Origin of the sequence: Pseudomonas sp. Q1 (assembly GCF_009935975.1) — a bacterium.
Lineage (GTDB): Bacteria > Pseudomonadota > Gammaproteobacteria > Pseudomonadales > Pseudomonadaceae > Aquipseudomonas > Aquipseudomonas palleroniana.
On record NZ_QODI01000003.1, the window covers coordinates 344,073 to 400,484 of the forward strand.

The 56,412-nt window shown below is 60.9% G+C and carries 53 protein-coding genes, 5 tRNA genes and 1 pseudogene (2 of these 59 running past the window's edge); 22 read left to right on the forward strand and 37 right to left on the reverse strand.

Annotated elements, in window-relative coordinates; all coding sequences use genetic code 11:
- The 4 genes in view from DK870_RS06670 to ptsP are tightly spaced (at most 44 nt apart) and all read right to left on the reverse strand, a layout consistent with a single transcriptional unit that may run on beyond the window.
- On the reverse strand, positions 1–940 hold the 5' portion of the coding sequence (locus DK870_RS06670; protein WP_161548287.1) for an alkaline phosphatase. 602 nt of this gene lie to the left of the window's left edge; only the first 940 of its 1,542 coding nucleotides appear in the window; its start codon is at positions 938–940; its stop codon lies beyond the left edge, outside the window.
- A gap of 44 nt (positions 941–984) precedes the next feature.
- The gene (locus DK870_RS06675; protein ID WP_161548288.1) at positions 985–2,694 is read right to left on the reverse strand and encodes a PTS fructose-like transporter subunit IIB; all 1,710 of its coding nucleotides are present in this window, start codon (positions 2,692–2,694) and stop codon (positions 985–987) included.
- An 11-nt stretch (positions 2,695–2,705) separates the two neighbouring features.
- A complete protein-coding gene (pfkB, locus tag DK870_RS06680) occupies positions 2,706–3,626 on the reverse strand; it encodes a 1-phosphofructokinase (RefSeq protein ID WP_161548289.1) in 921 nt (306 codons plus the stop codon).
- Positions 3,627–6,485, reverse strand: coding sequence for a phosphoenolpyruvate--protein phosphotransferase (gene ptsP / locus DK870_RS06685; protein WP_161548290.1), 2,859 nt, complete (start codon positions 6,483–6,485; stop codon positions 3,627–3,629).
- Between the two features lie 293 nt (positions 6,486–6,778).
- On the opposite strand from ptsP, the gene cra reads away from it, so the two are divergent.
- Together cra and DK870_RS06695 are read left to right on the forward strand one after the other, a co-directional pair.
- A complete protein-coding gene (cra, locus tag DK870_RS06690) occupies positions 6,779–7,774 on the forward strand; it encodes a catabolite repressor/activator (protein ID WP_060754879.1) in 996 nt (331 codons plus the stop codon).
- Between the two features lie 2 nt (positions 7,775–7,776).
- Positions 7,777–8,571 carry a TatD family hydrolase gene (locus tag DK870_RS06695; RefSeq protein WP_161548291.1) on the forward strand — a complete coding sequence of 265 codons (795 nt, stop codon included), beginning with the start codon at positions 7,777–7,779 and terminating at the stop codon, positions 8,569–8,571.
- On the opposite strand, the gene DK870_RS06700 is transcribed toward DK870_RS06695, so the two are convergent.
- The 4 genes from DK870_RS06700 to DK870_RS06715 all read right to left on the reverse strand — a co-directional run bounded on the left by DK870_RS06700 (position 8,500) and on the right by DK870_RS06715 (position 12,701).
- Positions 8,500–8,928 carry a hypothetical protein gene (locus tag DK870_RS06700; RefSeq protein ID WP_104995492.1) on the reverse strand — a complete coding sequence of 143 codons (429 nt, stop codon included), beginning with the start codon at positions 8,926–8,928 and terminating at the stop codon, positions 8,500–8,502. The genes DK870_RS06695 and DK870_RS06700 overlap by 72 nt on opposite strands.
- 158 nt (positions 8,929–9,086) lie before the next feature.
- Positions 9,087–9,923, reverse strand: coding sequence for a regulatory signaling modulator protein AmpE (ampE, locus tag DK870_RS06705; protein WP_060754876.1), 837 nt, complete (start codon positions 9,921–9,923; stop codon positions 9,087–9,089).
- Positions 9,920–10,483, reverse strand: a complete 564-nt coding sequence (gene ampD, locus DK870_RS06710) for a 1,6-anhydro-N-acetylmuramyl-L-alanine amidase AmpD (RefSeq protein WP_161548292.1) — start codon at positions 10,481–10,483, stop codon at positions 9,920–9,922. The genes ampE and ampD overlap by 4 nt, the downstream gene beginning before the upstream one ends.
- Positions 10,484–10,544: 61 nt before the next feature.
- Positions 10,545–12,701: a DUF1631 domain-containing protein gene (locus DK870_RS06715; RefSeq protein WP_161548293.1), complete on the reverse strand. Its 2,157-nt coding sequence runs from the start codon at positions 12,699–12,701 to the stop codon at positions 10,545–10,547.
- A 239-nt stretch (positions 12,702–12,940) separates the two neighbouring features.
- Between DK870_RS06715 and nadC the strand changes: the two genes are divergently transcribed.
- The gene (nadC, locus tag DK870_RS06720) at positions 12,941–13,789 is read left to right on the forward strand and encodes a carboxylating nicotinate-nucleotide diphosphorylase (RefSeq protein WP_090366842.1); all 849 of its coding nucleotides are present in this window, start codon (positions 12,941–12,943) and stop codon (positions 13,787–13,789) included.
- A 146-nt stretch (positions 13,790–13,935) separates the two neighbouring features.
- Here the strand turns inward: nadC and DK870_RS06725 are convergent, their stop codons facing one another.
- The 3 genes from DK870_RS06725 to DK870_RS06735 form a co-directional block, all read right to left on the reverse strand.
- Positions 13,936–14,238: a DUF6388 family protein gene (locus DK870_RS06725; RefSeq protein ID WP_060754872.1), complete on the reverse strand. Its 303-nt coding sequence runs from the start codon at positions 14,236–14,238 to the stop codon at positions 13,936–13,938.
- A gap of 173 nt (positions 14,239–14,411) precedes the next feature.
- A tRNA-Thr gene (locus DK870_RS06730) sits at positions 14,412–14,487 on the reverse strand.
- Between the two features lie 64 nt (positions 14,488–14,551).
- Entirely contained in the window at positions 14,552–14,965 is a 414-nt protein-coding gene (locus DK870_RS06735; RefSeq protein ID WP_161548354.1) for a pilin, read from the reverse strand.
- A gap of 203 nt (positions 14,966–15,168) precedes the next feature.
- Between DK870_RS06735 and DK870_RS06740 the strand changes: the two genes are divergently transcribed.
- Genes DK870_RS06740 through yacG form a run of 4 tightly spaced genes read left to right on the forward strand, consistent with a single transcriptional unit; the run spans position 15,169 to position 18,057 of the window.
- Positions 15,169–16,377, forward strand: a complete 1,209-nt coding sequence (locus DK870_RS06740) for a type II secretion system F family protein (protein WP_161548294.1) — start codon at positions 15,169–15,171, stop codon at positions 16,375–16,377.
- Positions 16,374–17,240: an A24 family peptidase gene (locus DK870_RS06745; protein WP_161548295.1), complete on the forward strand. Its 867-nt coding sequence runs from the start codon at positions 16,374–16,376 to the stop codon at positions 17,238–17,240. The genes DK870_RS06740 and DK870_RS06745 overlap by 4 nt, the downstream gene beginning before the upstream one ends.
- A complete protein-coding gene (gene coaE / locus DK870_RS06750) occupies positions 17,237–17,860 on the forward strand; it encodes a dephospho-CoA kinase (protein WP_060754868.1) in 624 nt (207 codons plus the stop codon). The genes DK870_RS06745 and coaE overlap by 4 nt, the downstream gene beginning before the upstream one ends.
- Positions 17,857–18,057 carry a DNA gyrase inhibitor YacG gene (gene yacG, locus DK870_RS06755; RefSeq protein WP_060754867.1) on the forward strand — a complete coding sequence of 67 codons (201 nt, stop codon included), beginning with the start codon at positions 17,857–17,859 and terminating at the stop codon, positions 18,055–18,057. Before coaE ends, yacG begins: the two co-directional genes overlap by 4 nt.
- On the opposite strand, the gene DK870_RS06760 is transcribed toward yacG, so the two are convergent.
- A complete protein-coding gene (locus tag DK870_RS06760) occupies positions 18,054–18,269 on the reverse strand; it encodes a hypothetical protein (RefSeq protein WP_003171680.1) in 216 nt (71 codons plus the stop codon). The genes yacG and DK870_RS06760 overlap by 4 nt on opposite strands.
- A 65-nt stretch (positions 18,270–18,334) precedes the next feature.
- Complete coding sequence (locus tag DK870_RS06765; RefSeq protein ID WP_161548296.1) at positions 18,335–19,024, reverse strand: energy-coupling factor ABC transporter permease; 690 nt, start codon at positions 19,022–19,024, stop codon at positions 18,335–18,337.
- A gap of 128 nt (positions 19,025–19,152) precedes the next feature.
- Here DK870_RS06765 and DK870_RS06770 point away from each other — a divergent pair, with 128 nt between their 5' ends.
- The 3 genes from DK870_RS06770 (at position 19,153) to DK870_RS06780 (ending at position 21,404) form a co-directional block, all read left to right on the forward strand.
- Positions 19,153–19,782 (forward strand): DUF1780 domain-containing protein, encoded by a 630-nt coding sequence (locus DK870_RS06770; protein WP_053254334.1) that lies wholly within the window; start codon positions 19,153–19,155, stop codon positions 19,780–19,782.
- Positions 19,783–19,871: 89 nt separating this feature from the next.
- Positions 19,872–20,045, forward strand: coding sequence for a DUF3094 family protein (locus tag DK870_RS06775; protein WP_060754865.1), 174 nt, complete (start codon positions 19,872–19,874; stop codon positions 20,043–20,045).
- Between the two features lie 60 nt (positions 20,046–20,105).
- The gene (locus DK870_RS06780) at positions 20,106–21,404 is read left to right on the forward strand and encodes an NAD(P)/FAD-dependent oxidoreductase (RefSeq protein ID WP_060754864.1); all 1,299 of its coding nucleotides are present in this window, start codon (positions 20,106–20,108) and stop codon (positions 21,402–21,404) included.
- A 103-nt stretch (positions 21,405–21,507) separates the two neighbouring features.
- On the opposite strand, the gene DK870_RS06785 is transcribed toward DK870_RS06780, so the two are convergent.
- From DK870_RS06785 to rluD, 7 genes are all read right to left on the reverse strand, one after another.
- Positions 21,508–21,584 (reverse strand) — tRNA-Pro (locus tag DK870_RS06785).
- 94 nt (positions 21,585–21,678) lie between these two features.
- Positions 21,679–21,754, reverse strand: a tRNA-Lys gene (locus DK870_RS06790).
- Between the two features lie 5 nt (positions 21,755–21,759).
- A tRNA-Pro gene (locus DK870_RS06795) sits at positions 21,760–21,836 on the reverse strand.
- 9 nt (positions 21,837–21,845) lie between these two features.
- A tRNA-Asn gene (locus DK870_RS06800) sits at positions 21,846–21,921 on the reverse strand.
- A gap of 303 nt (positions 21,922–22,224) precedes the next feature.
- The gene (clpB, locus tag DK870_RS06805; protein WP_060754863.1) at positions 22,225–24,789 is read right to left on the reverse strand and encodes an ATP-dependent chaperone ClpB; all 2,565 of its coding nucleotides are present in this window, start codon (positions 24,787–24,789) and stop codon (positions 22,225–22,227) included.
- 130 nt (positions 24,790–24,919) lie between these two features.
- Positions 24,920–25,645, reverse strand: a complete 726-nt coding sequence (pgeF, locus tag DK870_RS06810) for a peptidoglycan editing factor PgeF (RefSeq protein ID WP_104995483.1) — start codon at positions 25,643–25,645, stop codon at positions 24,920–24,922.
- Entirely contained in the window at positions 25,642–26,604 is a 963-nt protein-coding gene (gene rluD, locus DK870_RS06815; RefSeq protein WP_090366858.1) for a 23S rRNA pseudouridine(1911/1915/1917) synthase RluD, read from the reverse strand. Before rluD ends, pgeF begins: the two co-directional genes overlap by 4 nt.
- Before the next feature lie 149 nt (positions 26,605–26,753).
- Between rluD and DK870_RS06820 the strand changes: the two genes are divergently transcribed.
- Together DK870_RS06820 and DK870_RS06825 are read left to right on the forward strand one after the other, a co-directional pair.
- Entirely contained in the window at positions 26,754–27,779 is a 1,026-nt protein-coding gene (locus DK870_RS06820; protein WP_090366860.1) for an outer membrane protein assembly factor BamD, read from the forward strand.
- 126 nt (positions 27,780–27,905) lie between these two features.
- Positions 27,906–28,139, forward strand: coding sequence for a PP0621 family protein (locus DK870_RS06825; RefSeq protein ID WP_161548297.1), 234 nt, complete (start codon positions 27,906–27,908; stop codon positions 28,137–28,139).
- Here the strand turns inward: DK870_RS06825 and thiO are convergent.
- The 5 genes from thiO to pilV form a co-directional block, all read right to left on the reverse strand.
- On the reverse strand, positions 28,126–29,235 hold the full coding sequence (gene thiO, locus DK870_RS06830; RefSeq protein ID WP_060754858.1) for a glycine oxidase ThiO: 1,110 nt from the start codon (positions 29,233–29,235) through the stop codon (positions 28,126–28,128). The two genes, DK870_RS06825 and thiO, sit on opposite strands and share 14 nt — an antisense overlap.
- Positions 29,236–29,297: 62 nt before the next feature.
- On the reverse strand, positions 29,298–29,699 hold the full coding sequence (locus DK870_RS06835; RefSeq protein ID WP_060754857.1) for a type IV pilin protein: 402 nt from the start codon (positions 29,697–29,699) through the stop codon (positions 29,298–29,300).
- 12 nt (positions 29,700–29,711) lie between these two features.
- Positions 29,712–30,242: a PilX N-terminal domain-containing pilus assembly protein gene (locus DK870_RS06840; protein WP_060754856.1), complete on the reverse strand. Its 531-nt coding sequence runs from the start codon at positions 30,240–30,242 to the stop codon at positions 29,712–29,714.
- Positions 30,243–30,249: 7 nt separating this feature from the next.
- Positions 30,250–30,957, reverse strand: a complete 708-nt coding sequence (locus DK870_RS06845) for a PilW family protein (protein ID WP_161548298.1) — start codon at positions 30,955–30,957, stop codon at positions 30,250–30,252.
- On the reverse strand, positions 30,954–31,439 hold the full coding sequence (gene pilV / locus DK870_RS06850; protein WP_060754854.1) for a type IV pilus modification protein PilV: 486 nt from the start codon (positions 31,437–31,439) through the stop codon (positions 30,954–30,956). Before pilV ends, DK870_RS06845 begins: the two co-directional genes overlap by 4 nt.
- Positions 31,440–31,642: 203 nt before the next feature.
- Here pilV and DK870_RS06855 point away from each other — a divergent pair.
- A pseudogene (locus DK870_RS06855) lies at positions 31,643–32,222 on the forward strand (GspH/FimT family pseudopilin).
- Here DK870_RS06855 and ispH read toward each other — a convergent pair.
- The 6 genes from ispH to murJ all read right to left on the reverse strand — a co-directional run bounded on the left by ispH (position 32,176) and on the right by murJ (position 39,691).
- Positions 32,176–33,123: a 4-hydroxy-3-methylbut-2-enyl diphosphate reductase gene (gene ispH, locus DK870_RS06860; protein ID WP_060754852.1), complete on the reverse strand. Its 948-nt coding sequence runs from the start codon at positions 33,121–33,123 to the stop codon at positions 32,176–32,178. The pseudogene DK870_RS06855 and the gene ispH overlap by 47 nt on opposite strands.
- Positions 33,124–33,301: 178 nt before the next feature.
- Entirely contained in the window at positions 33,302–33,739 is a 438-nt protein-coding gene (fkpB, locus tag DK870_RS06865; protein ID WP_174554049.1) for an FKBP-type peptidyl-prolyl cis-trans isomerase, read from the reverse strand.
- Between the two features lie 7 nt (positions 33,740–33,746).
- A complete protein-coding gene (gene lspA, locus DK870_RS06870) occupies positions 33,747–34,256 on the reverse strand; it encodes a signal peptidase II (protein ID WP_060754850.1) in 510 nt (169 codons plus the stop codon).
- Entirely contained in the window at positions 34,249–37,080 is a 2,832-nt protein-coding gene (ileS, locus tag DK870_RS06875) for an isoleucine--tRNA ligase (RefSeq protein WP_060754849.1), read from the reverse strand. The genes lspA and ileS overlap by 8 nt, the downstream gene beginning before the upstream one ends.
- Before the next feature lie 14 nt (positions 37,081–37,094).
- Positions 37,095–38,033, reverse strand: a complete 939-nt coding sequence (ribF, locus tag DK870_RS06880; RefSeq protein WP_161548300.1) for a bifunctional riboflavin kinase/FAD synthetase — start codon at positions 38,031–38,033, stop codon at positions 37,095–37,097.
- 119 nt (positions 38,034–38,152) lie between these two features.
- Positions 38,153–39,691 carry a murein biosynthesis integral membrane protein MurJ gene (gene murJ, locus DK870_RS06885; RefSeq protein ID WP_090366879.1) on the reverse strand — a complete coding sequence of 513 codons (1,539 nt, stop codon included), beginning with the start codon at positions 39,689–39,691 and terminating at the stop codon, positions 38,153–38,155.
- Positions 39,692–39,944: 253 nt separating this feature from the next.
- Here murJ and rpsT point away from each other — a divergent pair, with 253 nt between their 5' ends.
- Entirely contained in the window at positions 39,945–40,223 is a 279-nt protein-coding gene (rpsT, locus tag DK870_RS06890) for a 30S ribosomal protein S20 (protein WP_060754846.1), read from the forward strand.
- A 181-nt stretch (positions 40,224–40,404) separates the two neighbouring features.
- Here the strand turns inward: rpsT and DK870_RS06895 are convergent, their stop codons facing one another.
- Positions 40,405–40,890, reverse strand: a complete 486-nt coding sequence (locus DK870_RS06895) for a peptidylprolyl isomerase (RefSeq protein ID WP_060754845.1) — start codon at positions 40,888–40,890, stop codon at positions 40,405–40,407.
- Between the two features lie 14 nt (positions 40,891–40,904).
- Here DK870_RS06895 and DK870_RS06900 point away from each other — a divergent pair, with 14 nt between their 5' ends.
- The 3 genes from DK870_RS06900 to DK870_RS06910 are packed head-to-tail and all read left to right on the forward strand — an operon-like array spanning position 40,905 to position 44,258.
- Positions 40,905–41,198, forward strand: coding sequence for a DUF3565 domain-containing protein (locus DK870_RS06900; protein WP_081087021.1), 294 nt, complete (start codon positions 40,905–40,907; stop codon positions 41,196–41,198).
- A 60-nt stretch (positions 41,199–41,258) separates the two neighbouring features.
- On the forward strand, positions 41,259–43,358 hold the full coding sequence (pta, locus tag DK870_RS06905) for a phosphate acetyltransferase (protein WP_060754844.1): 2,100 nt from the start codon (positions 41,259–41,261) through the stop codon (positions 43,356–43,358).
- Positions 43,359–44,258: an acyltransferase gene (locus tag DK870_RS06910; RefSeq protein WP_161548301.1), complete on the forward strand. Its 900-nt coding sequence runs from the start codon at positions 43,359–43,361 to the stop codon at positions 44,256–44,258.
- 99 nt (positions 44,259–44,357) lie between these two features.
- Here the strand turns inward: DK870_RS06910 and cysN are convergent, their stop codons facing one another.
- The 3 genes from cysN to DK870_RS06925 all read right to left on the reverse strand — a co-directional run bounded on the left by cysN (position 44,358) and on the right by DK870_RS06925 (position 48,170).
- Positions 44,358–46,256 (reverse strand): sulfate adenylyltransferase subunit CysN, encoded by a 1,899-nt coding sequence (cysN, locus tag DK870_RS06915; protein ID WP_161548302.1) that lies wholly within the window; start codon positions 46,254–46,256, stop codon positions 44,358–44,360.
- A 9-nt stretch (positions 46,257–46,265) separates the two neighbouring features.
- A complete protein-coding gene (gene cysD, locus DK870_RS06920) occupies positions 46,266–47,183 on the reverse strand; it encodes a sulfate adenylyltransferase subunit CysD (RefSeq protein ID WP_060754841.1) in 918 nt (305 codons plus the stop codon).
- Between the two features lie 228 nt (positions 47,184–47,411).
- Entirely contained in the window at positions 47,412–48,170 is a 759-nt protein-coding gene (locus DK870_RS06925; protein ID WP_161548303.1) for a Nif3-like dinuclear metal center hexameric protein, read from the reverse strand.
- Positions 48,171–48,273: 103 nt separating this feature from the next.
- Here DK870_RS06925 and algW point away from each other — a divergent pair, with 103 nt between their 5' ends.
- The 3 genes from algW to DK870_RS06940 all read left to right on the forward strand — a co-directional run bounded on the left by algW (position 48,274) and on the right by DK870_RS06940 (position 52,367).
- Positions 48,274–49,428: a Do family serine endopeptidase AlgW gene (gene algW, locus DK870_RS06930; protein ID WP_161548304.1), complete on the forward strand. Its 1,155-nt coding sequence runs from the start codon at positions 48,274–48,276 to the stop codon at positions 49,426–49,428.
- 110 nt (positions 49,429–49,538) lie between these two features.
- Positions 49,539–51,635 (forward strand): TonB-dependent siderophore receptor, encoded by a 2,097-nt coding sequence (locus DK870_RS06935; RefSeq protein WP_161548305.1) that lies wholly within the window; start codon positions 49,539–49,541, stop codon positions 51,633–51,635.
- A gap of 12 nt (positions 51,636–51,647) precedes the next feature.
- A complete protein-coding gene (locus DK870_RS06940) occupies positions 51,648–52,367 on the forward strand; it encodes a DUF4198 domain-containing protein (protein WP_161548306.1) in 720 nt (239 codons plus the stop codon).
- A 6-nt stretch (positions 52,368–52,373) separates the two neighbouring features.
- Here the strand turns inward: DK870_RS06940 and hemH are convergent, their stop codons facing one another.
- A complete protein-coding gene (gene hemH / locus DK870_RS06945; protein WP_161548307.1) occupies positions 52,374–53,396 on the reverse strand; it encodes a ferrochelatase in 1,023 nt (340 codons plus the stop codon).
- Positions 53,397–53,410: 14 nt separating this feature from the next.
- Positions 53,411–54,310 carry a TIGR01777 family oxidoreductase gene (locus tag DK870_RS06950; protein WP_161548308.1) on the reverse strand — a complete coding sequence of 300 codons (900 nt, stop codon included), beginning with the start codon at positions 54,308–54,310 and terminating at the stop codon, positions 53,411–53,413.
- A 226-nt stretch (positions 54,311–54,536) separates the two neighbouring features.
- On the opposite strand from DK870_RS06950, the gene DK870_RS06955 reads away from it, so the two are divergent.
- Together DK870_RS06955 and DK870_RS06960 are read left to right on the forward strand one after the other, a co-directional pair.
- The gene (locus DK870_RS06955; protein ID WP_060754834.1) at positions 54,537–55,523 is read left to right on the forward strand and encodes an NAD(P)/FAD-dependent oxidoreductase; all 987 of its coding nucleotides are present in this window, start codon (positions 54,537–54,539) and stop codon (positions 55,521–55,523) included.
- A 112-nt stretch (positions 55,524–55,635) separates the two neighbouring features.
- Positions 55,636–56,412, forward strand: the 5' portion of a protein-coding gene (locus tag DK870_RS06960; RefSeq protein ID WP_161548309.1) for a DUF523 and DUF1722 domain-containing protein. Its footprint extends 183 nt past the window's final position; the window shows 777 of its 960 coding nt (coding positions 1–777); the start codon lies at positions 55,636–55,638; its stop codon lies off the right edge, out of view.

A 56,412-nucleotide genomic window follows, 5' to 3' on the forward strand; every position in this document is an offset into this window, starting at 1 on the left:
TGCGCATATCCAGCACGAACACATCCAGCAGCGGACCATAGCTGAGCTTGCGGTAAATACGCCCGCCGCCGTCGGCGCTCTGCCGGCGCATCGGCGAATATTCCAGCCAGGCCTGACGCGCACGCCCCACCAGCGTGTTGATGTCCTTGACCTGATAACGCTCGTCCAGTTGCTTGCTCGGCGACCAGTTATTGACCACTTCGTGATCGTCCCATTGCCAGATCTGCGGCACCTCGGCATTGAAGCGGCGCACATTTTCGTCCATCAGGTTGTAACGATAATTGCCGCGGTAGTCATCGAGGGTTTCAGCAACCTTGCTCTTGGCCTCGGTGGTGATGTTGCGCCAGATACGCCCGTCCTCGACCGTGAGTTGCGCCGGCACCGGGCCGTCGGCGTAGATGGTGTCGCCGCTGTGGATAAAGAAGTCCGGCAGGCGCAGGCGCATGGCTTCGTAGATGCGCATGCCGCCGATGTCCGGATTGATGCCGAAGCCTTGGCCAACGGTATCGCCGCTCCATACAAAGCGAATGTCGCGACGCTGCTGCGGCACACTGCGCAGGTGGCCGAACCAGGGCTCGCTGGCGACACCGGTCTGGGCATCCTCGAAGTGCACGCGGTAGAAAATCGCCTGATCGACCGGCAGCCCGGTCAGCTCGACGCGAGCGGTAAAGTCACTGCGCAGGTCGGCCAGAGGGGAAACAAAACGACGGGGGTTGCTGAACACACTGCGGGTGTCCCACTCCACCACCATCCTGGCCGGGCGATCACTGCGGCTCCAGATCATGGCGCGGTCGCCGAGCAAGTCACCGGACTGCACCCCATCGGTGAGTTGCGGGCGGTCCTTGACCGAAGCAATCACCGCCGGGGCCAGGCCCGGCAGTAGAATGCCGGCGCCGACGGCTTGCATTACACGGCGACGGCCGAGATCGAAGTGGCTCATGCAGGTGCCCTCTTGAGTATCAAAAGGGCCACTAAAGCATGCGCTTATGACACCGTTGCGACAGCCACCGGCGCCGCGTCCGGACGCTTGATCAACGCGTAGACCAGACCAGTCAGCAGGCTGCCGGCCACAATCGCCAGCAAGTACAGCAATGCATGGTTCATCGCATTCGGAATCACCAGCACAAACAAGCCGCCGTGAGGCGCCGCGAGTTTGCAGCCAAAATACATCGACAGCGCACCGGTCAAGGCACCACCGGCGATACTCGCCGGGATCACCCGCAGCGGGTCTTTGGCGGCGAACGGGATCGCGCCCTCAGAGATAAAGCACAACCCTAGAATCATCGCGGCCTTGCCGGCTTCGCGTTCGGTCTGGGCGAACTTGCGTCGCGCCAGGAACGTCGCGATGCCCATGCCGATCGGCGGCACCATGCCTGCGGCCATGGTCGCAGCCATGGGCGCCCCGCTCTGCGCCGCCAACAGACCGACGGAAAACGCATACGCGGCCTTGTTGATCGGCCCGCCCAGGTCGACACACATCATGCCGCCCAACAGAATGCCCAGCAGCACCGCGTTGGTGGTGCCCATGGTGCTGAGAAAATCGGTCAAGCCCGTGAGCATGCGCGCCACCGGCGGGCCGACCAGATAAATCATCACCAGCCCGGTGAACAGACTGGCCAGCAACGGGATGATCAGGATCGGCTTGAGCGCCTCCAGGCTCTGCGGCAACTGCACCGCGCGGGTGATCAACTTGACGCAGTAACCGGCCAGGAAACCGGCAAAAATGCCGCCGATAAACCCGGCCCCCAGCGTGCCCGCGAGCAAGCCGCCGATCATGCCGGGCGCCAGGCCTGGACGGTCGGCAATCGAGTAGGCGATGTAGCCCGCCAGCAGCGGTACCATCAGCATGAAGGCTTGGTCGCCGACGATCTTGAGGGCCGAGGCCAAGGTGCCTTTTTCTTCGAAGGCATGGATGCCGAACACGAACGACAAGGCGATCAGCAAGCCGCCCGCCACCACCATCGGCAACATGAACGACACACCCGTGAGCAGGTGTTTGTACACCCCGGTTTTTTCCGGCTTGGCCACCGCGCCACTGGCGGCGTTTTCCACCGCGCCTTCGGCCAGGGCGTTGTTGAGGGTCGCTTCGGATTGCTTGAGGGCGATGCCAGTCCCACAACGGTAGATCTTCTTGCCGGCGAAGCGCTCGGTGGCGACTTCGATGTCCGCCGCGAGCAACACCACATCGGCATTGGCGATAGCTTCCGGGCTCAGGGGGGTGCGGGCACCGACCGAACCTTGAGTCTCGACCTGCAAGTCATAACCCAAGCGCTTGGCGGTTTGCTGCAAGGCTTCGGCGGCCATGAAGGTGTGTGCGACGCCGGTGGGGCATGCGGTAATCGCGACGATACGCGGCGCGTTTTTTACCGCCTGTTGTGTCTCGACATACACCTGGGCTTCTTCGGCGCCTAGGCGCAACACCGCCTCGACATCGGCCAAGGCTTGAGCAGGCGTACTTTGGAACACGCGTTTGCCGACAAACCGCTGCATGTCGACCGGCGTGCTGCTGACCAGCAGCACCCACTCGGCGGCATCGATCGTCGCCTGGGACAACTGGCGCTCCGGGCGTGCGACGTCCACCACTTCGACGCTGGTGCTCCAACCCTGGCGTTGCGCGGCGGCGTCCAGCAAGCGAGCACACAGCACACTGGTAACCATGCCGTTCGGGCAGGCGGTAACAATGGCTAACTTCATCACAAACCCTCTTATTGTTCTGTCAGCGCGCGCACATCGACGCCGCTTTCCAGACGCGCCAACTGCGCGTCATCGCTGATGCCGAAACCGATCTGCGTGACCGCCATGGCGGCAATCGCGGTGGCGCGGCGCAGGGTCTGCTCGGGCGCGTCGCCGCTGAGCAAACCGTGCAGCATGCCGGCCAGCAGCGAGTCGCCGGCGCCGACGGTGCTGGCGACGCTGACCTTGGGCGGCGTGGCGTGCAACGCCACGCCCGGGCTGTACCAGTTCACGCCGGCGGCGCCATCGGAAACCACCACATGCTCCACGCCTTGCCGATGCAGGCGGCTGATGGTGTCTGCGGCGTTATCCAGGGCTTCGGCCAGCTCTTCAGTGTTGGGCTTGACCAACCAGGGACCGGCTTGCAAACCCGCACGCAGGGCTTCGCCGCTGGTGTCCAGGGCCACCTTCAAGCCGAGGTTTTTCAATGTTGCGAGCAAGCCTTGGAACCACTGCACACTGACACCACGCGGCAAACTGCCGGCAACCACCACGGCGTCATGGCCGGGCGCAATCAAGGCGAGCTGATTGAGCAGCGCCAACTGCGCCTGCTCGCTGACCTGTGGCCCCGGGGCATTGATGTCAGTGACCCGACCGCCCTGTTCGGCGATCTTGATGTTGCTGCGGGTTTCGCCCGGCACACGGATAAACGCATCGGCAAAACCGCGCCGCGCAATCAGCGCCTCGAAGGCTTGGGGGTTGTCTTCACCGAGAAAGCCGCCGACGGTGACTTGGTGGCCCAAATCGGCCAACACCTGGGCCACGTTCACCCCCTTGCCGGCAGCGTGGGTGAGCAGAGGCTCGCTGCGGTTGACGGCGCCCGGTTCCAGGCACGCCAGGCGCACCGTGAGGTCGAGCGCCGGGTTCAGCGTCAGGGTCAGAATCTTCGCCATTTACACGGCCTCCACAAGGGCACGCACGTCGGCGGGCGAGCCCAGCGCGAGTGCTTTTTGCGCCAGGCCCTGGGCCTCGCTCAGACTGAATTCCCGCACCCGCGCCTTCACTTCTGGAATGCTGCGGGCCGAAACGCTCAATTCATCCACACCCAGGCCGACCAGCACCGGCACCGCCAGCGGGTCGGCCGCCAGTTCGCCGCACACGCCAACCCACTTGCCGTGGGCATGGGCGGCACGCACGGTGATGTCGATCAATTGCAATACAGCGGGATGCAAGCCATCCGCCTGGGCCGACAGCGTCGGGTGGCCGCGGTCGATGGCCAGGGTGTACTGGGTCAGGTCGTTGGTGCCGACACTGAAGAAGTCCACTTCCTTGGCCAGTACCGGCGCCAGCAACGCAGCGGACGGCACTTCGATCATGATGCCCAACTGCAAATCCGCCACCGGGATTTCCAGGCGCAGGCGCTCGGTCATTTCCCGGGCGGCACGCCATTCGTCCACGCTGCCGACCATGGGAAACATGATGCGCAGCGGGCGGTTGTCCGCCGAGCGCAGCAACGCCCGCAACTGGGCTTCCATGATCTGTGGGCGCTGCAAGGTCAGACGGATGCCGCGCACGCCGAGGAAGGGGTTTTCTTCCTGGGCAATCGGCCAATAGGGCAGCGGTTTGTCCCCACCCACATCCAGGGTGCGCACCACCAGCGGGCGCCCGGCGAGGCCGTCGAGCACGCGGCGGTACTCCGCTTCCTGGGTGGCTTCATCCGGCGCCTGCGGGTGGGCCATGAAAATCAGCTCGGTGCGCAGCAGCCCGATGCCTTCGGCCCCCTGCTCCACCGCACCGGCAACCCCGGCGCTTTCGCCGATGTTGGCGAAGACTTCCACGCCATGGCCGTCGCGGGTCAGTGCCGGTTGATGGCGCTGGGCCGCTGCGGCTTGCAGGCGCTGTTCGCGGGTATCGCGCTCGACCACGGCACGTTGCAGGGTGCTGGCGTCGGGGTCGACATGCAGGCGGCCGCGCTGGCCGTCCAGTAACAATGGCGTTCCGGACGCCAGCAGCAAGACTGCCGAACCGGCCCCCACCAGCGCGGGAATGCCCAGCGCGCGCGCAACAATTGCGCTGTGGGCCGTAGCGCCGCCCCGGGCCGTCAGGATGCCGGCAACACGCGATGGATCGAGGCGCGCCACATCCGAGGGGCCCACTTCGTCCATCACCAGAATGTACGGCTCGCTGGGTTCCTGGGCGGTTTCCACGCCACACAACTGCGCGAGCACCCGGCGACCGATATCCCGCAAGTCGGCGGCGCGCTCCGCGAGCAAGGCGTCCTGCAGCGACTCCTGCTGCCTGGCGGCCGCCTCAATCACGCTCATCCACGCAGCCTGTGCGCTCTCGCCTTGTTTTAGGCGGGTGTCGACTTCGTCGGTCAGTTCCGGATCGTCGAGCATTTCCTGGTGGGTAATGAAGATCTCGCGGATAGCCTTGGCCTGGCTACGCTCGATCAAACCCTGGATATCGCGGCGTACATCAGCCAGGGCCTGGTGCAGGCGCTGGCGTTCAATGGCCGAAGATTCGCCGCGCAGTGGGTAATCGAACACTTGCTGGATCTGGATATGGGCCGGGCCGATGGCGATGCCAGGGGCGGCCGCAATCGCCTGGACCTGGCTGCCGGACAGCGGCGCATTGATCACCGGCTCACTGTCGAGCACTGGCGCAGGGGGGCTTACAGTCGGCAGCGGTTCGACCTCTTCGCCAAGGCCCTCTTCTACCGCCGCCAGCAAGGCAGGCAATGCATCACCGGCAATCGTCGGTTCGGCGACAAACTCCAGCACCTGGCCACGGCGTGCGCCCAGGCTCAACAATTTGCTCAGGCTTTTCACCGACACGGCACCCACCGGGCCATCCACGATGCGTACGCGGATATCACCGTCGAAGCTTTTCGCCAATTGCGCGAGGATCTTGGCCGGACGCGCATGCAGGCCATGGGCGTTGGCCAGGGGAATGCTAGCGCTGGGCCAGTCGGCAGGCAGTTCGCCACCGAGCGCTTCGAGCACGGCACGGCTGCTGGTCGCGCGGCCCAGCTCCTGGCCGCGACCTTCAATCAGCAACGCGCACAGGCGCTCCAGCAACGTCTGGTGTGCTTCGCCCAGGCTTGCCAGGCAGAACAGGCCGTGCAGCGGCTGGCCAAGGTAACGCATGGGTTTGTCCGGGGTGACGAACGCCAGGCCCGGACGCTTGACCGTTTGCTCGCTGTGCAACCACCACAGGCCATCACCCAGGGGCAGCGCGTCGACTTGCTGCAATACGGCGGCGAAACCATTGCTGACACAGTCGGCCTGGCGCAACAGCCGGGCACCACGCCAAACCAGCTCTTCAAAGTCATCGGCGGACACGCCCAGGCTGATCATCTGTGCATCCAGCGCCAGCTCCTGCGGCGCGCCTTGCAGCAGTTTCAGCAAGGCTTCGGCGGAACCGGCGCGGCGCAGCGCCTGGCCCAGGTCGGTCTCGCCGAGGGCGCGGGTCAGCAATTGCAGCAGGCGCAGGTGTTCATCGGATTTGGCGGCAATGCCGATGGCCAGGTAAACGATCTGGCCGTCGCCCCAGTCCACCCCTTCGGGGAACTGCAGCAAGCGCACGCCGGTAGAAAACACCTGATCGCGGGTCTCGGGAGTGCCGTGGGGAATGGCGATGCCTTGGCCGAGAAAGGTCGAGCCTTGGGCTTCACGGGCTTGCAAGCCACTGAGGTAACCCTCGGCGACCAGGCCATCGGCCACCAATTTGTCAGCGAGCAAATGCAAGGCGGCAGATTTATCCACAGCCACCTGGCCCATGGATATCTGCTCTACAGTGAGCTCCAGCATGCCGTTCTCCTAGTTAGTGCAAGGGGTGCACTAGGTATTGTTTTGAATAAATCAGCGCAATGTGTTCAAAAATAACTGACTGAGTGGTCAATTGGCAGTAGCCACTTAGTCACGAACGTCGTAAAAATACGCCAGCTGAAACGTTTAATCTAGAATTTATGGCAGGTTACGCGGTAATTGCGCAAGCTTGAAGGGCCGCTCGGCACTTGAGCTCAGGCATGGGCCGCGCGCTGGAATCGGTTACGATTAGACAAAATGTCGGGGCGAGCTCCAAAAAACAAGGAAATCCCGGTTTGAAACTCAGTGATATCGCACGCCTGGCCGGTGTGTCCGTAACCACCGCCAGCTATGTCATCAATGGCAAGGCCGAACAGCAACGCATCAGTAACGCCACCGTCGAGCGGGTGCGTGCAGTGGTTGAAGCCCATGGCTTTACTCCCAACCCCCAGGCGGCCGGGCTGCGCAGCCGGCATACGCGCACCTTGGGCTTCATCCTGCCGGACCTGGAAAACCCCAGTTACGCACGTATCGCCAAGCTGCTGGAGCAAGGGGCGCGGGCACGGGGTTATCAATTGCTGATCGCCAGTTCCGACGATGAAGCCGACAGCGAGCGCCAGTTGCTGCAACTGTTCCGCGCGCGGCGCTGCGATGCGTTGTTTGTCGCCAGTTGCCTGCCGGCCAGCGACGACAGTTACCGCGAGCTGCAAGCCAAGGGTCTGCCGGTGATCGCCATCGACCGGGTCATGGAGCCTGCGCAGTTCTGCTCGGTGGTCAGCGACGACCGCAAGGCCTGCCAGCAACTGACCAGTAGCCTGTTGCTGCCGTTGCCCAAGCAGATTGCGCTGATCGGTGCCCACCCAGAGCTGAGCATCAGCCAGGAACGTGCCGCAGGCTTTCGTGAAGCCCTCAAAGGGTTTGCCGGCGAGGTGATCGTCGAACATGGCGAGGCCTTCAGCCGCGATTGCGGCCGTCAGTTGATGGAGCAACTCCTGCAGCGCTTGGGGCACTTGCCCGACGCGCTGGTGACCACTTCCTACGTGCTGCTGCAAGGCGTATTCGACGCACTGCATGACTTCCCCCTTAAGTCCCGGCCATTGCGCCTGGGCACGTTCGGTGACACCCAACTGCTGGACTTCCTGCCGTTGCCGGTCAACGCCATGGCCCAACAACATCAATTGATCGCCGATACCGCCCTGCGCCTGGCGCTGGCGGCGATTGAAGACGAGCAGTATCAGCCTGGCGTGCACGCCATCGGCCGGACCTTCAAGCAGCGCATTCACGAGGCTTGAACGTGAAGCTGATCGACACCCATACCCACCTGGACTTCCCGGATTTCGATGACGATCGCCGGGCAGTCCTCACCCACAGCCGCCAACTCGGCGTGCAGCGCATGGTGGTGTTGGGGGTGTATCAGCAGAATTGGCAGCGGTTGTGGGATCTGGTGCAAACAGATGACGGCTTATTCGCCGCCTTCGGCTTGCATCCGGTGTATCTCGATGAACACCGCCCCGCCGACCTGATGGAATTGGGCGATTGGCTGAACCGCCTGCATGGCCACCGGCAACTGTGCGCCGTCGGCGAGATCGGCCTGGATTACTTCCTTGAGCAACTGGATCGCGAGCGCCAGCAAAGCCTGTTCGAAGCCCAACTGAAACTGGCGGTGGACTTCCAGCTCCCGGCCCTGCTGCACGTTCGCCGTAGCCACGCGGCGGTCATCGCCACGCTCAAGCGCATTCGCCTGCCACGCGGCGGCATCATCCACGCGTTCGCCGGCAGCGCCGAAGAGGCCCGCGAGTACATCAAGCTCGGTTTCAAACTGGGCCTGGGCGGCGCCGCCACCTGGCCCCAGGCACTGCGCATGCACAAGGTGCTCGTTCAACTGCCCCTTGAGGCGGTCGTGCTGGAAACCGACTCACCGGATATGGCGCCGGTCATGTACCCGGGCCAGCGCAACAGCCCGCAACACCTGCCGGACATCTGCATCGCCCTGGCTGAACGCATGGGTATCGACGCGTCACGCCTGGCCGAGGCGAGCACACGCAACGCGTGCCAGCTGTTCAATTGGCAGCCGGCTGACAGCCTGTAGATTCAAGGTGATCTTTTGCCGGTGGCGGGCGTAACGCACGCTCAGGCAATGCACCAACACCGTCGCCAGTGAAATATTGAACTGCCCGACCACACTGAGCAGCCCCACCCACTCCGCCACCAGCGCCATCAGCAAGGTCGCGCAGGTCAGAATGACCATGCCGGGACGCACCAGCGCCCAATGGTCCAACGCTCGGAATTGACGCAGTTGCTTGTGGCAACACAGCTGCAGGCACGCGTGACAGTACCTGCAGTCAAAGGGCTCATCGATGGCAATGGCATTCAACTGCCAAGGCTTGAGCTCGAATGTCATTTCACAGTGAGCACAATGCCCTTTGATGCCGATGACAGCGGTCATAACTGTGCCTCCCCGAGACGGTTACTAGGTGATACAAACTTCTCACCGATTCACCTCACAATGAAGGCCGACAGGGAAAACAAGACAAGCACCACACCGCAAAAATCTTATTCCTACACGAAAGCCCTACACGCGAAACGCCCCCCTGCGGGACTGTGTCAGGGCAACACGGTCCAGATAGCAAACCCGGCGTACCACAACACCGCCGCACGCAGCAGCAGTTCCCACAACTGATCCAGGCTATTGATGCCGTCGACGCCCACCACGGGCGCAGGGATTTCTGCGGCCACCAGGCCGACTTTTTCCAGCAGTTGTGCGGCGCTGATATCCCAATTCAGCAGCTCGTGCAGCATCACCCGGCTGACCGCTACGAAATTACCGACCAAGGCAAAACTGGCCGCCAGCAGGCGTACCGGCACCCAGTCGAACGCGTGCCGCAGTTGCCCGGCGCGCTCGGCCACCAACGGGTTCTGGCTGTATTCATTGGCCAGCGCCAGCAAGCGGTAAGCCAACGCCGCCACCGGGCCCAACAGGAAATACCAGAAAATCACCGCAAAAAAGCTCTGATAGGCCTGCCAGAGCAGATGCCCCTGAACCCGCTCCAGTAGCTGCTCGCCGCTGTCGGCGCCGATGCTCAGGTCACGCTCGGCCACGTGCTCGGCAGCCTGCAGGTCACCGCGGCGCCAGGCGTCGCGGAAAGGTCCAAGCTGCGCCAATAGATCACCACGCCCCAGGCTGTAGATCACCACCAGCAAGTGCACCGGCAAAGCCAACAAGCCGTAGGCCACCGGCTCCAGCACTAGCAACAACAGCGCCAGCAACAGTACCGGCAGCAATACCAGCAACAACAGAATCAGCCAGGGTCGCTTGCCCATCCTGGGGCTCGACTCCAACTTGGCCAGCTCACGCAACCAGCCGCCATCGCGCTGCAACCGCTGGCGCAGGGCCGAGAACTTCTCGATCCACACCGCCAGAACCAACACCAGGAAACTCATCGTGCGTGTCCTCCATCCTGCAGGGCGCTGCGAAAGCGCGTCCAATCAAAAGCCGGGCCGGGGTCGGTCTTGCGACCCGGGGCGATATCGCTATGACCGCAAATACGCGAGTGCGTTATGTCGGGATAAGCCGCCAACAACTGGCGTGTCAGTTCGATCAGCGAATCATACTGGGCATCGGTAAATGGCAGCTCATCCGTTCCCTCCAACTCGATCCCCAGGGAAAAATCGTTGCAGACCTCACGCCCCTCGAAACTGGAAACCCCGGCATGCCACGCCCGGTCACGGCACGAGACAAATTGCGTCACTGTGCCGTCCCGCTCAATCAGAAAATGCGCAGATACCCGTAGGGCGGCAATCCCTTCAAAATAGGGATGCTCCGTAACATCGAGGCGATTCTGGAAAAATTCCTGCACCTTGCCCGTGGCAAACTGCGCCGGTGGCAAGCTGATGTTATGCACCACCAACAGCGAGATTTCACCAGCCGGGCGCTCGTTGAAGTTGGGCGAAGGGCAATGACAGATGCCCTGGCACCAACCGCTGGCGGGGTCCAACTGCATACTGGCTCCTTGAATGAGACGAAGTGTTACCAGTATGCCGCGTTCCGCCCTGCGGTTGCGATCACTTGCCGCGATTGAGTTGACGCAGGTTGCCGATCACCGAAGCCAACGCACGATCAAACAGCAAGCCCTCGTCCAACGTGCGCAGTACACCCTGCTTGAAAGCCATGGCCAACTGCGCAGCACTCTTCTCCAGCACCTTGAGCCCGGAGCGACCGACAAAAATATAGGTATTGGTCGGTGCCATGATCGCCGTCAGCTTGCAACGCAGGGTGGTGGCCGCGCTGGTCTGGAACTCGAACCAGCTCCCCAGCCGCAACTGATAGACCTTGAGCAGGTCCGGGTCATCATTGGGCAAATTCGCGGCCGGATCAGACGCCCCGGCACCGAGTACGAAGGGCTCGCGCACTTCAACCAACGTCTCGACCCCCTCTCCACCGAAAGACTGCACATGCATGGCTTGCAACCGATCGAAGAATTCGCGCGTGCTGAAGGGATCGAACGCGGCACTGGTCAGGCCGTCGCGCAATGCCTTGAGCAGCCCTGGCAGTTGCTCCAGCAGGTGACGACCGGCCTCGGTGTCCTTCTGCAGCCCCACGCTCCAGATCAACTCGTCCATGGTGCGCAGCCCCGCCTGCCATTGCACCGACTGCTCGCCGTGCTTGAGATTGGCCAGCAACAGCACCTGACTCCAGGCTTGCTGGATAAATTGCACCACCGCCTGGGGCAACACCTTGCCCAGCAAGCGCCGGTTGAGCACCTCGGCCACACGCTGGCGGGCGGCGTCAGCCCGCACGCGCCCTTCTTCGGCGACGTAGGTGTGTTGTTCAAGCAGCTCGCTGCGGCGACGCTCATCCGAGACAAACGCAGTGAACTGCGCCAGCAACTCGGAAAAAATCGTCATGTCGTCAACGAAATCATTCAGCAAGCGCTGCACCACCTGCTCGATATGCAGGTACAGGCTGTCGCGCTGATAGTCATCCCGTGGGCTCCAGCTCATGGCGGCGGCGGCTATTTCATTCAGCAAGCGTCGCGCCGGATGGCTGGTACGGCTGAAGAAGCTCTTGTCCAGCACCGCCACTTTCAGCATCGGAATCTGCAAGCGACCAATCAGTGCCTTGAAGGCATCAGGCACGGTGCGGTCACTGAGGATGTATTCGAACAGCAGCGCGACCAGGTTGATCACATCCTCATCGGCATCCTCCACCACACGGGATTTGCCACTTTTGACGCTGACCCGGGTCAACAGCTGTTCAAGCTGGTTACGCAGGTCGAAATCGTCTTCGGCCTCGGGCTCCGGCACGTACTGTTGCAGATGAGAAAGCAGACGCAGCAGGTCGCGGGAGGCAATCGGTTGCGGCTCGGCGCTGGCTTCCAGGGTGGGGGCAACGCTGCCACGAACCGCCGCCAGCAGCTTCTGCAAAGCGGCAAAGGCTTCCTGGCCACTGTCATCGCCCGCAGGCTCCATGGATGGCGAGCGTTCCTCGCGCTGCTGGTCACGCGACGCCCGCCCGCCGGGTCGGCGCGAGGGTACCGCCTTGAGCTCGGGCAATACCCCGGTGGCAACCAACAGTTGATTCGCGCCGCCGTACAACAGGTCGGCGTCACTGAGCACGTATTTTTCAAAGAGCTTGAGCATGATCAGCTTGACGCGAATCTCCACGCCCAGGCTGCGCCCCGCCTGCAAAAAGAACTCGCACAGCAGGGCCGGCCCCAAGGGGTTTTCACGCTCGTCCAGTGGCTTGCCCAGCAAAGCACTCAAGCGGGCCGTCAGTTGCCCCAGCGCCAGGCCGTCACGGTGGTGTACCCGCCCCAACATGGCCTCCAGCGCCACGGCCTTTTCCAGTGCATCGCCGGACTTAGCGACGCCGGTTTCGTATGACACCCTCGGCACCAGCTGCACGTCACCGCGCCCGACCTGCCCCAGATGGGCGAAGGCGGCAAACAGCTGCTCCATGAATACGCGCTCGAAATTCTTGCGTTTGAGCCGCAGGTCGCGCATGGCTTCAAAGAAGATGTGGTGGTCAGCGTTACTGCGGGCCTTGTCGGCCATCTCGAACAGGGTGTCGTCGGCGTTGTCGAACAGCTCCTGCAACCCTTGTTGCAGCTGTTGCGCGGCCTTGTCACGCACCTGCAGCAACACCACAGGCAGGCGCGCGAGCGGCGATGGCGTGGCCTGTGCCTTGTTGATCGGCACCACCTTTCCGTCATTGTGCATCCTGGCCTCCTGAAACGGTGGAGTTGAAAATATCGAGGGCAGGCCTGGGCGGGCACTGCAAATATCCCGGCATCACCCATACGTCAAAGCTATGACGCCAATTGCAAGGCGCTGGATTATCTTGCAAATGAGGGCCGTTGCGCCAGCAAACTCTGCCATTGCGTGGCAAATGAGTAGTGAGCCTGGGTTCGGGCGCGTGCTGGCCCTATAATCCCTGCACTTTGTTTGTGGAGCCTGTTATGCCGAATCTCCGTCTTGCCGACCTCACCGCCGAAATCGAAGCCAACGTGCGCCGTGCACTGCTGGAAGATATCGGCAGCGGCGATATCACCGCGCAATTGATCCCGGCCGAACGGCTGGCCAAAGCCACGATCATTACCCGTGATGCGGCGGTTATCGCTGGTACCGCGTGGGTAGACGCGGTATTCCGCCAGCTCGACCCGCGCGTCGCCGTACATTGGCAGGTGGCCGATGGAGATCGCGTCAGCCCCAACCAGGCGTTGTTTCATCTCGAAGGCCCGGCGCGCTCGCTGCTCAGTGGTGAGCGCTGCGCGCTGAACTTCCTGCAAATGCTGTCAGGCGTAGCCACGCGGGCTCAGTACCTGGCGGACTTTGTCGCGAGTACCCAGGTCAAGCTGCTCGACACCCGAAAAACCTTGCCGGGCCTGCGCTTGGCGCAGAAGTACGCAGTGACCTGCGGCGGCTGTCACAACCACCGTATCGGTCTGTATGACGCGTTCCTGATCAAGGAAAACCATATCGCTGCGTGTGGCGGCATTGCCCAGGCAATTACGGCCGCCCACAAGATCGCCCCGGGCAAGCCGGTGGAAATCGAAGTGGAAAGCCTGGAAGAACTGCGTGAAGCACTGGCGGCGAATGCCGACATCATCATGCTCGACGAATTGAGCCTGGATGACATGCGTGAAGCCGTGCGACTGAACGCCGGCAAGGCCAAGCTGGAAGCCAGCGGCGGGATCAATGAAAGCACCCTGCTGCCTATCGCTGAAACCGGAGTGGACTACATCTCCATCGGCGCGATGACCAAGGATGTCAAGGCGGTGGATTTGTCGATGCGCCTGAGCATCTGACCTCCCCCCCGGAATGTTGTAGTGAGCGGGCTTGCCCCGCGCTGAGGGGCACAGCCGCCCCAAACCCAGGCGCCTCGGTCCTCTTGAAACACCGCAGCGCCCCGATTGGGGCGGCTGCGCCACCCAGCGCGGGGCAAGCCCGCTCACTACACGAGGTTATTCATCTCGCAATATTCTTCCCACTCGACTCCGAGCACCTCGGCCGCCTCTTTATGCAAGGCCAGCCGCGCGGCTTCGAACTCTTCGGGTGTAGAGGTGTACTTGAGGGTCAGCTCCCAAGGTTGGTAGCCCCGGCTTTCGGCTTCGTCCTCGAATGCCCACTGAATCTGGTCGCGCTGGTCATCAGCACTCAAATCCTTGATCTCTTCCTTAAGCTGCGGTGACTCCTCGAGGTACTTTTCGAGTGCTACCTGGTGCCGAACTTCCTGGGTCATCTCAGTCGTGGTCATGTTGTTCTCTTAGATCGAGGAATGGGGATGCATCTGGGTCATCAAGGTCGCGCAGATATTGATAAGCGGGCACGAGTGCCGACTTGTCTGGCCTTCAGAACCATTCTGGGATCATCTGAAAACGTTGCCTTTGAAACATGCCGTTGAAACATGCCGTTGAAACAGTGTTGCCTTGGTGCCCGAGACAGGAATCGAACCTGCGACCTTCGCGTTACGAGTGCGCTGCTCTACCGGCTGAGCTACACGGGCGGTGGGCTAAAGCTAGCACCGCATCGGGCATGCGGCAACTCACTCGCCTACCACCCGGCAAAGGTTACGCTCCGTCGGTGCCGCAGCCCTTGGCGACGTATTGCGCGTCAGCCGTGGTGGCACACTTCCAGCCCGTGGTGGCACTGCGCGTCAAGGTGATGGTCTTGCCCAGCACGGGCGCAGGCGCATCAAGGATTTCACAACGGATGGAGCCGGCCCCGGTGGCCACATCACCCGTCACGTCGATAGTGCAGTTGGCGGTGGGGCTGGTGCCACCGATCAAAGCCAGCGTCGGTACGGTGCCCCGGTTAAGGGTGTCCTCGAAGCCCGCCTTCAATGCACTGATTTCAGCCAAGCCCGCCGTGAACTTGGCCTTGGCCTGGTGCTTGGTGTACATGGGCAAGCCGATGGTTGCCAAAATGCCGATGATCGCCACGACGATCAGCAGCTCGATCAAGGTAAAGCCTTTCTGACGCATCACATTCACTCTCCAGAGATAGAGCCCAAGACAAGGCGCTTCCTGCGCCCCGCATTTTGCAGCGGCGCCAGTGTACTCATCCGTGAGCGGCCAATCGCGCACAAGACGCACATTCTGACATTTTATCGCTCAGCCGCTTCAGGCCCGAGCCCGTTACCTGACTAAGCTATAAAGCTTCCACTACCTGTGTGCGGAACCGCGACATGAACGACGCTTCGACGATCTACGCCTGGGAAGGCATCAACCGCAAAGGGCGCAGGGTGAGCGGAAAAACCACCGGTCACGACCTTGCATCAATCAAGGCCCAACTGCGCCGGCAAGGGATCTGCCCCGGTCGCGTATGCAAGCAAGCCCAGGGTATGCCAATGCTCGCTCCTGCAATAAAGCCCGCCGATATTGCGCTGTTCACTCGCCAGCTGGCGACGCTGCTGACGGCCGGCATCCCCTTGCTGCAGGCGTTCGATATCATTCGTGAAAGCGTCGAAAACCAACAGCTGCGCGAACTGCTCAAGGGGCTGAAACAGGAGATTGCCGCCGGCACCAATCTGGCTGCCGCACTGCGCAAGCACCCGCGCTACTTCGATGACTTGTATTGCAACCTGATCGCCGCCGGAGAACAAGCCGGCGCCCTGGAAACCCTACTGGAGCGCGTGGCAATCCATCTGGAAAAAAGCCAACGGCTCAAGGTCAGGGTCAAGAAAGCCATGACCTACCCTATCGCGATCCTGGTGGTTGCCACCCTAGTCAGTACGGTACTGCTGATCCATGTAGTGCCGCAGTTCCAGAACCTGTTCGCGGGGGTCGACAGTCCCTTGCCCGGCTTTACCCTGTGGGTCATTGCCTTGTCCGAATTCCTGCAGCGTGCCTGGTGGTTAGTGGCACTGAGCCTGGGCGCGACAACTGCCGGGCTACGCCTGGCCCATCGGGCGTCTCCGGGCTTTCGTTACAGGCTGGAAGCGGGTTTGTTGAAACTGCCCCTGGCGGGCACACTGCTGAAGAAGTCCGCCATCGCCCGCTACGCCCGTACGCTCTCGACTACCTTTGCAGCAGGCGTGCCGCTGGTGCAGGCCTTGAGCTCGGCAGCCGGCGCCGTCGGCATTGGCCCCTTCAAACAGGCAATCGAACGTATGCGCCATGATGTCTCCACCGGCATGCAACTGAATCACTGCATGGCCGCCAGCGGTTTGTTTCCAGGCATGGCGGTCCAGATGACAGCCATCGGTGAAGAGTCCGGCACGCTGGATGGCATGCTGGAAAAAGTCGCGAGCCATTACGAGGCCGATGTGGACCACCTGGTCGATAACCTCACCAGCCTGATGGAGCCCCTGATCATGGTGGTGCTGGGCGGTATTGTCGGCGCGTTGGTCCTTGCCATGTACCTGCCGGTCTTCCAATTGGGGAGCGCATTTTGAGCAGGCTGCTCACTGAGCTTCCCTGGGCCTTCGTTGCAACGGCACTGGTGCTCGGCCTGATCGTCGGCAGCTTCCTCAATGTGCTGGTGTGGCGCCTGCCGAAGATGCTGGAACGGGAATGGCGTGCCCAGGCCAACGAACTCCTCGGACTGCCAACTGCGCCTGTCGGGCCTGCCTATAACCTGATGCGCCCCAATTCCTGCTGCCCGCGGTGCAACCAACCGATTCGCCCCTGGCAAAATATCCCACTGCTCAGCTACGTGATGCTCAGGGGGCGCTGCGCCCATTGTCGCGAGCCCATCAGCGCCCGCTACCCGTTGACTGAACTGGCCTGCGCACTCATTTCGGCCGTCACTGCCTGGCACTTCGGTTTCGGCTGGCAAGCAGGCGCAGTGATGCTGCTGAGTTGGGGCTTACTGGCCATGAGCCTGATCGATGCAGAGCATCAACTGCTGCCCGACGTGCTCGTGCTGCCACTGTTATGGCTGGGGCTGATCCTCAACAGCAATGGCCTGCTGGCGACACTGCCCGATGCGCTGTGGGGCGCGGTCACGGGCTATATGAGCCTGTGGACGGTGTTCTGGCTGTTCAAGTTGATCACCGGCAAGGACGGCATGGGCCATGGCGACTTCAAATTACTGGCCCTGCTCGGCGCCTGGGGGGGTTGGCAGATTCTGCCGATGACGCTGCTGTTGGCGTCGCTGCTGGGGGTGTCTGCCGGGCTGATGCTGATGCACTTGCGCAAGTCCGACGTATCGACGCCGATGCCATTTGGTCCTTGCCTGGCGATTGCCGGCTGGATTGCATTGCTCTGGGGTGGTCAAATAACCGACTTCTATTTGCAGTCTGTCGGTTTCAGATGACCACTTCTGTCGCAACACCCTGGATTCTTGGCCTCACCGGCGGCATTGGCAGCGGCAAGAGCGCTGCCGCCCAGCACTTTATCGACCTGGGCATCGACCTGGTCGACGCCGACCATGCCGCCCGCTGGGTCGTCGAGCCCGGCCGCCCGGCACTGGCGCGTATCGCCGAGCACTTCGGTGCCGGCGTGCTGCTGCCCGACGGCCGATTGGACCGCGCCGCGTTGCGTCAACTGATCTTTGAAGTCCCCCAGGAGCGCCTCTGGCTGGAAGCTTTGCTGCACCCACTGATTGGCGAAGAGATTCGCAGCCACCTGGCGCGTGCGCAATCGCCCTACGCGATACTGGTGTCTCCGCTGCTGATCGAGTCCGGCCAGTACAGCATGACCCAGCGCATCCTGGTGATCGACGTGCCGCAATCGCTGCAGATTCAGCGTACCCTGCAGCGCGACGGCATCAGCGAGCAGCAGGTGCAGGCGATTCTCAAGGCCCAGTCCAGCCGTGAAGACCGCCTGAACCATGCCGATGACGTGCTGGTCAATGACCAGGACCTCGCCTGGCTGCACAGCGAGGTCGAGCGACTGCACCACTTTTACCTTACTTTGCGTGGAGGCCGATCATGAGCCAACCCCTGACCGTCGACTGCCCAACCTGCGGCGCACCCGTGGAATGGAAAACGACCAACCCCAACCGACCGTTCTGCTCGGACCGCTGCAAGCTCATCGACCTGGGTGCCTGGGCGGCTGAAGAACACAAGATTCCCGTAGCCCCGGATGCCGAAGACGAGTTGTTCTCCGAAGACCTGACGCCGCGCCACTAAGGCCGCATAAAAGCGTATTCCTGCTGGTCGTCGAGGTTCTCTGCGAGGTATTGCAGTTCGTCGGCCAGGTCTTCGAAGCTGCGTACGCCCTTGCTCTGTTGCACCACTGCACTGAGCATGGCGCGCAGGGTCAGCCCTGGGTCAAAACCGATTTCCTGCGCTGCGTCCTGGCTTCTGCGCAACTCCTGCCGTGCCCACTCATACACACTCATGATCCGTGCTCCTGAAAAATTGTGCAGAGCATGGGCCTGCCGGATTGCCCGCGATTTGATCTGGATCAACGCTGCGAGTCGTCATCCTTCCAGGGTGCCGAGAGGTAGCGGGTGCGGTTGAAAGTCTCCAGCCATTCAGGACTGAACACCACCAAGGCACTGATCACCATGCCGTTGATAAAGGCTTCGGGGAAGATGATCAGCCACAAGTAACCGACGAAATCCTCCAGCCATTCCGGCATCGCGAAACGCCCGTCGAACCACAACAGCCCCAATGCGGCCAACAGACAGAGCAACGCTGACAGCGCAGCGGCGAAAAAACCCGAGCAGAAGATATACACAAAAGGATTACGCGGCTGCGCACGCTCCACCAGCAGCGCGCAGCCTTCGGTGACCAGCACCGGCAGCACGACCAACAACAGGCCATTGACCCCGACAGCGGCCAGATCCTGGCGCCCCAGCCACACCAGGCCCATTTGCGCGACAAGCCCTCCGAAGATTGCCAGGGGCCAGTCGAGCAACAGGGTCACAGCGGTCATGCCGATAAAGTGGTAGGAAACCCCGGTATCGAAATCCCGCCGCACCAACCAGAGCATGAACAGCGCAAACACCGTACCGAACAACAAATGCTGGCGCCGTCGGTCGGCAAACAGCTCGACCCAGGGCGAGCGCAGGATCGCCCACAACACCCAAGGCGCGTACAACAGCCAACCGAGGCCGAGCGTCGCCGGTGCCAATACCGCTGCGCTGATCACGGGAACACACCCCCTGCAAGAAACCTCATCACGCCCCTCATCCCTGAGCCACTCTCGAGAGGCCAGTCTACACCGCTGTTTTAAAGCAAGACTTCCTGCGGTCATCATTTGAACGCTAAGCTGCAAACATGGATGACTCAGATTATTTGCGCCTGCTCACCGTAGCGGCCGAACAAGCCAACGCGTTCTTGTCCAATGCCCGCAAATGGGAGCGTGAGCGTTGGGTCTGCCAGCGCCTGCTGCAAGGCTTGAACGTGCCTTACCGGGCGGAAGAGTTTCACCCTGCCGGGCAAGAGCCGCCGGACGTGCTGTTTCGCGACGCCAGTTTCGAAGTTTTTTTTGTTCTGGATGAAGGCCGGCGCCTGAACGACGAATGGCGCGATGAGCTGCTGCGCCGACGCAGTGCGTTTTCCCTGAGCCAGCTGGTCCGGCGCGAGGCCAAGCCGCGACGCATTCCCGCCCATGAGTTTCTGCTGCGCCTGGCCCCCACCTTGCGCAAGAAAGCCCATAACTACAAAGAACGCGGCATGGACCTCGGCGAGCTGGACTTGATTGCCTTCACCAGCCTCAAACGCGAAGTACTGGACCTCAACAGCCACTTCCCGCCTCCCACCGAATACCTGCGCCAGGGTTGGCGTTCGCTGTCGTTAGTCGGGCCGACCTTTGCCCGGGTGCTGTTCGCACACCCCGACGCACCGGACTTCTTGCGTAACAACCTGGGCCGCAGCATAGTATTCGACGTGGGCATCAGCCTGTGACACGGGCGCAGGCTACGCTTGTGGCGATGCCGCCAATCCCCTGACTGTAACGTGGCGCCCTTTTGCAACGTCTACCTGACGAGGCCTTTATGACCAGCCGCCTGAACCCCGATGACCAACGGCATGTCGAAGAGTACCTGCAACTCTCCCAGAACCAAGTCGAGCGCAAGCCTTTCCGGCCGTGGCTGCTCCTTGGTGTGGTGCTGGTGGCGGTAATCGGGCTCGGTTTGCTGAGCCGCCTTTTGAGTTACCTCACGCTATGAGCTGCCTGGCGCTCGCGGGGGTCACTGCTCCGATTTCTTTTAGCCTTGCGAGATATCCCCATGACCCATCGTATTATTATCGTCGGCGGCGGCGCCGGCGGCCTGGAGTTGGCTACCCGCCTGGGTAAGACTCTGGGTAAGCGCGGCATCGCCAGCATCACACTGGCGGACGCCAACCTGACTCATATCTGGAAACCGCTGCTGCACGAAGTGGCCGCCGGTTCGTTGAACTCCTCGGAAGACGAACTCAACTATGTCGCCCAAGCCAAATGGAACCACTTCGAGTTCCAGCTGGGGCGCATGAGCGGGCTGGATCGTGAACAGAAAAAAATTCAACTGGCTGCCACCCTCGATGAAGAGGGGCGCGAGCTGGTACCCGCGCGAGTGTTGAGCTACGACACGCTGGTAATCGCAGTGGGCAGCACCACCAATGACTTCGGCACCGAGGGTGCAGCGCAACATTGCCTGTTCCTCGACACCCGCAAGCAGGCCGAGCGCTTCCATCAGCAATTACTCAACCACTATCTGCGCGCCCACGCGGGCCAGACCGATGTGGAAGAAAAAATCAGCGTCGCCATCGTCGGTGCCGGTGCTACCGGGGTTGAACTGGCCGCCGAGCTGCACAACGCTGCCCATGAACTGGCGGCCTACGGCCTGGACCGCATCAAACCGGAAAACATGCACATCACCTTGATCGAGGCCGGGCCAAAAGTCTTGCCCGCGCTGCCGGAGCGGATCAGCGCGCCTGTGCATAAAACCCTGGAGAAACTCGGAGTGACCGTGCTGACCAACTCGGCGGTCAGCGAAGTGACGGCAGATGCCCTGATTACCAGCAGCGGCCAGGTGATCCCGGCCAGCCTGAAGGTATGGGCCGCCGGTATTCGCGCCCCCGGCTTCCTCAAGGATATCGATGGCCTGGAAACCAACCGTATCAACCAACTGCAAGTACTGCCGACACTGCAAACCACCCGCGACGAAAACATCTTCGCCTTCGGTGACTGCGCCGCCTGCCCGCAACCGGGCACCGACCGCAATGTGCCGCCACGGGCCCAGGCCGCTCACCAACAGGCCTCGTTGCTGGCCAAGTCACTGAAACTGCGGATCGAAGGCAAGGAGCTGCCGTCGTACAAGTACACTGACTACGGCTCGCTGATCTCGCTGTCGCGCTTTTCCGCTGTGGGTAACTTGATGGGCAACCTGACCGGCAGCGTCATGCTCGAAGGCTGGCTGGCGCGGATGTTCTATGTGTCGCTGTATCGCATGCATCAGATGGCGCTGTATGGGGTCTTTCGCACGGCGATGCTGATGCTGGGCAGCAAGATCGGGCGTGGCACCGAGCCACGTCTTAAGCTGCACTAAAAACCTGTGGGAGGGGCTTGCCCCTCCCACATTGATTACAGTGCCGCCGAGTTTTCCGCAGGCAAAAAAATCCCCGTAGCTTTCGATACGGGGATTTTTAATATGGTCGGGGTAGGGGGATTCGAACTCCCGACATCCTGCTCCCAAAGCAGGCGCGCTACCGGACTGCGCTATACCCCGGTAAAAGAAAGGCGACCTTTCAGTCGCCTTCTTCGATCAGTGCTTTTGGCCTCTGATCTTAAGATTCGATTCCAGGATTAACTGGTCTCAAAAATGGTGGGTCGTGTGGGATTCGAACCTACGACCAATTGGTTAAAAGCCAACTGCTCTACCAACTGAGCTAACGACCCAAATATGGTCGGGGTAGGGGGATTCGAACTCCCGACATCCTGCTCCCAAAGCAGGCGCGCTACCGGACTGCGCTATACCCCGATTTTGAAATGGCTCCGTGACCAGGACTCGAACCTGGGACCCAATGATTAACAGTCATTTGCTCTACCGACTGAGCTATCACGGAACTGCGTATTTCAAATTTACAACTTTTACTGCGATGTAACCTTCTCTTTGATCTGTCCGTATCGCTACGTTCATGTCTCTGAGGCGCGCTATTCTACAATCTTAAAAACCCCTGTCAACCCTTTAAATTGCTTTTAAGACAATGATTTGCGCTTCTTTCTGATTTCTTCTTGGGGAGAAGAAACCCTTGGGCTGACGTTGTTGCGGGGCGCACTTTACAAGCCTTTGCCTTACAGTTCAACGCCCTATCGAAAAAAAAGGCTCCGCAATGCGGAGCCTTCTCTTATTAACGTACTCGCCAAGCTTAATGGAAGACGATTTCGTCGTTCTCCACCGTGGCCTCGACGCTGGTCCCCGGCATAAAGCGGCCCGACAGGATCAACTGAGCCAGCGGGTTTTCGATCCAGCGCTGAATCGCACGCTTCAACGGCCGTGCGCCATACACCGGGTCGTAACCCACCGCGATCAGTTTGTCCAAGGCCTCGCCGCTCAGATTCAGGCCCAGCTCGCGCTCGGCCAGGCGACCCCGCAGGCGACCCAACTGGATCTCGGTGATGCCCGCGATCTGATCCCGCGCCAGAGGCTCGAAGATCACCACCTCGTCTACCCGGTTGATAAATTCCGGACGGAAGTGGCTGGTCAACGCATCCATGACCGCAGCACGCTGCGCCTCACGATCACCCACCAACTCCTGGATCTGTGCCGAGCCCAGGTTGGAGGTCATCACGACCACCGTATTGCGGAAGTCCACGGTACGTCCGTGGCTGTCCGTCAGGCGGCCGTCTTCCAGCACTTGCAGCAGGATGTTGAACACATCCGGGTGCGCCTTCTCGACCTCATCCAGCAGGATCACCGAGTAAGGCTTGCGCCGCACGGCCTCGGTCAGGTAACCGCCCTCCTCATAGCCCACGTAGCCTGGTGGGGCGCCGATCAAGCGCGCCACCGAATGTTTCTCCATGAATTCGGACATATCGATCCGGACCATGGCTTCTTCCGTATCAAAGAGGAACTCGGCCAACGCCTTGCACAACTCCGTCTTACCCACGCCAGTCGGACCGAGGAACATGAATGAGCCGCTCGGACGGTTCGGGTCGGACAACCCTGCCCGGGACCGCCGTACGGCGTTGGCCACCGCGACCACCGCTTCTTCCTGGCCGATGACGCGCTGATGCAACAGACTTTCCATTTTCAGCAGCTTGTCACGTTCGCCTTCCAGCATCTTCGACACGGGAATGCCGGTCCACTTGGAGACCACTTCGGCGATTTCTTCCTCGGTCACCTTGCTGCGCAACAGCTGGTTCTCGCTGTGGCCGTGCTGGTCAACCATCTGCAGGCTGCGCTCCAGGTCCGGGATCACCCCGTACTGCAATTCGGCCATGCGGTTCAGGTCACCTTTGCGACGCGCAGCTTCCAACTCCTGCCGCGACTGCTCGATCTTTTGCTGGATCTGGGCAGAACCCTGTACTTCGGCTTTTTCCGAGGTCCAGATTTCTTCAAGGTCCGAATACTCACGTTCCAGGCGGACGATTTCTTCCTGGAGTTTTTCCAGGCGTTTCTTCGCCGCGTCATCCTCTTCCTTCTTCAGGGCCTGGGACTCAACTTTCAGTTGAATCAGGCGTCGATCCAGACGGTCGAGCACTTCCGGCTTGGAGTCGATCTCCATGCGGATGCGGCTGGCGGCCTCGTCGATCAAGTCGATGGCCTTGTCCGGCAACTGACGATCGGTGATGTAGCGATGGCTCAATTTGGCCGCCGCAATGATTGCACCGTCAGTGATCGCCACCTTATGGTGGACCTCATAGCGCTCTTTCAGGCCACGCAGGATCGCGATGGTGTCCTCTTCGCTCGGTTCTTCCACCAGCACTTTCTGGAAGCGACGCTCGAGGGCCGCGTCCTTTTCAATGTACTGGCGGTACTCGTTGAGCGTGGTCGCGCCAACGCAGTGCAACTCCCCCCGGGCCAAAGCCGGCTTGAGCATGTTGCCGGCGTCCATCGAGCCTTCGCCCTTACCGGCGCCGACCATGGTGTGCAGCTCATCGATAAACAGAATGATCTGCCCTTCCTGCTTCGACAGCTCGGTGAGCAGGGCTTTCAGACGCTCTTCGAACTCACCTCGGAACTTGGCGCCGGCGATCAACGCGCCCATATCCAGGGACAACAGACGCTTGCCTTTCAGGCCGTCCGGCACTTCACCGTTAATGATGCGTTGGGCCAGGCCCTCGGCGATCGCGGTTTTACCCACACCGGGCTCACCGATCAGCACCGGGTTGTTCTTGGTGCGACGCTGCAGGACCTGGATGGTGCGACGAATCTCATCGTCACGACCGATCACCGGGTCAAGCTTGCCTTCTTCGGCACGCTTGGTCAGGTCGACGGTGTATTTGTCCAGGGCCTGGCGCGACTCCTCGTGGTTGGGGTCGTTCACCGCGTCGCCGCCACGCAGGTTGTTGATGGCATTTTCCAGGGCTTTCTTGCTCACGCCCTGGCCGAGCAACAACTTGCCGAGCTTGCTGTTCTCATCCATGGCCGCGAGCAGCACCAACTCGCTGGAGATGAACTGGTCACCTTTCTGCTGGGCCAGACGGTCAGCCTGGTTGAGCAGGCGCGCCAGGTCCTGCGACATATTGACGTCGCCGGTGGGATTCTGGATTTTCGGCAGTTGGTCGAGCTCTTTGCTCAACTCCTTGCGCAGGCTGTTGACGTCAAAACCGACCTGCATCAGCAAGGGTTTGATAGAACCACCTTGCTGCTCCAGGAGCGCCTGCATCAAGTGCGCAGGCTCAATGGCCGGGTGGTCAAGGCCCACCGCCAACGATTGGGAATCAGATAAAGCCAACTGCAATTTGCTGGTTAAACGATCAATACGCATTAGTCACCTTCCTTTTGAGCAGGCCGGAGCTATAAACACATCCTGAATGAAGAAACCTGCCAGATACCCAGTAGATGGGGTGAATTCTGGAAGATTCAAGCTACGAACAGTTGACGTAAGTCAGGAGAGTCTAGCGCTCAAGCCAGATAAGGGAGGCAAATCGACCGGTGCGTGGGCTGCGGCGATAGGAGAAGAAGCGTGGGTCGGTCACCGTGCAGAAACCGCCACCATAGACAGCGGTAACGCCCTGTACGGCCAGGCGCAGGCGCGCCAGCTCATAGATGTCGGCCATGTACTTGCCAGGATTGCGGCTGGGTACAAAGGCCTGGGCGGTCATCGGCAACTGCTGCATGAAGGCTTCACGCACTTCCGGACCGACTTCGAAAGATTGCGGACCAATGGCAGGGCCGAGCCAGACCAGAACGTCGGCAGGCTCGGTATCCAGGCTTTCGAACGCCGCCTCCAACACCCCTGCCGCCAACCCGCGCCAACCGGCATGGGCAGCCGCGACACGAGTGCCGGCACGGTTGCAGAACAACGCCGGCAGGCAGTCAGCGGTCATTGAGGTGCAGGCAATGCCTGGAGTACTGGTCCAACTGCCATCAGCTTCGGCAACGCGGCCGGGATCGGCCTCGACCACGCTCACGCCATGGACCTGGCGCAGCCAGGCCGGTTGAATCTTGAAGGTCTCGGAGAGACGACGACGGTTTTCAAGGACGGCCTCCAGGCTGTCCTCGACATGATCGCCCAGGTTGAAGCTGTCGAACGGCGCCAGGCTGACGCCGCCCGCACGGGTGGTGACGCAGGCTTTCACCTGAGCCGGCGCGGGCCAGTCAGGAATCAGCCAGTCACTCATCCGATAAACGCCTCGCGATCCTGCTTGAGCAGCGACAACAACCACACCAGGTCGTCTGGCAGAGGCGATTCCCAGCTCATGCGCTTACCGCTCGTCGGATGATCCAGTTCCAGGAAGCGTGCATGCAGCGCCTGGCGCGGGAAGTTTTTCAACGATTCAACCATGGTTGCACTGGCCGCCGGCGGAATGCGGAAGCGGCCACCGTAGGCAGGATCTCCGACCAACGGGAAGTTGATGTGCGCCATATGCACGCGAATCTGGTGAGTACGACCGGTTTCCAGCTTGACCCGCACGTGGGTGTGGGAGCGAAAACGCTCCAGTACGCGGTAATGGCTCACGGCCTGCTTGCCGCCTTCCATCACCGCCATACGCTGGCGCTGCTGGCCGTGGCGGCCGATTGGGGCGTTGATCTTGCCACCCGCCACCACGACGCCGATCACGATGCACTCGTAGATCCGGCTGACGCTGCGGCTCTGCAACTGGGTGACCAACTGCGTCTGCGCCTGAATGGTCTTGGCCACCACCATCAAGCCGGTGGTGTCCTTGTCCAGACGGTGCACGATGCCGCAGCGCGGGACATTGATGATGTCCGGGACGTGATGCAACAGGGCGTTGAGCAAAGTGCCATCAGCGTGCCCGGCAGCCGGGTGAACCACCAGGCCTGCGGGTTTGTTGATGACCAGGATGTCGTCGTCTTCATAGACGATGTCCAGCTCGATGTCCTGGGCAACCCACTCTCCCTGGGCTTCCTGCTCGGCAGTCAGCTCAAGAATCGCACCGCCATGAACTATGTCTCGCGGGCGGATAACCGCTCCATCCACAGTCAGGCGGCCGTCTTTGATCCAGGCGGAAAGGCGCGAGCGCGAGTGCTCAGCGAATAATTGTGCGGCGACTTGATCGAGGCGTTGGCCACCCATTTCGGACGGCACCTCTGCGCGAAGTTCAATTTTATCGGACATGCTCAGACTAGGCGTGGCACAGCCTTTGGTTTCGGCTGCGCGCTTGTGGTTAAATACGGCGTCTTTTGCCCCGAGGCTTTCAACGGGGCGCTCATCATAACAGGACGGCCCCGCCCAAGACAGCGGCCGTCATAGGGACGCAAGCCGCCATGCAAGTGAAACACCTGCTGCTGATCGCCATCCTCGCCATGACTGCTGCTTGCTCGTCAACAAAGGACGTCGTCGACGAAAACCTGAGCGAAGTCGAGCTTTACCAGCAAGCTCAGAAAGACTTGGACAATAATAGCTACACCAGCGCCACAGCGAAGCTGAAGGCCCTGGAGTCGCGTTACCCGTTCGGGCGCTACGCCGACCAGGCCCAGCTCGAACTGATCTACGCCAACTACAAGAACTCCGAGCCGGAAGCCGCGAAGTCCGCCGCAGAGCGTTTTATCCGCTTGCACCCGCAGCACCCGAACGTGGATTACGCCTACTACATGAAGGGCCTGACCTCGTTCGACCAGGACGTCGGCCTGCTGGCGCGTTTCCTGCCGCTGGACATGACCAAGCGTGACCCGGGCGCTGCCCGCGACTCCTACAACGAGTTCGCCCAGCTGACCAGCCGCTACCCCAACAGCCGCTATGCCCCGGATGCCAAGCAACGCATGATCTACCTGCGTAACCTGCTGGCGTCCTACGAGATCCACGTAGCCCACTACTACCTGACCCGTCAGGCGTACGTGGCCGCTGCCAACCGTGGCCGCTATGTGGTGGAAAACTTCCAGGAAACCCCATCCGTGGGTGACGGTCTGGCGGTAATGACCGAGGCTTACCAGCGCCTGCACCTGGACGCCCTGGCGAGCACCAGCCTGGAAACCCTGAAGCTCAACTACCCGGATCACCCGAGCCTGAAAGACGGCCAGTTCGTGCCTCAGGTTGCCGAAGCGGATAACCGTTCGTGGCTGAGCAAGTACACCTTGGGCCTGATCGAATCCCGTCCACCGCTGCCGCCGGGCGAAACCCGCGCCAACCAGGACGTGATCAAGCAGTTCCAGGACGCGAAAGACGCCATTCCTTCCGACCTCAAGCCTCATGACGAAAACGGCGATGTGATCGAAGAGCAGGCACCACAAGCCGCTGGCAGCAAGGAAGATCGTTCGTGGTTCAGCTACATGACCTTCGGTATTTTCGACTGATCGGTCCAGGCAATCAGAGAAAGGGAGCCCTATGGGCTCCCTTTTTTGTGGGCGAGCATTATTGCGCTGTGCGCCTGCTGCGTCCTTGGCTAAACTGGCGCATTCCTTGTCGAGAAGCTGCTTACCATGGTTCGTCTACTGTTCTGGATTGCCGTCATTGCTGCCGCAGTATGGTTCTGGCGCAAATTCAAAAGCCCGGCCGCCAAACAGCAACGGTCCAGTGAGCCCGATGCCACGCCGATGGTGCGTTGCGCGCACTGTGGCGTACACCTGCCGCAGGATCGCGCACTGACCGTACGCCAAGAGTGGTACTGCACCCAGGCGCACCTGGAACAAGGTCCGAAGCCTAGCCAGCGCTGAGACGACCAGCCGGCGCATAAGGTGCCGGCTCGATAATCGGCGCACGCCCCAGCAGCAAGTCAGTGAACAACTGACAGGACGCGGGTGCGAGCACCAGGCCATTGCGGTAATGCCCACAATTGAGCCACAGCCCGTTGAAGCCGGGCACTTCGCCAATGTACGGCACACCTTCCGGCGAGCCAGGCCGCAAGCCCGCCCAATGCCCCACCACCTCAGCGCCAGCCAAGGCAGGAATCAATTCCACTGCCGAAGCCTTGAGGCTTTCCAGCGCGGTTTCGGTCGGCGTCTTGTCGAACCCCTCATGCTCCAACGTGCTGCCAATCAATATGTGGCCGTCACGGCGTGGGATCGCATAACGTCCTTTTGCCAGGACCATGCTCGACAAAAAGTCCGAGGCGCATTTGTACAAGATCATTTGGCCTTTGACCGGCTCAACAGGCAGCGCCAGACCCAACGTGCCCAGCAGCTCCCCACTCCAGGCTCCCGCCGCAAGCACGACCTGATCGCCGAGCACCCGGCCAGCCGTCGTTTCGACGCCCACTGCGGTATCGCCCTCCAGGACAAAACCGGCCACTTCACACTGCTCATGAATCGTCACACCGGGCAATGCCTGCAACGCCGCCTTCAAGGATTTGACCAGGCGAGGGTTGCGAACATTGGCCACATCAGCCATGTAAATGGCCTGGGAATAGCCGCGCCCCAGCACCGGCACGGCATCGTGCGCGGCCGACACATCCACCTTGCTCAGCGGCCGTCCCTCGCGAGCAGCCCAGGCCAAAGCCTCGGCTTCATCGTCCAGATCAAGCCAGTACAAGCCCGTGGTATGCACCTCTGGATCAACCCCGGTGGCGGCAAACAACCGCTGCGCCAGCTGTGGGTAAAAGTCCTGGGACCAATGGGCCAAAGCGGTCACTGCCGGGCTGTAGCGCCAGGGGTACAACGGTGAAACGATCCCGCCCCCGGCCCACGAAGACTCTTGCCCAAGCCCCGCACGCTCCAGCAGTACCACCGACTGCCCCTGGGTGGCCAGGTTGAACGCCGTCAACAACCCGATTACTCCGCCGCCGACAATCACCACTCGCTGTTGCTCTGCCATCATTTGATCCAGCCGATATATAGGGGTTGGCGCACACAGCGCCCATTCATCCAGCACTCTCATCACTGCCCCCAGCACGTCTTGCGCGACATTTCCGGCTTGGCTCCCGGGTTGCTTCGCACGCCGGTACTGCTCAAGCTGAATTCACCGCATGCGTCGTCCGCCATGACTGAATAGACGGAGGGCGTGGCAAGCAGGGCAAAATCCTGGGCACTCAATACAGCGCTGATTCTATAGTGATCATTACCCGCACTGACGTCCTCTGCATCAATAAAAGTGCCGTTCCGGGCGTAAAAGCGCTCCAGATACTGGGCCTGTTCGGTCAACAGTGCGGCAATCTGACTGCGATAGACCTTTTTCACATGCCCGGTATATCCGGGATAAGCGACCGTGGCCAACACCGCAATGATTGCCATGGCAATCAGTAACTCGATCAGGGTAAATCCCTGGCTATCCGTGCTCATCCGTTTGCTCCTTTACTGAAGTTGCCGCCACAGGATTCGTTGAAACCGCGCCCGCCCTCCCTCGTCCACCTGGGCATACACGCTCTCCAGGACCGTGCGCGATTGGCCCCCTAGCCCGATGGCCGTCACTCGAAACAGCCGCGCCGCGGTTTGCGCCGGAAAATGCGCCAGCCCCAAGCCCTCGCCTATGGATTGAATGCCATAGAACCCCGCGTCGAAGGCAACCCAGGTAACCGCCGAGACCGGATTCGTCCCGGCCCCCATCAACGTAAACGCCTCCTCAGGTGGCGAGCATGTGATGATCGAGTGACATTCGGGCAGCCCACCGCCAACGCGCTTTACCGCCAGCTCCCCCAACCTGAGGCCGCTTTCGGCGCTTTGAAAAGATTGGTTGCGATGCCACAAGCTGCCCGCGACTTTTTGCTGGGATATCGCACCTTGCATCGATGACAAACCAACCAGTGACAACAGCAATAGGAATACCAGGCTGATCCACAACACCATCCCTGCCTGACGCCAATGAATACCGCCACTTATCTTCATCACGGCCCTACCCCTGGCGATTTCGCAGCGCAGCCACAACGCTGTAGGTCTGGTCCCTGACACGCCCTGTCGGGTCTTGCAATGTCATGAGGATGCGCACACTGCGTATCAACGACTCGTCGGCAGGGTTGCTGTCGTAACGCACCACGCTTGTTGATGCGGGCTTGGCCGCCATGCCAAAACTGATGTCGAACGCCCGCACGTTATCCACAAGCACCGCTTTGGCCGGCGCCGCCGGGGTGCTGACTTTCAGTTGGCCGGATTCAAAGGTGTAGGTGAGCTGGCGCAGCGCAAAGCGGATCTGCCCAGGCGCCGGCGCGGGTGATGCTCCAGCATATGCCCGGGCAACCGTCTTGCAGTCGGATACCACCGTCCAATCAGGCTTGCCTCCCCCACTACCGACATCCGCAGTGACCAGGGTCAGCGACGTCGCATTCCCCGAGGCACTCCACCCCAACGGTCGCTCCAGGGCGGCGGGGGCGTCGTCGATAAATGCGCTGGCCAGGCAGCCAAACATGCCCGCCTGGCGAATATCCTGCGTCAGCTTGCCCAGTACAAATCGTGCATCGTCTTGCAGGACCATTGCCGCCAATTGACTGGCATGCGTCAGCCGCGTGCTGATGACCACCTGGCTTGCGCCCAGCACCAACAAGAGCCCAACGGCCAACGCCACCAGCATTTCCACCAGGCTGAATCCGCGCACAAGACGGCTCATTGCAACGCGCCTTGTTCATCGACCATGCGACTGGTGAGAACGAACGTCTCCCTTGCTTCCGGGCCGCCTGCGCCCCTGCCCGCCTGCCAACTGATGGTGATAGTGACCTCAGGCCCGCTGGTCGATACCGCTCCTTTGGCATCTGCGCCGGCAAAACCCAGGATATTGGCCTCGAAATCATGCAGGTCCAGATCACGCACGCTGGCGGTCGGGACATTGGCCATCGAAGGTCCAGCTCGCGACCACGAATAATCGATCCCGGGATTGGAGCGAATTCGATCAAGCATGTCGTAGGCAATGAAACTGGCCTGGCTGGTCATCCTGGCGCTCTCGGTGTACTTGAGCGCATTGAGCTGGATGGCCGAAGCGCCCAACAAACCGACAGCCAGAATCAACACCGCCACCAACACCTCGATCAGGGTCATGCCGGTTTGGCGCCACTGGACGGCGCGAAGAAAAAACCTGTGTGTACGGATTAGCATCACCGTCGTCATCCATGTCGAGGGGCGGAAAACAGGCAAAACCTGTTGTGCGACCCAAGACTAGCGGCGGTTTTTAATCGGTGCCGCTTGCGGAACAAAGGGAAATACTTTGGACATAAAGGCCATCATCCAACCCTGGCATCCGCTGGCTATACCTGTCTCTACCCGCTGGATTACCAGCTGCGTCCACGGAGGGACGGCATATGACAGAACGAGGCTTCACCCTGATCGAGTTGCTATTGGGCCTGATGCTGAGCGGCCTGCTGGCGCATTTGGCGGCGCCCAGCTTCAAAGGATTGCTCGACGCACACCAGCAACACAGCGCAGCCGAATCACTGGCGCAGGGCCTGCGCTTCGCCCGCAGCGCAGCGCTCACACGCAATCGCGCGGTGATTGTTCATGCATTGGAGGACGATTGGAGCCTGGGCTGGCGAGTCATCGAGGATGTCAGCGGGCGCGGTCATATGGACGAAGACAACCCGATACTGCTGGAGCGACAGGACAGCGGGCGTGCAACGCTGGTCGGCAATGGGCCGGTCAAGAGCCAAGTGCGCTTCAGCGGATTGGGCGAGCCGGTATTTACGGGGGGAGGCTTCCGTGCCGGCACCGTGCACATATGCGACACGGGCCAGGCACAAAGCCTGCATCAGGTAGTGCTGGCCCCCAGCGGCCGCATCAGCCTGCGCAGTGATAAAACCGAGCAGGCGTTATGCCGGGACTGATCCAGCACCAGGGCTCAGAGCAACGAGCGAACCCGCAGTTCCTTGGGCATGGAGAACGTGATGTTCTCTTCGCGGCCGGCCAACTCATCAGCGCCGGTCGCGCCCCAAGCCTGCAACTGTTGGATCACGCCCCGCACCAGCACTTCCGGAGCCGAGGCTCCGGCCGTGATACCGATACGCTCAACGCCATCGAACCAGCTGCGCTGCATGTCTTCGGCACCATCGATCAGGTAGGCCGGCGTGGCCATGCGTTCAGCCAGCTCGCGCAGGCGATTGGAGTTGGAGCTGTTCGGGCTGCCGACCACCAAAACCACGTCGCATTCGTTGGCCAATTGCTTGACCGCGTCCTGTCGGTTTTGCGTGGCGTAGCAGATGTCATCCTTGCGCGGACCGCCAATGGCAGGGAAACGCGCGCGCAAAGCGTCGATAACGCGGCTGGTGTCGTCCATGGACAAGGTAGTCTGGGTCACGAAAGCCAACCGATCAGGATTGTGTACCTGCAAATCGGCGACGTCCTTTTCATCTTCCACCAGGTAGATGGCACCGCCGTTGCTGGCGTCATACTGGCCCATGGTGCCTTCAACTTCCGGGTGGCCGGCATGACCGATCAGGATGCATTCACGCCCGTCGCGACTGTAGCGTGCGACTTCGATATGCACCTTGGTGACCAATGGGCAGGTGGCATCGAATACTTTCAGGCCACGGCCGGCAGCTTCGGTACGCACGGCCTGGGAAACGCCGTGGGCGCTGAAAATGACGATAACGTCGTCCGGCACCTGGTCGAGCTCTTCAACAAAGATGGCACCGCGTGCGCGCAGGTCTTCGACCACGAACTTGTTGTGGACAACTTCATGGCGCACATAAATCGGCGGCCCGAAGACTTCCAGGGCGCGATTGACGATTTCGATCGCCCGGTCCACGCCGGCGCAGAAGCCACGGGGGTTGGCGAGTTTGATTTGCATGCTGTGCCTCGTGTCTTGCAGCCACTTGGGTTCAAGCTAGACGCTAACCCACCTGACAGTAGAGATCAAAGGTGGGAGCGGGCTTGCTCGCGAAAGCAGTGGGCCAGATAACACATGTGTTACTGATAGACCGCTTTCGCGAGCAAGCCCGCTCCCACATTTTTAACCGCGTCGTTGATCAGATCGCTTTAACGTCGATGATTTCAACATCAAAGGTCAAGGTTTTACCGGCCAACGGGTGATTGAAGTCGATGGTCACTTGCGCGTCATCGAAGGTTTTCACCACACCCGGCAGCTCGGTATTCGCCGCATCGTTGAAGATCACCAACAAGCCTTCCGAAAGGTCCATGTCCTGGAACTGCGAACGCGGGATGATCTGCACGTTTTGCGGGTTGGGCTGGCCAAAGGCATTTTCCGGCAGGATCTGCAGGTTGCGCTTGTCGCCAGCCTTGAAGCCGAACAGCGCGGCTTCGAAACCCGGCAGCAGGTTGCCATCACCGACTTTGAAAGTCGCGGGGGCCTTGTCGAACGTGCTGTCGACCGTGTCGCCATTTTCCAGGCGCAGTGCGAAATGCAAAGTGACTTCCGTGTTCTGGCCGATACGTTGTTCAGCCAATACCTGATCAGTCATTGACGGTCTCTCCGGTTTTCTTGCTTTTGAACATGTCCAACGCCAGCATGATCGCACCGACGGTGATGGCGCTGTCGGCAAAGTTGAACGCCGGGAAGTACCAGCGGTTCTGCCAATGCACCAGGATAAAGTCGATCACATGGCCCAAGGCAATGCGGTCGTAGAGGTTGCCCAGCGCGCCGCCCAACACAAGGGCCAGGGCGATAGCCAGCCAGGTGTCATCGCGGCCAAGACGCTTGAGCCAAACTACCAGCACCGCACTGACCACCACCGCGATCAGCGCGAACAGCCAGCGCTGCCAGCCACCGCTATCAGCCAAAAAGCTGAAAGCGGCGCCGGTGTTGTAGGCCAGGGTCCAGCTGAAGTAGTCCGGGATCACCACGATCTGCTGGAACATCTGCAGGGAGCCTTCGAAATGAGCCTTGCTGACCTGGTCGATGACCAGGACCAGCACACTCAGCACGAGCCAGCCCAGACGTCCGAAACGACTGGTGTTAGGCATAGTGGCGAACCTCACCAGCACCCGAGATGTTGTCGACGCAACGACCACAGATTTCCGGATGCTCAGGGTTCACACCGACGTCTTCACGGCAGTGCCAGCAACGGGCGCACTTGGCGAAGGCCGACTTGACCACTTTGAGCTTGAGGCCTGGCACTTCGGTGGCGACTGCATCCGCCGGGGCCTGGGCGAATGGCGCCAGGCTCGCGGTGGAGGTAATCAGCACGAAACGCAGTTCGTTGCTCAGCTTGGCCAGATCGGCAGTCAGGCCGTCTTCGGCAAACAGAGTGACTTCGGCTTGCAGGTTGCCACCGACGGCCTTGGCCGCGCGCTGAACTTCCAGCTCCTTGTTCACCGCAGCCTTGACGGCCATCACGCCTTCCCAGTACTCGCGGCCCAATTCGAAATCAGCCGGCAATTCGGTCAGACCTTCGTACCAGGTGTTGAGCATCACCGATTCGTTGCGCTCGCCTGGCAGGTACTCCCACAGCTCGTCGGCGGTGAAGGCCAGGATCGGCGCGATCCAGCGCACCAGCGCCTCACTGATGTGGTACAGCGCGGTCTGCGCCGAACGACGTGCCTTGCTGTTGGCACCGGTGGTGTACTGGCGATCCTTGATGATGTCGAGGTAGAAACCACCCAACTCCTGCACGCAGAAGTTGTGGATCTTCGAGTAAACGTTCCAGAAGCGATATTCGCCGTAATGCTCCTGCAACTCGCGCTGCAGCAACAGGGTACGGTCCACGGCCCAACGGTCCAGGGCGAGCATGTCCTCGGCCGGCAGGATGTCGGTGGCCGGGTTGAAACCGGTCAGGTTCGACAGCAGGAAGCGTGCGGTGTTACGGATACGGCGGTAGGCGTCGGCACTGCGCTGCAGGATCTGCTCGGATACAGCCATCTCGCCCGAATAGTCGGTCGAGGCCACCCACAGACGCATGATGTCGGCACCCAGGGTGTCGTTGACCTTTTGCGGCGCAATCACGTTGCCCAGCGACTTGGACATCTTGCGGCCGTTTTCATCCACCGTGAAACCGTGGGTCAACAGCTCGCGGTACGGAGCGTGGTTATCGATGGCGCAACCGGTCAGCAAGGAAGAGTGGAACCAGCCACGGTGCTGGTCCGAACCTTCCAGGTACAGGTCGGCACGAGGCCCGGTCTCGTGGCCCATCGGGTGCGAACCACGCAGCACGTGCCAGTGGGTGGTGCCCGAGTCGAACCACACGTCGAGGGTATCGCTGATCTTGTCGTACAACGGTGCTTCGTCGCCCAACAGCTCGGCGGCGTCAAGCTTGAACCAGGCTTCGATGCCTTCCTGTTCAACGCGTTGGGCCACGGCTTCCATCAGTTCAACGGTGCGTGGGTGCAGCTCGCCGCTTTCCTTGTTGAGGAAGAACGGGATCGGCACGCCCCAATTGCGCTGACGCGAGATGCACCAGTCCGGGCGGTTGGCGATCATCGAGTGCAGGCGCGCCTGGCCCCAGGCCGGGATGAAGCCGGTGTCTTCGATGGCCTTGAGCGAGCGCACGCGCAGGGTGTCGCCGCTGGCCGGCTCTTTGTCCATGCCGATGAACCACTGCGCGGTGGCGCGGTAGATCAGCGGGGTCTTGTGACGCCAGCAGTGCATGTAGCTGTGTTTGATGGTGTCGGATTTTATCAACGCACCGACTTCGCTCAGCTTCTCGATGATTGCGTGGTCAGCCTTGAAGATGAACTGGCCGCCAAAGAACTCCAGCGATGACACATACACGCCATTGCTTTGCACCGGGTTGATGATGTCATCGTTGGTCAGGCCGTATTTCTTGCAGATCACAAAGTCGTCAACGCCATAGGCGGGCGAGCAGTGGACCACGCCGGTACCCGAGCCCAGTTCGACGTAGTCAGCCAGGTAAACCGGCGACAGACGGTCATAGAACGGGTGGCGGAAATTGATCAACTCCAGCGCGGAACCGGTGGTGGTGGCAATCACCGAACCCTGCAGCTCGTAACGGGCCAGGCAGGCTTCAACCATTTCCTCGGCCAGCACCAGCAGGCGGTCACCAACGTCCACCAGGGCGTAGGTGAACTCCGGGTGTACGTTCAGCGCCTGGTTGGCGGGGATGGTCCACGGGGTGGTGGTCCAGATCACGATGGCCGCTGGCTTGCCCAGGCTCGCCAGGCCAAAGGCCTCGGCCAGCTTGGCGTCGTCCGCGATCGGGAAGGCTACGTCGATGGTCGAGGACTTCTTGTCTTCGTACTCGACCTCCGCCTCGGCCAGGGCCGAACCGCAGTCGAAACACCAGTTCACGGGCTTGAGCCCCTTGAACACGAAGCCACCCTTGACGATCTCGGCCAAGGCACGGATTTCACCGGCCTCGTTCTTGAAGTCCATGGTCTTGTAGGGGTTGGCCCAGTCACCCAATACACCCAGGCGGATGAATTCGGACTTCTGCCCTTCGATCTGCTCGGTGGCGTAGGCACGGCACAGTTCGCGAGTTTTATCCGCGCCCAGGTTCTTGCCGTGGGTCACTTCGACCTTGTGCTCGATCGGCAGGCCGTGGCAGTCCCAACCCGGGACATAAGGCGCATCGAAACCCGAAAGGGTCTTCGAGCGGATGATCATGTCCTTGAGAATTTTGTTCAGCGCATGACCGATGTGAATCGTGCCGTTGGCATAAGGAGGGCCGTCGTGCAGGACGAATTTCGGACGATCCTTGCCAATTTCGCGCAACTTTCCGTACAGGCCAATACTGTCCCAGCGCTGCAGGATCTGCGGTTCGCGCTGTGGCAGGCCGGCCTTCATTGGGAAGGCGGTGTCCGGAAGGTTTAGCGTGGCTTTATAGTCGGTCATTTAAGGCTCTTCGGTTAGCGATGGGCGCTAGGTGCGGCTAGTGCACGGGCGGCGGCGACATCCGCATTGATCGCCGTTTTCAACGCCTCAAGTGAGGCGAAACGCTGCTCTTCACGCAGCTTGTGGTGGAAAACCACCGTCAAACGCCGGTCATACAGATCACCGGCAAAATCCAAAAGGTGTACTTCCAGGTGGGCCTTGCCATCACCTGCAACCGTGGGCCTGACGCCTATATTGGCGACTCCCGGCCACGATTGGCCGTCGATGTCGACGCTCACCAGGTAAACCCCGGTCAGCGGCACACGGCGGCGCTTGAGTTGCACGTTGGCGGTCGGCGTGCCCAGTTGGCGCGCCAGCTTCTGGCCGTGCAATACCCGTCCGGCAATGCGGAACGGGCGACCGAGCAGGCGCTCGGCCAAGGCGAAGTCGGCAGCGGCCAGTGCATTACGCACCTGGGTGCTGCTGACGCGCAACCCGTCCAGTTCGACGGTTTGCGCGGCTTCGACGGTAAAGCCCTGGTTGACGCCGGCCTGTTGCAGGAAATCGAAATCCCCGACACGGTCGCAACCGAAACGGAAGTCGTCGCCGACCTCCAAGTGTTGCACACCCAGGCCATCCACCAGGATACGGTCGACGAATTCGGCAGCGCTAAGGCTTTGCAAACGCTGGTTGAAGGCCAGACAGAGGACTCGGTCCACGCCCTCTTCAGCCAGCAGTTGCAGTTTGTCGCGCAAGCGGGCCAGACGGGCCGGCGCCGTTTGCGGGGTGAAAAACTCCCGCGGCTGTGGCTCGAAAATCACCACACAGCTGGGCACACCCAACTCGACCGCTCGCTCACGCAGCCGGGCCAGGATAGCCTGGTGACCACGGTGAACACCGTCAAAGTTGCCAATAGTGGCGACGCAGCCCCGATGCTGGGGGCGCAGGTTGTGGAGACCTCGAACCAGCTGCATAACGCGCTTCTTGCTCATAAAGTGGTCGATTATAACCACACCCGGCCCCGGACGACAGGCAACAGCGCAGGCCAAGTGGGTTGATTCGATAAAACACCGGTTTTATTGAGGCAAAGTCCCTAGTTCAGGGACTTGCGATTGAAATCCCGCAGCCGGAAGCCCTGCAGCAGCAACATGCCGAAGTAAACCACAACGCCCGCGACCACCAGCAGGCCCAGGCGCAGGAAGCGTTCCAGCATATGCCCTTCATCCCAGGCGGGCATGAAGTGCATCAAACCCAAGAGCACCGCCGACATCGCGCCCACCGCAACCACCAGCTTGAGCGCAAACAGGCCCCAGCCCGGTTGCGGCTGGAACATCTGCTGCTTGCGCAGTTGATAGAACAGCAGGCCGGCATTGATACAGGCGCCGGCACTGATGGCCAGGGCCAGCCCGGCGTGCGCCAGCGGGCCGATGAATGCAAGGTTGAGCAATTGCGTGACAATCAGCGTGAAGATCGCGATTTTCACCGGCGTACGGATGTTTTGCTGAGCATAGAAGCCCGGCGCCAACACTTTGATCACGATGATGCCGAGCAGACCCACCGAATAGGCAATCAATGCGCGCTGGGTCATGGAGGCGTCAAACGCGCTGAATTGGCCGTACTGGAACAACGCCACCGTCAGCGGTTCAGCCAGGATTCCCAGGGCCAGGGCACAGGGCAGCACCAGCACGAAGCACAGGCGCAGCCCCCAGTCGAGAATACGCGAGTACTCCTGGCGGTCCTTACTGGCATAGGTGCGCGACAGGGTCGGTAGCAAAATCGTGCCCAGGGCCACACCGAGCACGCCGGACGGCAACTCCATCAGGCGATCGGCGTAGTACATCCACGACACCGAACCCGACACCAGCAACGAGGCGAAGGCAGTGTTGATGATCAGGGAAATCTGGCTGACCGATACCCCCAGGATCGCCGGCAACATGTTGCGCATCACGCGCCAGACACCGGTGTCCTTCAGGTTCAAGCGCGGCAGAACGAGCATGCCGATCTTTTTCAGGTGCGGCAGCTGGTACAACAACTGCGCCAGGCCACCGGCCAGCACCGCCCAGCCCAGGGCCATCACGGGTGGATCGAAGTAAGGCGTGAGGAATACTGCGAAGATAATCATGCTCACGTTGAGCAAGGTCGGCACGAACGCCGGCACCGAGAACCGGTTCCAGGTATTCAGGATGGCGCCGGCCAGGGATGACAGCGAGATCAGCAATATATAAGGAAAGGTCACCCGCAGCAGATCAGTGGTCAGCGCGAATTTTTCCGGCGTATTGGCAAAACCCGGCGCCGTGGCCCAGATCACCCAGGGTGCAGCGAGCATGCCGGCAATGGTGACCAACATCAAAACCAGCGTCAGCAGGCCCGAGACGTAGGCAATGAAGGTACGGGTTGCCTCTTCGCCCTGCTGAGTCTTGTATTCCGCCAGGATCGGCACGAAGGCCTGGGAAAATGCGCCCTCGGCGAAGATCCGGCGCAGCAGGTTGGGCAGTTTGAAGGCGATAAAGAAGGCGTCCGTGGCCATGCTGGCGCCGAAAATGCGCGCCAACAGGGTGTCACGCACAAACCCCAATACCCGGGAGATCATCGTGATAGAGCTGACCGCAGCCAACGATTTGAGCAGATTCATCGAAAGAGTTTGCGCCTATAGATAAACAGCAGGCGAACAAAGCGCCCACTTATGCGATACTGCGCGCCTGCAACAGCACAGAGCCAAAGCTCGCGAGTTTACAGGTCAAGCGCCGGAAATAAATCACCCGCCTCTTCAGATCGACCACTCAGCAGTTCGCATCAGCCGCCCTTGACAACCCAACAAGTCATCGGCATGATTCGCGGCCTATTTTGTTTGCTATTTCCTAAAAAGTCTTTCGAGGAGCTCGACGGTGGCCAACACACCTTCCGCCAAAAAACGTGCAAAACAGGCTGAGAAGCGTCGCAGCCACAACGCCAGCCTGCGTTCCATGGTTCGTACCTACATCAAGAATGTAGTTAAAGCCATCGACACCAAAGACGCTGCAAAAGCTCAAGCTGCTTACGTTCTGGCTGTGCCTGTTATCGACCGTATGGCCGATAAAGGCATCATCCACAAGAACAAAGCCGCTCGTCACAAGAGCCGCCTGAATGGCCACATCAAGGCTCTGAACGTCGCTGCTGCTGCCTAAGTGGTAACAACTGCAACGCTGGTTTACCGGCGTAACAGTTAAGAAATGCCCCGTACCGAAAGGTCCGGGGCATTTTTGTTTGTGCCTGAAAATCATAGAAACCCGCCCACCATGAAATGCAGGCAAAAAAACGCCCCGAACCAGTCGGGGCGTTTTTGCTACCAGCCGATCAATGCATCAATCAGTGGTGATGACCGCCTTCACCGTGGACGTGACCGTGAGCCACTTCTTCCTGGGAGGCGTCGCGGATGGCAACGATCTTCACTTTGAAGTTCAGGCGCTGGCCAGCCAGAGGGTGGTTACCGTCGACAGTCACGTCATCGCCATCCAGATCGCGGATGGTGACGATCTGCATTTGGCCGTCCGGTGCGGAGGCGTGGAACTGCATGCCCACTTCCAGCTCGTCGACGCCTTCGAACATGCTGCGGCTCAGGGTGCTGACCAGTTCGGCGGAGTATTCGCCGTAGGCATCTTCAGGTTCAACGGCAACGGTCAGCTCATCGCCGACGCTCTTGCCTTCCAGGGCCTTCTCCAGGCCCGGGATGATGTTGCCTGCGCCTTGCAGGTAGACCAGCGGCGCGCCGCCGGCTGAGCTGTCGATGACCTCACCAGCGTCGTTGGTCAGGGTATAGTCGATGGAGACAGCCTTGTTAGCGGCGATCGTCATGGGGGCGAGACCTTTTGCATAAGAATGAAGAACGGACAAGTCTAAACAAGGATTTGCCCGAAAGCGAACAGAACCCGGACCAACGGGACCGACCAACGGTATCCCTCATCATCGGGTTCCACCAGGATGACGATCAGCATTGGGTCGCCGAGCTCTCCTGCGGCCACACCCAGCACCTGCGGCACCAGCCACCCTGGCAGTCCCGAGGCTGGGTACTCGATACCACGCAACGCCTTGAAAAAATAGGCCAACCCTTTGCCTGCGGCTGGTGTGCGCAAGGGTCGAATAACGATAATCTTGATGCCTGATTCCCGGCAGGTGCTCAACCATAGAGCACCACCGAAGCCATGCACCTCCAGAGAATTCGCATGCAGACTTTTTTTATCGCGCCCACCGATTTTGGTGTGGGTCTGACCTCCATCAGCCTCGGGCTGGTGCGTACCCTTGAGCGGGCCGGACTGAAAGTCGGCTTCTTCAAACCGATTGCCCAGCCGCACCCAGGCGACACGGGCCCCGAGCGCTCCACCGAACTGGTGGCGCGCACCCACGGCCTGAAACCACCCCAACCCCTGGGCCTGGCCCACGTTGAGCGCATGCTTGGCGACGGCCAGCTCGATGAGCTGCTCGAGGAAATCATCACCCTGTATCAGCAAGCCGCCGTGGGCAAGGACGTGTTGATCGTCGAAGGCATGGTGCCGACCCGCAGCGCCAGCTACGCGGCGCGAGTCAACCTGCACCTGGCCAAAAGCCTCGATGCCGAGGTGATCCTCGTGTCCGCCCCGGAGAACGAAGTACTCACCGAGCTTTCCGGCCGGGTCGAATTGCAGGCGCAACTGTTCGGCGGCCCGAAAGATCCGAAGGTGCTGGGCGTGATCCTCAACAAAGTGCGCACCGACGAAAGCATGGAAGCCTTCTCGGCGCGCCTGAAAGAACATTCGCCGTTACTGCGCAGTGGGGATTTCCGCCTGCTCGGCTGCATCCCCTACCAACCCGAGCTCAACGCTCCGCGCACCCGCGACGTCGCCGACCTGATGGGCGCGCAGATCCTCAACGCCGGCGACTATGAAAGCCGGCGCATGACCAAAATCATCATCTGCGCGCGCACCATGCGCAACACTGTGGAACTGCTCAAGCCTGGCGTGCTGGTGGTGACGCCAGGTGATCGCGACGACATCATCCTCGCCGTCAGCCTCGCGGCGATCAACGGCGTGCCCCTGGCCGGGCTGCTGCTGACCAGCGACACCCTACCCGACCCGCGCATCATGGATTTGTGCCGTGGCGCGCTCCAGGCCGGGCTGCCGGTGCTGTCGGTAAGCACCGGTTCCTACGACACGGCGAACCTGCTCAACAGCCTCAACAAGGAAATCCCGATCGACGACCGCGAGCGCGCCGAGATCATCACCGATTTCGTCGCCAGCCACCTGGATGCACGCTGGCTGCACCAACGTTGCGGTACGCCACGGGAAATGCGCCTGTCGCCGGCGGTGTTCCGTTATCAGCTGATCCAACGCGCCCAGACCGCCAACAAGCGCATCGTGTTACCCGAGGGCAGCGAACCGTTGACCGTACAAGCAGCCGCCATCTGCCAGGCCCGCGGCATTGCGCGCTGTGTGCTGCTGGCCAAGCCTTCGGATGTGGAGGCCGTCGCCCGGGCCCAGGGTATCGAATTGCCCGAGGGCCTGGAGATTCTCGACCCGGACCTGATACGCCAGCGCTACGTCGAACCCATGGTTGCGCTACGCAAGAGCAAAAGCCTCAACGCGCCGATGGCCGAGCAGCAACTAGAAGACAACGTGGTGATCGCCACCATGATGCTCGCGCTGGATGAAGTGGACGGCCTGGTATCCGGCGTCATTCATTCCACCGCCAATACCATCCGTCCGGCCCTGCAGCTGATTAAGACCGCGCCGGGCTGCACGCTGGTGTCGTCGGTATTCTTCATGCTGTTCCCCGAACAGGTGCTCGTGTACGGCGACTGCGTCATGAACCCGCACCCGAGCGCGGCCGAACTGGCCGAGATCGCGCTGCAAAGCGCCGACTCGGCCGCCGCGTTCGGCATCACCCCGCGCGTGGCGATGATCAGCTACTCCAGCGGTGATTCAGCCAGCGGCGAGGAGGTGGAAAAAGTCCGCGAGGCCACCCTGCTCGCCCACGAACAGCAAAGCTCGCTGCTGATCGATGGCCCGTTGCAGTACGACGCCGCCGCCAACGAAACCGTCGCTCGGCAGCTGGCGCCCAATAGCCAGGTCGCCGGTAAAGCCACCGTCTTCGTGTTCCCGGACCTGAACACCGGCAACACCACGCACAAGGCCGTGCAGCGCAGCGCCGACTGTGTGAGCCTGGGGCCGATGCTCCAGGGCTTGCGCAAACCGGTGAACGACCTGCCACGCGGCGCTCAAGTCGACGACATCGTGTACACCATCGCACTGACTGCGATCCAAGCCGCCAACCGCCCCATGGATATTTAAATGCTGGATTTTCTACCTGCCGCCGTGCGCGGGGTCATTGCTTCGCTGCTGCTGGCGTTGAACACGATCCTGCTGTGTTCGTTCCTGTTTATCGTGGCCCTGTTCAAGGCGCTGCAGTTTGCCAAGCGCTTCAGTGAGTGGCTGATGAACCACACCCATGAAGCCTGGGTCACCAACAACAAAGGCTGGATGAATCTGGTGCAGCGTACACGCTGGCACCTGTCCGGCCTTGAGGGCCTGGACTACCAACACTCCTACCTGGTGACCAGCAACCACCAGAGCTGGGTCGACATCATGGTGTTGCAATACGTGCTCAACCGGCGGATTCGCCCGTTGAAATTTTTCCTCAAGCAGGAGCTGATCTGGGTACCGGTGATTGGCCTGGCGTGGTGGGCGTTGGGCTTCCCGTTCATGAAGCGCTACACCAAGGCTTACCTGGAAAAGCACCCGGAGAAAAAAGGCAAAGACCTGGAAACCACCCGCAAGACTTGCGCGAAGTTTCGTGACAACCCTGTGGGCATCTTCAACTTTGCCGAAGGCACACGGTTTACCCCTGGCAAGCACGCGCAGCAGAATTCACCCTTTCGCTACCTGCTCAAGCCTAAAGCCGGTGGGATTGCGTTTGTGCTGGATGCCATGGGCGAGCAACTGAAGTCACTGGTCAACGTCACCATTCATTACCCGGCCGGGAGCCCGGGGTATTGGGACTTGCTCTGCGGAAATTTGAAGGACGTGGTGGTGCAGTTTGAAGAAGTGCAGATCCCCGCCGCGTTCATCGGCAAGAACTACGAGCAGGATGGGGAGTATCGAACCGCATTCCAGGGCTGGATCAACCAACTCTGGAAGGACAAGGATGCGCTGCTGGACAAGCTGCACACAGAGCATCCAGGCAAAAGGTAATCAACCTGTGGGAGGGGGCTTGCTCCCGATAGCTGTGGATCAGCCACAAATGGTAATGGCTGATGTACCGCTATCGGGAGCAAGCCCCCTCCCACATTTTTAGATCGCGCCGCGCTGACGCAACAGCTCCAGCACTTGCTTGACGCTCTCTTCCAGCGACAGGGCCTGGGTGTCGATCACCAGATCGGCGTTCAACGGCACGTCATACGGGAAGGATTCGCCAGGGATGTTATCCCCACCGGCAGCGTACAAACCTTGCGGATCACGCTCGGCGCACACCAGCGGCGACGCTTGCACATAGACGGTCAGCAGGCGGTCGGCGCCGATCAGCGCCTTGGCCTGTTCACGGCCTTCGGCATCCGGCGCAACGAACGCGGCCAGGGTCAGCAGGCCGGCCTCGTTGAACTGGCGCGCCACATGGGCGGCACGCCGCCAATTTTCAGTGCGACCGGCACGGTCCTGCGGCAGCCCTTTGTTCAGGTCGTGACGCAGGTTCTGGCCATCCAGCACGAACACCGCACGCCCCATGTCGAACAGCTTGCGCTCAACCGCGTAGGCCAAGGTGCTTTTGCCGGCGCCCGACAGGCCGCTGAACAACACGGTGGCCGGCTGTTGGCCGAAGCGCAACGCACGCTCTTCGGTGGACACATGCGCCAATTTGCCGTGCTGCGCCGCACCGCCATGACCCACCGGCGGCGCGATGATCATGCCGGCAGCCACGGTGCCATTGGTCAAACGGTCGATGACGATAAACGCACCCGTGGTGCGGTTGCTGTCGTAGCCGTCCAGGGCAATGGCGGCGTCGAGGCTGACCTTGACCCGGCCAATCTCATTGAGTTGCAGCGAACTCGCCGGGCCTTCGGCCAGGGTGTTCACGTCCACGCGGTGCACGATGCTGGTGATGGAACCCGGCACATAGCTGGTGGCGCGCTTGATGTCGTATTTCTTGCCCGGCAGCATCGGCTCTTCAGCCATCCAGACCAGCATGGCGTCAAAGGCGTCGGTCACTTGCGGCACGTTGTCGGCATGTACCAGCAGGTCGCCACGGGAGATGTCGATCTCGTCTTCCATGGTCAGGGTCACGGCCTGGCCCGGGCCTGCGTGCTCCAGCTCGCCTTCAAAGGTGACGATGGATTTGACGCGGCTGCTCTTGCCCGAAGGCAGCACCACCACTTCGTCGCCCTTATGCACGATGCCGCTGGCCAGGGTGCCGGCAAAACCACGGAAGTTCAGGTTCGGACGGTTGACGTACTGCACCGGGAAACGTAAATCGGTGTAGTTGCGGTCGTTGGCGATCTCGACGGTTTCTAGGATCTCCATCAGCGACTGGCCGGTGTACCAGGGCGAACGCTCGCTCTTGTTCACCACGTTGTCGCCCTTGAGCGCGGACATCGGCACGAATGCCAGGGTGCTCGGCTTGAAGGCGATACCCTCGGCGAACTTCAGGTAATCGGCCTTGATCTGCTCGAATACACTTTGGTCAAAGCCATTGATGTCCATCTTGTTGACGGCCACCACGATGTGTTTGATCCCCAGCAACGAGGCGATAAAGCTGTGGCGACGGGTCTGGGTCTGCACGCCGTAGCGCGCATCGATCAGAATGATCGCCAGGTCACAGGTGGATGCACCGGTGGCCATGTTGCGGGTGTACTGCTCATGGCCGGGAGTGTCGGCGATGATGAATTTGCGCTTGGCGGTGGAGAAATAGCGGTAGGCAACATCGATGGTGATGCCCTGCTCACGCTCAGCCTGCAAGCCGTCGACCAGCAAGGCCAGGTCGATGTCGTCACCGGTGGTGCCGACCTTCTTCGAATCGCGGGTGATGGCTTCCAGGTGATCTTCGTAGATCATTTTGGAGTCGTGCAGCAGGCGCCCGATCAGGGTGCTCTTGCCGTCGTCGACGTTGCCGCAGGTCAGGAAGCGCAACATTTCCTTGCGCTCGTGCTGGCCCAGGTAGGCGAGGATGTCCTCGCTGATCAAATCAGATTGATGCGACATGACAGCCCCTTAGAAATAACCTTGACGTTTTTTGTCTTCCATCGAGCCGGCACCATCGTGGTCGATGACACGGCCCTGGCGCTCGGAAGTTCGCGTCAGGAGCATTTCCTGAATGATGTCCGTCAGCGTCTCGGCTTCGGACTCCACCGCGCCCGTCAACGGGTAGCAGCCAAGGGTACGGAAACGTACTTTCTTTTTGACGATTCGCGCTTTTTCTTCGTCGGAGAGGTGCTCAAGGATGCGGTCATCGTCGATCATGATCAACGTGCCGTTCTTCTCGATCACATCGCGTTCGGCGGCGAAATACAGCGGCACGATCGGGATGCCTTCCAGGTAGATGTACTGCCAGATGTCCAGTTCGGTCCAGTTGGACAGCGGGAACACACGGATCGACTCGCCCTTGTTGACGTTGCCGTTGTAGACGTTCCACAGCTCGGGGCGCTGGTTCTTCGGGTCCCAGCGGTGTTTGCTGTCGCGGAACGAGTACACGCGCTCTTTGGCGCGGGATTTCTCTTCATCGCGACGGGCACCGCCAAAGGCTGCGTCGAAACCATGCTTGTCCAGGGCCTGCTTGAGGCCCTCGGTCTTCATGATGTCGGTGTGCTTGGCGCTACCGTGGGTGAATGGGTTGATGCCCTGCGCCACGCCATCCGGGTTGACGTGGGTGATCAGTTCCAGGCCAAGCTCTTGGACCATTTGGTCGCGGAACTTGTACATCTCCTGGAATTTCCAGCGGGTGTCGACGTGCATCACCGGGAACGGCAGCTTGCCCGGAAAGAACGCCTTGCGCGCCAGATGCAGCATCACGGCGGAGTCTTTACCGATCGAGTAGAGCATCACCGGGTTGTCGAACTCGGCGGCGACCTCGCGGATGATGTGGATGCTTTCCGCCTCCAGCTGTTTCAGATGCGTCAGTTTGTCGACCATGGTTACTCACGGAAAAACGATCTTATGGACGGCCAGCGGGCCGTGTTCGAGCGAGGCATGCTAGCACAGCACCTTCTTCTATTCAGGGCGCCAACTAGATCGAAACGGTATATGAATATGCCCCCAGGTTTGGCATGTGGGAGGGGGGCTTGCTCACGATAGCGGCGGCTCAGCCACCCCTCTCAGACTGACACACTGCTATCGCCGGCAAGTCACCCGCCGCATGGCTCAAATCGGGTTCGGGCAGTCAATGAACAAATGTTCCAGGGCGAACCGCCGCGCCAGGTAATCACCCAACGCCTGCACCCCGTAGCGCTCGGTGGCGTGATGGCCGGCGGCGATGAAGCTGATGTTGTTTTCCCGCGCACTGTGGAAGGTCTGCTCGGACGCTTCGCCACTCAGGTACAGGTCGACACCCGCAGCAATCGCCTGGTCGATATAGCCCTGGCCACCGCCGGTACACCAGCCGACACGGCGGATCATTTCACTGCCTTCGATCAACAGCGGCTCGCGACCCATGGTGTCCTGCACACGGCGCGCGAAATCACGGGGCGACAAGGGCTCGACGAGGGAACCGACCAGGCCGACGACCTTGGGGTTGCTCGGGTCCAGCGGGCCTTCGACGGTGATGTCGAGTTGGCGGGCAAGCTGCACGTTGTTGCCCACATCCGGGTGCAGGTCCAGCGGCAGATGGTAGGCCAGCAAGCTGATGTCGTGTTTGAGCAGGGTTTTCAGGCGGCGCTGCTTCATGCCGGTGATGCACGGGTTCTCACCCTTCCAGAAATACCCGTGATGCACCAGCACCAAGTCAGCCTCGGCTTCGACGGCAGCATCCAACAGGGCTTGGCTTGCGGTCACGCCACTGACGATGCGCCGCACTTGCGGGCGACCCTCCACCTGCAGGCCATTGGGGCAGTAATCGGCAATTTTTGCGCTGGCAAGGTAGCGGTCCGCTTCCTCGACGAGGGTGGTAAGGGGGACGGCCATATAAAGACTCCTAAATATCCCGTTCCGAGGCGCTCGCAGCCTCGTATAATGCGCGACATTATGGGCGCTCTCCCGCCCCCTGCAACCTGTCAGGACTTACTTGATGCTCAAGGCACTGCGTTTTTTTGGATGGCCATTGTTGGCTGGCGTGCTGATCGCGATGCTGATTATTCAGCGTTATCCCCAGTGGGTGGGCTTGCCCAGCCTTGATGTCAACCTGCAGCAGGCGCCGCAAACCAGTTCAGTGGTGCAAGGCCCGGTGACTTATGCGGACGCTGTCGTCATCGCCGCGCCTGCCGTGGTCAACCTGTACACCACCAAGGTCATCAACAAGCCGGCGCATCCGTTGTTTGAAGACCCGCAGTTCCGCCGTTACTTCGGTGACAACGACCCCAAGCAGCGCCGCATGGAGTCGAGCCTGGGTTCCGGGGTGATCATGAGCCCCGAAGGCTACATCCTCACCAATAACCACGTGACCAGCGGCGCCGACCAGATTGTCGTGGCCCTGCGCGATGGCCGTGAAACCCTGGCCCGTGTGGTCGGCAGCGACCCGGAAACCGACCTCGCGGTGCTGAAGATCGATTTGAAGAGCCTACCCTCGATCACCATCGGCCGCTCGGAAGGGCTGCGCGTGGGTGATGTGGCATTGGCCATCGGCAACCCGTTCGGTGTTGGCCAGACGGTAACCATGGGCATCATCAGCGCTACCGGGCGCAACCAGTTGGGGCTCAACAGCTACGAAGACTTCATCCAGACCGACGCGGCGATCAACCCGGGCAACTCCGGCGGCGCGCTGGTGGACGCCAATGGCAACCTGACCGGCATCAACACCGCGATTTTCTCCAAGTCCGGCGGCTCCCAAGGCATCGGTTTTGCGATCCCGGTAAAACTGGCGATGGAAGTGATGAAGTCGATCATCGAGCACGGCCAGGTGATTCGCGGCTGGCTGGGGATCGAAGTCCAGCCGTTGACCAAGGAACTGGCCGAATCCTTTGGCCTGACCGGTCGCCCCGGCATTGTCGTGGCGGGGATCTTCCGCGACGGCCCGGCCCAGAAAGCCGGCCTGCAATTGGGCGACGTGATCCTGAGTATTGATGGCGAGCCGGCCGGTGATGGCCGCAAGTCGATGAACCAGGTGGCACGGATCAAACCGACCGATAAGGTGACGATCCAGGTCATGCGCAACGGTAAAGAGATCAACCTGTCGGCGGAAATTGGCCTGCGCCCGCCGCCCGCGCCGGTGAAAGAAGAGGGATAAGTCACATCGCAGGTGCCCGTTCGCGGGCACCTGTAAACGGATGTTTCAAAGCAATTCATTCTCATTAGGCATGTTATATTGTTTCAATATCGCTATTGGAACGCTTTACCATGTCGTCTCGAAAGTTTGTGCCCTTGGCCGGCCTGGCCCTGGGTTTGCTGCTGGACCCCGCCTACGCCGAAGACAATACCGTTGAACTGGATGCCATCAGCGTCACCACCGACGCCTATGAATCTGCCACAGGTCCGGTTGAAGGCTATCGCGCCACGCGCTCTGCCAGCGCGACCAAAACTGACACCGCGATTCGCGACATCCCCCAATCGATCAGCGTGATTCCTGCCACGGTGCTCAAGGACCTGGGCAGCCACAACGTTGAGCGCGCCCTGGAATATGCAGGCGGTGTGTCCAAGCAAAACAACTTCGGCGGCCTGACGCTCTACGAATACAGCGTACGAGGCTTCACCACCTCCGAGTTCTACCAGGACGGTTTCAGCGCCAACCGCGGCTACCCGAGTACACCGGACACGGCCAATATCGAGCGCATTGAAGTGCTCAAGGGCCCTGCTGCCAGCCTGTATGGGCGTGGGGACCCGGGCGGCACCGTCAACATCGTCACCAAGAAACCCCAACCAGATGCCTTCACCACCCTGCAAACCAGCGCCGGCAGTTGGGACCGCTACCGTACCGCCATAGACGTCAATACGCCGCTGGACAGGGAAGGCAACCTACTGTCACGGGTTAACCTGGCGGTGGAGGACAACCACAGTTTCCGCGATCATGTGGATGCAAAGCGGGTGTTTGTCGCACCGTCCTTCAGCTTTCAACTGACGCCAGACACCCACCTGCTGGTAGAAAGTGAATTCGTACGCCACAGCTCGACATTCGATCGCGGCATCGTCGCCAACACCGGCATGTCCCGCTCCACATTTCTCGGCGAACCCAACGACGGCAATATCCGCAACCACAACAATCGGATCCAGGCCGCTATCGAACACAGCCTCGACGACACCTGGCAATTGCGCCTAGCCAGCCATTACAAACAAGGCAGCCTGTGGGGCGATGCCTCGGAAAGCCGAGCACTGAACGCCGACGGGCACACCGTCAACCGCCGCTACCGTGAGCGCTCCACCGGCTGGCACGACAGCATCACCCAACTGGAACTGCGCGGCCGGTTCGATATCGGCAGTTGGCAACACGAACTGCTGATCGGTACCGAGTACGAGGACTACCGCAAGAAGGAACGTGTCACCGCGATTGCCGGCAGCCCTTACGCCATAGACGTCTTCCACCCCGTGTATGGCCAGCCCAAACCCAACGGCACGCGCTCCGGCACAGACGTCTATGAACAAGTCAAAAGCCAGGCGCTGAACCTGCAGGATCAGATCGTCTTCACCGACCGCCTGCGCGGCATGCTTGGCGCGCGTTTGGAGCATGTGGAACAAAGCACTGAGGACTTCACACGCAACCACGCCAAGAGCCGGCAAACCCATGACACCCTGACCCAGCGCGCCGGCCTGCTGTACCAACTCACACCGCAAGTCGGCCTGTTTGCCAACGCCTCGACATCGTTCAAACCCAATAATGGCCTGGATGCCGGTGGCAAATCCTTCAAGCCGGAAGAAGGCGTGGGCTATGAAGTGGGTATCAAGAGCGAGCTGTTCGACGACCGCCTCAGCACCACCCTGGCCGCTTTCCATATCGACAAGGAAAACGTCCTGGCCCTGGACCTGGCCACCGACACCCAGCGCGCCATGGGCAAGGCCCGCAGCCGAGGTTTTGACCTGCAAGCCAGCGGGCAAGTGAGCGACGCCGTACGAGTCATCGGTGCCTTCGCCTACATCGACGCCGAAGTCACCCAGGGAGACAAAGCCATTCCAACCGGCAGCCGCATTCTCGGCGTGGCCAAGCGCAGCGCCAGCCTGCTGGGTGTGTACGAATTCCAGGATGGCGCGCTGCGCGGTTCGGACCTGGGCGCAGCATTCACCTATGTCGGCGACCGCTCCGGGGAAGCGGGTAGCCGCTTCGAATTGCCGGCCTATCACACCGTCGACCTGCTGGCCCATTACAAGGCCAGCGAGCAGGTGACCGTGGGCCTGAACCTCAACAACCTGTTCGATGAAAAATACTACGAGCGCTCCTACAGCACCTACTGGGTCACACCCGGCGAGCCGCGCAACCTGACCCTGAGCTTGACCCTCAACCTGTAAAAGGATCTCACCATGCACCCGTTCAAACCCCTCGCCCTGCTTGGCCTGCTCTTCGCCACTCAGGTATCGGCCCATGGCCTATGGACCGAAGAACGTCGCGGCAACATCGAAGTGATCTACGGCCATGGCGCCGAGGACAACGCTTTCAAAGCCCAGAAAATCAGCGGCGCCTGGGCCTACGACGCCAGCGGCAAAATGATCCCGGTGACTGTGCAGCGCCTTGACGATCACGCACGCCTCAAGCCGCTCAAGGCACCGGCAGTATTGGCAGTGGCGCTGGATAACGGCATGTGGTCGCAAACGGCGGATAAACAGTGGATCAACAAAGGGCGCACCCAGGTGCCTGGAGCCATTGAGTCGACGCAGACCTTCAAGTACAGCCTGGCGATCTACACACCTGGCGCCAAGCTGCCCAAGCTGGACGCGCTCAAACTGCTGATCTTGCCGGAAGCCGACCCGCTGACTGTCGGCCCGGGTCGATCATTGCCCGTGCGAGTGCTGCTCGACGGCAAGCCGGTGGCCGGGGTCAAGCTGGTGGGCGATTATCGCAACGCACCGAACACCTTGAGCACCGAAACCGATAAGGACGGACGTGCCCAGGTGCTGGTGCGCAATGAGGGCTTGAACGTGATCGCCGCGCAGGTGGTCGTGCCGCTCAAGGACAACCCCGACGTGGCGACACGTGGGTTATTCACTTCGCTGACGTTCCTCGGCGAACCTCACCACGAGTGAGGGTGTTCAGAGGTCCAACGGCGCTCTTTCGCACAACGTGTTGAGCGCCACTGCCCATTGCGGGTCGTCATTGAGGCACGGCACCAACACCAACTCCTCGCCCCCCGCTTCGCGGAATTGTTCCAACCCGCGATCGCCGATCTCTTCCAGCGTCTCGATGCAATCAGCAACAAACGCCGGGCACATCACCAGCAGCTTTTTAACCCCCTGCTGAGCCAGGGTCTCAAGGCGCGCCTCGGTGTAGGGTTCGATCCACTTCGCCCGGCCCAGCCGCGATTGAAAAGCCACCGACCACTTGTCTTCGGGCAGCCCCATGCGCGCGGCAAACTCCCGCGCCACACTGAAGCACTGGCCACGGTAACAAGTCGCCCGCACTTCGGGTGACGCGTTGGCACAGCAGTCCGTAGCACCATCAAAGGCATGGCCTGGGTTGAGCTTCTTCAGGTGCCGCTCCGGCAGGCCGTGAAAACTGAACAGCAGGTGATCGTAGTCCTGCTGCAGGTGCGGCTTGGCACTGGCGACCAAGGCATCGAGGTATTCGGGCTGGTCGTAGAAGGGCTGCAGGATGGCAAGGCGCACGTCGAGCTTTTTGTCCCGCGCCACGCGCCGCGCCTCTTCCACCACGGTGGTCACGGTGCTGTCGGCAAACTGCGGATACAGCGGCGCCAGGGTGACGTTGCGGATACCTTGGCTGGCCATTCGGGTCAGCACGCTTTCAATCGAGGGCTCGCCATACCGCATGGCCAGCTCGACCGGGCCTTGGGTCCATTGCGCAGTCATCTGCTGCTGCAGGCGACGGCTGAGCACCACCAGCGGGGAGCCTTCTTCCCACCAGATCGAGGCATAGGCGTGGGCCGATTGCTCGGGCCGCTTGATCAGGATCAGCGATACCAGCAAACGCCGCACCGGCCACGGCAGGTCGATCACGTAGGGGTCCATCAGGAACTGATTGAGGTAGCTGCGCACATCGGCCACCGAAGTGGACGCCGGTGAGCCCAGGTTGACCAGTAACAACGCGTGATCCGTCATGCAACATCCTATCTCTAGAGGCGGCTGGAAATATCTTCCAGGGCCGCGTGCAAATCAGTGAACTGAAAAGTGAAACCGGCGGCCAGCAGCCGTTCGGGGACGGCTTTCTGCCCGCCCAGCAACAACCCGGACAACTCGCCCAGAGCAACCTTCAACGCCAAGGCCGGCATCGGCATGAATGCGGGGCGGTGCAGCACCTGGCCCAGCGTCTTGGCAAACTCGCGGTTACGCACCGGGTGAGGGGCGCAGGCATTATAAGGACCACTGGCGTCAGGCTTGTGCAGAAGAAAATCAATCAGGGCGATTTGATCTTTGATATGGACCCACGGCATCCACTGCCGACCATCGCCGATCGGCCCGCCCAACGCCAGCTTGAACGGCAGTAGCAGCCGCGACAAAAAGCCGCCCTCGGCTGCCAGCACCAGGCCGGTGCGCACCAGCACCACGCGCAGGCCCAATGCTTCGGCGCGCAGTGCCGTTTCTTCCCAGGCGATACACAGCTGGCTGGGAAAATCATCCTGCACCGGACCGCTCGCCTCGCTCAGCTCGCGCTCGCCGCCATCGCCATACCAGCCCACCGCAGAACCGGAAATCAACACGGCCGGTTTCTGCTCAAGGCTTTCCATCCATCCCAGCAGGGTTTCGGTGAGGCTGATACGGCTGCTCCACAGCAGCGTCTTGCGCTTCTTCGTCCACGGGCGATCGGCAATCGGCGCGCCGGCCAGGTTAACGACTGCGTCCACCGCGCCGATAACTTCTTGCAGGCTGCCGACACCCAGCACCTGCTCGCCACAGAGTCGGGCGACCTGCTCCGGGTCACGACTCCACACGGTCAGGCGATGGCCTTGAGCGAGCCAATAGCGGCAGAGTTGGCGACCGATCAAACCAGTACCGCCGGTCAGCAAAATATGCATAAGACGCTCCTCATGTAACGTTTGCCGCCCGCCATTGGTCTATTTTATAAGCAGGGTTCATTTGTTATCGGGCGTAGCCGTGGCCTAGAACCGCAGGGTTCCAAGCCTCTGCTTTAACCATAGGTCACGTTGTAAGAACAGTTACGCCAAAACTTATACCAAAAAACAATATTGTACAGCTATTAGTGTCGGCGTAGGCTGTACCCAACGGTAAACGAGGCCTTCCATGACTGTTCCCATCGCGATCATCGGCACCGGCATCGCCGGTCTCTCCGCCGCCCGAGCGTTACAAGACGCGGGGCACACCGTACAACTCTTCGATAAAAGCCGCGGCAGTGGCGGGCGCATGTCCAGCAAGCGCAGCGATGCCGGCTCACTGGACATGGGCGCGCAATACTTCACCGCCCGCGACCGACGTTTCGTCAATGAAGTACAGCGCTGGCAGAGCAATGGCTGGGCCGAACAGTGGAAACCACAGCTGTACAATTTCAAGTCCGGCCAGCTCAGCCCCTCCCCCGATGAACAGAGCCGCTGGGTGGGTACGCCGCGCATGAGCGCCATCACCCGCGCCTTGCTCGACGACCTGCCGGTCGAGTTTGGTTGCCGCATCACCGAAGTGTTTCAAGGCGAACACCATTGGAACCTGCTGGACGCCGACGGCGGCAATCACGGCCCGTTCAGCCACGTGGTGATCGCCACGCCGGCCCCTCAAGCAACGGCTCTACTGGCCGCCGCGCCCAAGCTGGCGAGTGCCGCCGCCGGGGTAAAAATGGACCCGACCTGGGCCATCGCCCTCGCGTTCGACCAGCCTCTGGATACCCCCATGGAAGGCTGCTTCGTCCAAGACAGCCCTCTCGACTGGCTGGCACGCAATCGCAGCAAACCAGGGCGCGACAGCGCGCTCGACACCTGGGTACTGCACGCCACCAGCGCCTGGAGCAAAGCTCATCTGGACCTCTCCAAGGAGGCCGTGATCGAGCACTTGCACGGCGCCTTCGCTGAACTGCTGCACTGTGCCATGCCCGCGCCGTCGTTCAGCGTGGCGCACCGCTGGTTGTACGCCCGGCCGTCCAGCAGCCATGAGTTCGGCGTACTGGCCGACGCTGACCTGGGCCTGTACGTATGCGGCGACTGGTGCCTGTCGGGTCGAGTGGAAGGGGCTTGGCTCAGTGGCCAGGAAGCAGCGCGACGGCTGATCGAACATATGGCGTAGTTCACGCTTAAAAAATTGTACAAAACATTTGATTTGTACAATATTAAACCTATGATGAATGTAGTTGTACGAGCCTCCAAGGCTTGTACAGGAATTTCACAGAGGTTTGGTCATGTCCCGCACTGCAAAACCGAAGATCGCCATCAGTGCCTGCCTGCTCGGCGAGAACGTGCGCTTCAATGGCGGACACAAACAATCCCTGTTGTGCAGCCAGACCCTCGCCGACTATTTCGACTTTGTGCCGCTCTGCCCCGAGGTGGCGATCGGCATGGGCATCCCCCGCGAACCGATTCGCCTGGTAGGCGACCCGGCACAGCCGCAAGCCGTCGGTACCGTACGCCGCGAACTGAATGTCACCCAGCCGCTGGATAATTATGGCCAGCAAATGGCTGAGCAACATACCGACCTGTGCGGCTACATCTTTATGCAGAAATCACCGTCGTGCGGCCTGGAGCGGGTCAAGGTCTACCGCGACAACGGCACGCCCGTCGATGGCGGCGGCCGGGGCATTTATGCCAAAGCGTTTTGCGCACGTCACCCCAACCTGCCGGTGGAGGAAGACGGCCGCCTGAATGACCCGGTGCTGCGGGAAAACTTCCTGACCCGCGTCTTCGTCTATGCCAGTTGGCAACAGCTATTGGCTGACGGCCTCACCCGCCATCGCCTGCTGGCTTTCCATTCGCGCTACAAATACTTGCTGATGGCCCATAGCCCGGCGCATTACAAAAGCCTCGGCCACCTCCTGGGCAGCATGACCAAAGACATCGACTTGGAAGACCTGGCTGCCGGCTATTTCGGCGAGTTGATGACCGGCCTGAAAAAATGCGCCACCCGTGGCACCCACACCAACGTGCTGCAGCACATCAGCGGCTACCTCAAACAGGCCATC

Excerpts from the sequence above, each read along its gene's own strand:
- DK870_RS06675 (WP_161548288.1), bottom strand. The coding sequence starts at position 2,694 with ATGAAGTTAGCCATTGTTACCGCCTGCCCGAACGGCATGGTTACCAGT.
- pfkB (WP_161548289.1), bottom strand. The coding sequence starts at position 3,626 with ATGGCGAAGATTCTGACCCTGACGCTGAACCCGGCGCTCGACCTCACG.
- ptsP (WP_161548290.1), bottom strand. The coding sequence starts at position 6,485 with ATGCTGGAGCTCACTGTAGAGCAGATATCCATGGGCCAGGTGGCTGTG.
- DK870_RS06700 (WP_104995492.1), bottom strand. The coding sequence starts at position 8,928 with ATGACCGCTGTCATCGGCATCAAAGGGCATTGTGCTCACTGTGAAATG.
- ampE (WP_060754876.1), bottom strand. The coding sequence starts at position 9,923 with ATGAGTTTCCTGGTGTTGGTTCTGGCGGTGTGGATCGAGAAGTTCTCG.
- ampD (WP_161548292.1), bottom strand. The coding sequence starts at position 10,483 with ATGCAGTTGGACCCCGCCAGCGGTTGGTGCCAGGGCATCTGTCATTGC.
- DK870_RS06715 (WP_161548293.1), bottom strand. The coding sequence starts at position 12,701 with ATGCACAATGACGGAAAGGTGGTGCCGATCAACAAGGCACAGGCCACG.
- nadC (WP_090366842.1), top strand. The coding sequence starts at position 12,941 with ATGCCGAATCTCCGTCTTGCCGACCTCACCGCCGAAATCGAAGCCAAC.
- DK870_RS06725 (WP_060754872.1), bottom strand. The coding sequence starts at position 14,238 with ATGACCACGACTGAGATGACCCAGGAAGTTCGGCACCAGGTAGCACTC.
- DK870_RS06735 (WP_161548354.1), bottom strand. The coding sequence starts at position 14,965 with ATGCGTCAGAAAGGCTTTACCTTGATCGAGCTGCTGATCGTCGTGGCG.
- DK870_RS06740 (WP_161548294.1), top strand. The coding sequence starts at position 15,169 with ATGAACGACGCTTCGACGATCTACGCCTGGGAAGGCATCAACCGCAAA.
- coaE (WP_060754868.1), top strand. The coding sequence starts at position 17,237 with ATGACCACTTCTGTCGCAACACCCTGGATTCTTGGCCTCACCGGCGGC.
- yacG (WP_060754867.1), top strand. The coding sequence starts at position 17,857 with ATGAGCCAACCCCTGACCGTCGACTGCCCAACCTGCGGCGCACCCGTG.
- DK870_RS06760 (WP_003171680.1), bottom strand. The coding sequence starts at position 18,269 with ATGAGTGTGTATGAGTGGGCACGGCAGGAGTTGCGCAGAAGCCAGGAC.
- DK870_RS06770 (WP_053254334.1), top strand. The coding sequence starts at position 19,153 with ATGGATGACTCAGATTATTTGCGCCTGCTCACCGTAGCGGCCGAACAA.
- DK870_RS06775 (WP_060754865.1), top strand. The coding sequence starts at position 19,872 with ATGACCAGCCGCCTGAACCCCGATGACCAACGGCATGTCGAAGAGTAC.
- DK870_RS06780 (WP_060754864.1), top strand. The coding sequence starts at position 20,106 with ATGACCCATCGTATTATTATCGTCGGCGGCGGCGCCGGCGGCCTGGAG.
- clpB (WP_060754863.1), bottom strand. The coding sequence starts at position 24,789 with ATGCGTATTGATCGTTTAACCAGCAAATTGCAGTTGGCTTTATCTGAT.
- pgeF (WP_104995483.1), bottom strand. The coding sequence starts at position 25,645 with ATGAGTGACTGGCTGATTCCTGACTGGCCCGCGCCGGCTCAGGTGAAA.
- rluD (WP_090366858.1), bottom strand. The coding sequence starts at position 26,604 with ATGTCCGATAAAATTGAACTTCGCGCAGAGGTGCCGTCCGAAATGGGT.
- DK870_RS06820 (WP_090366860.1), top strand. The coding sequence starts at position 26,754 with ATGCAAGTGAAACACCTGCTGCTGATCGCCATCCTCGCCATGACTGCT.
- DK870_RS06825 (WP_161548297.1), top strand. The coding sequence starts at position 27,906 with ATGGTTCGTCTACTGTTCTGGATTGCCGTCATTGCTGCCGCAGTATGG.
- thiO (WP_060754858.1), bottom strand. The coding sequence starts at position 29,235 with ATGGCAGAGCAACAGCGAGTGGTGATTGTCGGCGGCGGAGTAATCGGG.
- DK870_RS06835 (WP_060754857.1), bottom strand. The coding sequence starts at position 29,699 with ATGAGCACGGATAGCCAGGGATTTACCCTGATCGAGTTACTGATTGCC.
- DK870_RS06840 (WP_060754856.1), bottom strand. The coding sequence starts at position 30,242 with ATGAAGATAAGTGGCGGTATTCATTGGCGTCAGGCAGGGATGGTGTTG.
- DK870_RS06845 (WP_161548298.1), bottom strand. The coding sequence starts at position 30,957 with ATGAGCCGTCTTGTGCGCGGATTCAGCCTGGTGGAAATGCTGGTGGCG.
- pilV (WP_060754854.1), bottom strand. The coding sequence starts at position 31,439 with ATGCTAATCCGTACACACAGGTTTTTTCTTCGCGCCGTCCAGTGGCGC.
- ispH (WP_060754852.1), bottom strand. The coding sequence starts at position 33,123 with ATGCAAATCAAACTCGCCAACCCCCGTGGCTTCTGCGCCGGCGTGGAC.
- lspA (WP_060754850.1), bottom strand. The coding sequence starts at position 34,256 with ATGCCTAACACCAGTCGTTTCGGACGTCTGGGCTGGCTCGTGCTGAGT.
- ileS (WP_060754849.1), bottom strand. The coding sequence starts at position 37,080 with ATGACCGACTATAAAGCCACGCTAAACCTTCCGGACACCGCCTTCCCA.
- ribF (WP_161548300.1), bottom strand. The coding sequence starts at position 38,033 with ATGCAGCTGGTTCGAGGTCTCCACAACCTGCGCCCCCAGCATCGGGGC.
- murJ (WP_090366879.1), bottom strand. The coding sequence starts at position 39,691 with ATGAATCTGCTCAAATCGTTGGCTGCGGTCAGCTCTATCACGATGATC.
- DK870_RS06895 (WP_060754845.1), bottom strand. The coding sequence starts at position 40,890 with ATGACGATCGCCGCTAACAAGGCTGTCTCCATCGACTATACCCTGACC.
- pta (WP_060754844.1), top strand. The coding sequence starts at position 41,259 with ATGCAGACTTTTTTTATCGCGCCCACCGATTTTGGTGTGGGTCTGACC.
- DK870_RS06910 (WP_161548301.1), top strand. The coding sequence starts at position 43,359 with ATGCTGGATTTTCTACCTGCCGCCGTGCGCGGGGTCATTGCTTCGCTG.
- cysN (WP_161548302.1), bottom strand. The coding sequence starts at position 46,256 with ATGTCGCATCAATCTGATTTGATCAGCGAGGACATCCTCGCCTACCTG.
- cysD (WP_060754841.1), bottom strand. The coding sequence starts at position 47,183 with ATGGTCGACAAACTGACGCATCTGAAACAGCTGGAGGCGGAAAGCATC.
- DK870_RS06925 (WP_161548303.1), bottom strand. The coding sequence starts at position 48,170 with ATGGCCGTCCCCCTTACCACCCTCGTCGAGGAAGCGGACCGCTACCTT.
- algW (WP_161548304.1), top strand. The coding sequence starts at position 48,274 with ATGCTCAAGGCACTGCGTTTTTTTGGATGGCCATTGTTGGCTGGCGTG.
- DK870_RS06935 (WP_161548305.1), top strand. The coding sequence starts at position 49,539 with ATGTCGTCTCGAAAGTTTGTGCCCTTGGCCGGCCTGGCCCTGGGTTTG.
- DK870_RS06940 (WP_161548306.1), top strand. The coding sequence starts at position 51,648 with ATGCACCCGTTCAAACCCCTCGCCCTGCTTGGCCTGCTCTTCGCCACT.
- hemH (WP_161548307.1), bottom strand. The coding sequence starts at position 53,396 with ATGACGGATCACGCGTTGTTACTGGTCAACCTGGGCTCACCGGCGTCC.
- DK870_RS06950 (WP_161548308.1), bottom strand. The coding sequence starts at position 54,310 with ATGCATATTTTGCTGACCGGCGGTACTGGTTTGATCGGTCGCCAACTC.
- DK870_RS06955 (WP_060754834.1), top strand. The coding sequence starts at position 54,537 with ATGACTGTTCCCATCGCGATCATCGGCACCGGCATCGCCGGTCTCTCC.